The organism is Bradyrhizobium cosmicum (assembly GCF_007290395.2).
In the GTDB taxonomy this organism is placed as follows: domain Bacteria; phylum Pseudomonadota; class Alphaproteobacteria; order Rhizobiales; family Xanthobacteraceae; genus Bradyrhizobium; species Bradyrhizobium cosmicum.
This window is the reverse complement of the sequence record NZ_CP041656.2, coordinates 337,333-391,786: the sequence shown is the minus strand read 5'-3', so window position 1 is coordinate 391,786 and position 54,454 is coordinate 337,333. Positions and strand designations below refer to the sequence as shown.

Annotated in this window: 58 protein-coding genes (2 of these 58 running past the window's edge); 29 read left to right on the top strand and 29 right to left on the bottom strand. The window is 64.6% G+C overall.

The features are described from left to right. From mdh to FNV92_RS01860, 4 genes are all read right to left on the bottom strand, one after another. A protein-coding gene (gene mdh / locus FNV92_RS01875) for a malate dehydrogenase (RefSeq protein ID WP_014439020.1) crosses the window boundary here: on the bottom strand, positions 1-626 show its 5' portion. It extends 343 nt beyond the left edge of the window; only the first 626 of its 969 coding nucleotides appear in the window; it begins with the start codon at positions 624-626; the stop codon falls past the left edge of the window. Positions 627-885: 259 nt separating this feature from the next. Beyond that, a complete protein-coding gene (gene zapE / locus FNV92_RS01870; RefSeq protein WP_014439019.1) occupies positions 886-2,070 on the bottom strand; it encodes a cell division protein ZapE in 1,185 nt (394 codons plus the stop codon). 205 nt (positions 2,071-2,275) lie between these two features. Then, the gene (gene thpR, locus FNV92_RS01865) at positions 2,276-2,812 is read right to left on the bottom strand and encodes an RNA 2',3'-cyclic phosphodiesterase (RefSeq protein ID WP_143842465.1); all 537 of its coding nucleotides are present in this window, start codon (positions 2,810-2,812) and stop codon (positions 2,276-2,278) included. 185 nt (positions 2,813-2,997) lie between these two features. Then, positions 2,998-3,642, bottom strand: a complete 645-nt coding sequence (locus FNV92_RS01860; protein WP_168213775.1) for an arylesterase — start codon at positions 3,640-3,642, stop codon at positions 2,998-3,000. A 55-nt stretch (positions 3,643-3,697) separates the two neighbouring features. Between FNV92_RS01860 and FNV92_RS01855 the strand changes: the two genes are divergently transcribed. The 4 genes from FNV92_RS01855 (at position 3,698) to FNV92_RS01840 (ending at position 8,793) form a co-directional block, all read left to right on the top strand. Further along, the gene (locus FNV92_RS01855) at positions 3,698-4,420 is read left to right on the top strand and encodes an ABC transporter ATP-binding protein (RefSeq protein ID WP_143842467.1); all 723 of its coding nucleotides are present in this window, start codon (positions 3,698-3,700) and stop codon (positions 4,418-4,420) included. Continuing rightward, positions 4,417-6,987, top strand: a complete 2,571-nt coding sequence (locus FNV92_RS01850) for an ABC transporter permease (RefSeq protein ID WP_143842468.1) — start codon at positions 4,417-4,419, stop codon at positions 6,985-6,987. The genes FNV92_RS01855 and FNV92_RS01850 overlap by 4 nt, the downstream gene beginning before the upstream one ends. 271 nt (positions 6,988-7,258) lie before the next feature. Next, entirely contained in the window at positions 7,259-8,050 is a 792-nt protein-coding gene (locus FNV92_RS01845) for a Bax inhibitor-1/YccA family protein (protein ID WP_014439013.1), read from the top strand. 212 nt (positions 8,051-8,262) lie between these two features. After that, positions 8,263-8,793, top strand: a complete 531-nt coding sequence (locus FNV92_RS01840) for a GNAT family N-acetyltransferase (protein WP_143842469.1) — start codon at positions 8,263-8,265, stop codon at positions 8,791-8,793. Positions 8,794-8,802: 9 nt separating this feature from the next. Here the strand turns inward: FNV92_RS01840 and FNV92_RS01835 are convergent, their stop codons facing one another. The 3 genes from FNV92_RS01835 to acnA form a co-directional block, all read right to left on the bottom strand. Then, a complete protein-coding gene (locus FNV92_RS01835; RefSeq protein ID WP_014439011.1) occupies positions 8,803-9,171 on the bottom strand; it encodes a DUF2794 domain-containing protein in 369 nt (122 codons plus the stop codon). A 594-nt stretch (positions 9,172-9,765) separates the two neighbouring features. Beyond that, entirely contained in the window at positions 9,766-10,542 is a 777-nt protein-coding gene (locus tag FNV92_RS01830) for a DUF1223 domain-containing protein (protein ID WP_143842470.1), read from the bottom strand. Positions 10,543-10,756: 214 nt separating this feature from the next. Then, positions 10,757-13,477 (bottom strand): aconitate hydratase AcnA, encoded by a 2,721-nt coding sequence (gene acnA / locus FNV92_RS01825; RefSeq protein ID WP_143842471.1) that lies wholly within the window; start codon positions 13,475-13,477, stop codon positions 10,757-10,759. Positions 13,478-13,731: 254 nt separating this feature from the next. Between acnA and ccmA the strand changes: the two genes are divergently transcribed. The 5 genes from ccmA (at position 13,732) to FNV92_RS01800 (ending at position 16,857) form a co-directional block, all read left to right on the top strand. Next, positions 13,732-14,334, top strand: a complete 603-nt coding sequence (gene ccmA, locus FNV92_RS01820; RefSeq protein WP_143842472.1) for a heme ABC exporter ATP-binding protein CcmA — start codon at positions 13,732-13,734, stop codon at positions 14,332-14,334. A 208-nt stretch (positions 14,335-14,542) separates the two neighbouring features. Then, positions 14,543-15,211, top strand: a complete 669-nt coding sequence (gene ccmB / locus FNV92_RS01815; protein ID WP_014439007.1) for a heme exporter protein CcmB — start codon at positions 14,543-14,545, stop codon at positions 15,209-15,211. A gap of 91 nt (positions 15,212-15,302) precedes the next feature. Then, a complete protein-coding gene (locus tag FNV92_RS01810) occupies positions 15,303-16,085 on the top strand; it encodes a heme ABC transporter permease (protein WP_143842473.1) in 783 nt (260 codons plus the stop codon). Beyond that, positions 16,082-16,267, top strand: a complete 186-nt coding sequence (gene ccmD / locus FNV92_RS01805; RefSeq protein WP_014439005.1) for a heme exporter protein CcmD — start codon at positions 16,082-16,084, stop codon at positions 16,265-16,267. The genes FNV92_RS01810 and ccmD overlap by 4 nt, the downstream gene beginning before the upstream one ends. Next, a complete protein-coding gene (locus tag FNV92_RS01800) occupies positions 16,264-16,857 on the top strand; it encodes a DsbE family thiol:disulfide interchange protein (RefSeq protein WP_143842474.1) in 594 nt (197 codons plus the stop codon). The genes ccmD and FNV92_RS01800 overlap by 4 nt, the downstream gene beginning before the upstream one ends. A 138-nt stretch (positions 16,858-16,995) precedes the next feature. On the opposite strand, the gene FNV92_RS01795 is transcribed toward FNV92_RS01800, so the two are convergent. Both FNV92_RS01795 and ftsY read right to left on the bottom strand, forming a co-directional pair. After that, positions 16,996-17,598, bottom strand: coding sequence for a septation protein A (locus FNV92_RS01795; protein WP_143842475.1), 603 nt, complete (start codon positions 17,596-17,598; stop codon positions 16,996-16,998). 2 nt (positions 17,599-17,600) lie between these two features. Next, the gene (gene ftsY / locus FNV92_RS01790) at positions 17,601-18,548 is read right to left on the bottom strand and encodes a signal recognition particle-docking protein FtsY (protein ID WP_143842476.1); all 948 of its coding nucleotides are present in this window, start codon (positions 18,546-18,548) and stop codon (positions 17,601-17,603) included. A gap of 60 nt (positions 18,549-18,608) precedes the next feature. On the opposite strand from ftsY, the gene FNV92_RS01785 reads away from it, so the two are divergent. Both FNV92_RS01785 and FNV92_RS01780 read left to right on the top strand, forming a co-directional pair. Beyond that, complete coding sequence (locus tag FNV92_RS01785; protein WP_168213391.1) at positions 18,609-19,310, top strand: RluA family pseudouridine synthase; 702 nt, start codon at positions 18,609-18,611, stop codon at positions 19,308-19,310. Positions 19,311-19,579: 269 nt separating this feature from the next. Then, complete coding sequence (locus tag FNV92_RS01780; RefSeq protein WP_143842477.1) at positions 19,580-20,689, top strand: DUF2336 domain-containing protein; 1,110 nt, start codon at positions 19,580-19,582, stop codon at positions 20,687-20,689. A gap of 215 nt (positions 20,690-20,904) precedes the next feature. On the opposite strand, the gene mtaB is transcribed toward FNV92_RS01780, so the two are convergent. Next, complete coding sequence (gene mtaB, locus FNV92_RS01775) at positions 20,905-22,158, bottom strand: tRNA (N(6)-L-threonylcarbamoyladenosine(37)-C(2))-methylthiotransferase MtaB (RefSeq protein ID WP_143842478.1); 1,254 nt, start codon at positions 22,156-22,158, stop codon at positions 20,905-20,907. After that, positions 22,158-23,033, bottom strand: coding sequence for a diaminopimelate epimerase (gene dapF / locus FNV92_RS01770; RefSeq protein WP_143842479.1), 876 nt, complete (start codon positions 23,031-23,033; stop codon positions 22,158-22,160). Before dapF ends, mtaB begins: the two co-directional genes overlap by 1 nt. A 203-nt stretch (positions 23,034-23,236) precedes the next feature. Between dapF and FNV92_RS01765 the strand changes: the two genes are divergently transcribed. Continuing rightward, complete coding sequence (locus tag FNV92_RS01765) at positions 23,237-24,019, top strand: GyrI-like domain-containing protein (protein WP_143842480.1); 783 nt, start codon at positions 23,237-23,239, stop codon at positions 24,017-24,019. Positions 24,020-24,024: 5 nt separating this feature from the next. Continuing rightward, positions 24,025-24,735, top strand: a complete 711-nt coding sequence (locus FNV92_RS01760; RefSeq protein WP_014438995.1) for an SIMPL domain-containing protein — start codon at positions 24,025-24,027, stop codon at positions 24,733-24,735. Between the two features lie 195 nt (positions 24,736-24,930). On the opposite strand, the gene FNV92_RS01755 is transcribed toward FNV92_RS01760, so the two are convergent. Beyond that, positions 24,931-25,995 (bottom strand): MBL fold metallo-hydrolase, encoded by a 1,065-nt coding sequence (locus FNV92_RS01755; RefSeq protein ID WP_168213392.1) that lies wholly within the window; start codon positions 25,993-25,995, stop codon positions 24,931-24,933. Positions 25,996-26,370: 375 nt separating this feature from the next. Here FNV92_RS01755 and ffh point away from each other — a divergent pair, with 375 nt between their 5' ends. The 6 genes from ffh to leuC all read left to right on the top strand — a co-directional run bounded on the left by ffh (position 26,371) and on the right by leuC (position 32,018). Further along, positions 26,371-27,918, top strand: a complete 1,548-nt coding sequence (gene ffh / locus FNV92_RS01750) for a signal recognition particle protein (RefSeq protein ID WP_014438993.1) — start codon at positions 26,371-26,373, stop codon at positions 27,916-27,918. A 99-nt stretch (positions 27,919-28,017) separates the two neighbouring features. Then, the gene (gene rpsP / locus FNV92_RS01745; protein ID WP_143842481.1) at positions 28,018-28,350 is read left to right on the top strand and encodes a 30S ribosomal protein S16; all 333 of its coding nucleotides are present in this window, start codon (positions 28,018-28,020) and stop codon (positions 28,348-28,350) included. A gap of 9 nt (positions 28,351-28,359) precedes the next feature. Further along, complete coding sequence (rimM, locus tag FNV92_RS01740) at positions 28,360-28,917, top strand: ribosome maturation factor RimM (RefSeq protein WP_143842482.1); 558 nt, start codon at positions 28,360-28,362, stop codon at positions 28,915-28,917. A 127-nt stretch (positions 28,918-29,044) separates the two neighbouring features. Continuing rightward, complete coding sequence (gene trmD / locus FNV92_RS01735; RefSeq protein WP_143842483.1) at positions 29,045-29,800, top strand: tRNA (guanosine(37)-N1)-methyltransferase TrmD; 756 nt, start codon at positions 29,045-29,047, stop codon at positions 29,798-29,800. 109 nt (positions 29,801-29,909) lie between these two features. Next, the gene (gene rplS, locus FNV92_RS01730; RefSeq protein ID WP_014438989.1) at positions 29,910-30,290 is read left to right on the top strand and encodes a 50S ribosomal protein L19; all 381 of its coding nucleotides are present in this window, start codon (positions 29,910-29,912) and stop codon (positions 30,288-30,290) included. Positions 30,291-30,611: 321 nt separating this feature from the next. Beyond that, positions 30,612-32,018: a 3-isopropylmalate dehydratase large subunit gene (gene leuC / locus FNV92_RS01725; protein ID WP_143842484.1), complete on the top strand. Its 1,407-nt coding sequence runs from the start codon at positions 30,612-30,614 to the stop codon at positions 32,016-32,018. Between the two features lie 70 nt (positions 32,019-32,088). Here leuC and FNV92_RS01720 read toward each other — a convergent pair whose 3' ends face one another. The 3 genes from FNV92_RS01720 to FNV92_RS01710 all read right to left on the bottom strand — a co-directional run bounded on the left by FNV92_RS01720 (position 32,089) and on the right by FNV92_RS01710 (position 33,381). After that, entirely contained in the window at positions 32,089-32,628 is a 540-nt protein-coding gene (locus FNV92_RS01720) for a hypothetical protein (protein ID WP_143842485.1), read from the bottom strand. Between the two features lie 150 nt (positions 32,629-32,778). Then, entirely contained in the window at positions 32,779-33,039 is a 261-nt protein-coding gene (locus FNV92_RS01715) for a hypothetical protein (RefSeq protein WP_143842486.1), read from the bottom strand. A 63-nt stretch (positions 33,040-33,102) separates the two neighbouring features. Next, on the bottom strand, positions 33,103-33,381 hold the full coding sequence (locus tag FNV92_RS01710) for a hypothetical protein (RefSeq protein WP_168213393.1): 279 nt from the start codon (positions 33,379-33,381) through the stop codon (positions 33,103-33,105). A gap of 162 nt (positions 33,382-33,543) precedes the next feature. On the opposite strand from FNV92_RS01710, the gene FNV92_RS01705 reads away from it, so the two are divergent. Continuing rightward, on the top strand, positions 33,544-33,942 hold the full coding sequence (locus FNV92_RS01705) for a metallopeptidase family protein (RefSeq protein ID WP_143842488.1): 399 nt from the start codon (positions 33,544-33,546) through the stop codon (positions 33,940-33,942). Here the strand turns inward: FNV92_RS01705 and FNV92_RS01700 are convergent. Next, a complete protein-coding gene (locus tag FNV92_RS01700; protein WP_143842489.1) occupies positions 33,930-34,742 on the bottom strand; it encodes a helix-turn-helix transcriptional regulator in 813 nt (270 codons plus the stop codon). The genes FNV92_RS01705 and FNV92_RS01700 overlap by 13 nt on opposite strands. 93 nt (positions 34,743-34,835) lie before the next feature. Here FNV92_RS01700 and FNV92_RS01695 point away from each other — a divergent pair, with 93 nt between their 5' ends. From FNV92_RS01695 to FNV92_RS01680, 4 genes are all read left to right on the top strand, one after another. Then, positions 34,836-35,405, top strand: coding sequence for a pyridoxamine 5'-phosphate oxidase family protein (locus FNV92_RS01695; RefSeq protein ID WP_143842490.1), 570 nt, complete (start codon positions 34,836-34,838; stop codon positions 35,403-35,405). Positions 35,406-35,510: 105 nt separating this feature from the next. Beyond that, entirely contained in the window at positions 35,511-36,116 is a 606-nt protein-coding gene (gene leuD / locus FNV92_RS01690; protein ID WP_014438981.1) for a 3-isopropylmalate dehydratase small subunit, read from the top strand. An 81-nt stretch (positions 36,117-36,197) separates the two neighbouring features. Next, the gene (locus FNV92_RS01685; RefSeq protein WP_143842491.1) at positions 36,198-36,983 is read left to right on the top strand and encodes a glycosyltransferase family 32 protein; all 786 of its coding nucleotides are present in this window, start codon (positions 36,198-36,200) and stop codon (positions 36,981-36,983) included. A gap of 258 nt (positions 36,984-37,241) precedes the next feature. Beyond that, a complete protein-coding gene (locus FNV92_RS01680) occupies positions 37,242-37,661 on the top strand; it encodes a DUF6455 family protein (RefSeq protein WP_014438979.1) in 420 nt (139 codons plus the stop codon). Positions 37,662-37,736: 75 nt separating this feature from the next. On the opposite strand, the gene FNV92_RS01675 is transcribed toward FNV92_RS01680, so the two are convergent. The 4 genes from FNV92_RS01675 to FNV92_RS01660 form a co-directional block, all read right to left on the bottom strand. Then, positions 37,737-37,976, bottom strand: coding sequence for a hypothetical protein (locus tag FNV92_RS01675; protein WP_143842492.1), 240 nt, complete (start codon positions 37,974-37,976; stop codon positions 37,737-37,739). 277 nt (positions 37,977-38,253) lie between these two features. Further along, on the bottom strand, positions 38,254-39,915 hold the full coding sequence (locus tag FNV92_RS01670) for a caspase family protein (protein ID WP_244623819.1): 1,662 nt from the start codon (positions 39,913-39,915) through the stop codon (positions 38,254-38,256). Positions 39,916-40,006: 91 nt separating this feature from the next. After that, positions 40,007-40,666 (bottom strand): HAD hydrolase-like protein, encoded by a 660-nt coding sequence (locus tag FNV92_RS01665; protein ID WP_143842494.1) that lies wholly within the window; start codon positions 40,664-40,666, stop codon positions 40,007-40,009. A 2-nt stretch (positions 40,667-40,668) separates the two neighbouring features. After that, entirely contained in the window at positions 40,669-41,550 is an 882-nt protein-coding gene (locus FNV92_RS01660; RefSeq protein ID WP_143842495.1) for an HpcH/HpaI aldolase/citrate lyase family protein, read from the bottom strand. Positions 41,551-41,719: 169 nt separating this feature from the next. On the opposite strand from FNV92_RS01660, the gene FNV92_RS01655 reads away from it, so the two are divergent. After that, a complete protein-coding gene (locus FNV92_RS01655) occupies positions 41,720-42,364 on the top strand; it encodes a carbonic anhydrase (protein ID WP_143842496.1) in 645 nt (214 codons plus the stop codon). 134 nt (positions 42,365-42,498) lie between these two features. On the opposite strand, the gene FNV92_RS01650 is transcribed toward FNV92_RS01655, so the two are convergent. After that, positions 42,499-43,533: an aspartate-semialdehyde dehydrogenase gene (locus FNV92_RS01650; protein WP_014438973.1), complete on the bottom strand. Its 1,035-nt coding sequence runs from the start codon at positions 43,531-43,533 to the stop codon at positions 42,499-42,501. Between the two features lie 116 nt (positions 43,534-43,649). Between FNV92_RS01650 and FNV92_RS01645 the strand changes: the two genes are divergently transcribed. Beyond that, a complete protein-coding gene (locus FNV92_RS01645) occupies positions 43,650-44,438 on the top strand; it encodes a hypothetical protein (protein WP_143842497.1) in 789 nt (262 codons plus the stop codon). Positions 44,439-44,594: 156 nt separating this feature from the next. Beyond that, positions 44,595-44,987 (top strand): hypothetical protein, encoded by a 393-nt coding sequence (locus FNV92_RS01640; RefSeq protein WP_014438970.1) that lies wholly within the window; start codon positions 44,595-44,597, stop codon positions 44,985-44,987. A 74-nt stretch (positions 44,988-45,061) separates the two neighbouring features. On the opposite strand, the gene FNV92_RS01635 is transcribed toward FNV92_RS01640, so the two are convergent. Together FNV92_RS01635 and leuB are read right to left on the bottom strand one after the other, a co-directional pair. Next, positions 45,062-45,700, bottom strand: a complete 639-nt coding sequence (locus FNV92_RS01635; RefSeq protein ID WP_014438969.1) for a DapH/DapD/GlmU-related protein — start codon at positions 45,698-45,700, stop codon at positions 45,062-45,064. A 131-nt stretch (positions 45,701-45,831) separates the two neighbouring features. Further along, the gene (leuB, locus tag FNV92_RS01630; RefSeq protein ID WP_143842498.1) at positions 45,832-46,944 is read right to left on the bottom strand and encodes a 3-isopropylmalate dehydrogenase; all 1,113 of its coding nucleotides are present in this window, start codon (positions 46,942-46,944) and stop codon (positions 45,832-45,834) included. 263 nt (positions 46,945-47,207) lie between these two features. Here leuB and FNV92_RS01625 point away from each other — a divergent pair, with 263 nt between their 5' ends. Then, entirely contained in the window at positions 47,208-48,410 is a 1,203-nt protein-coding gene (locus FNV92_RS01625) for a YbfB/YjiJ family MFS transporter (RefSeq protein WP_168213395.1), read from the top strand. Between the two features lie 39 nt (positions 48,411-48,449). Here the strand turns inward: FNV92_RS01625 and FNV92_RS01620 are convergent, their stop codons facing one another. The 5 genes from FNV92_RS01620 to FNV92_RS01600 all read right to left on the bottom strand — a co-directional run bounded on the left by FNV92_RS01620 (position 48,450) and on the right by FNV92_RS01600 (position 52,223). Then, positions 48,450-48,842, bottom strand: coding sequence for a hypothetical protein (locus tag FNV92_RS01620; RefSeq protein WP_143842499.1), 393 nt, complete (start codon positions 48,840-48,842; stop codon positions 48,450-48,452). 154 nt (positions 48,843-48,996) lie between these two features. Then, positions 48,997-49,779 carry a molybdopterin-binding protein gene (locus FNV92_RS01615; protein WP_143842500.1) on the bottom strand — a complete coding sequence of 261 codons (783 nt, stop codon included), beginning with the start codon at positions 49,777-49,779 and terminating at the stop codon, positions 48,997-48,999. An 11-nt stretch (positions 49,780-49,790) separates the two neighbouring features. Then, positions 49,791-50,420 (bottom strand): cytochrome b/b6 domain-containing protein, encoded by a 630-nt coding sequence (locus FNV92_RS01610; RefSeq protein WP_143842501.1) that lies wholly within the window; start codon positions 50,418-50,420, stop codon positions 49,791-49,793. A 181-nt stretch (positions 50,421-50,601) separates the two neighbouring features. Beyond that, positions 50,602-51,156, bottom strand: a complete 555-nt coding sequence (locus FNV92_RS01605) for a fasciclin domain-containing protein (protein WP_014438964.1) — start codon at positions 51,154-51,156, stop codon at positions 50,602-50,604. Positions 51,157-51,461: 305 nt separating this feature from the next. Beyond that, a complete protein-coding gene (locus tag FNV92_RS01600; protein WP_143842502.1) occupies positions 51,462-52,223 on the bottom strand; it encodes an SDR family oxidoreductase in 762 nt (253 codons plus the stop codon). A 114-nt stretch (positions 52,224-52,337) separates the two neighbouring features. Between FNV92_RS01600 and FNV92_RS01595 the strand changes: the two genes are divergently transcribed. Further along, entirely contained in the window at positions 52,338-53,867 is a 1,530-nt protein-coding gene (locus tag FNV92_RS01595) for a malonate--CoA ligase (RefSeq protein WP_143842503.1), read from the top strand. A gap of 195 nt (positions 53,868-54,062) precedes the next feature. Here the strand turns inward: FNV92_RS01595 and FNV92_RS01590 are convergent, their stop codons facing one another. After that, on the bottom strand, positions 54,063-54,454 hold the 3' portion of the coding sequence (locus tag FNV92_RS01590; RefSeq protein WP_143842504.1) for a sulfite exporter TauE/SafE family protein. 469 nt of this gene lie beyond the right edge of the window; the window shows 392 of its 861 coding nt (coding positions 470-861); the start codon falls outside the window, past its right edge; it ends in the stop codon at positions 54,063-54,065.

Here is a 54,454-nt window from a genome sequence, read left to right as displayed (position 1 = left end):
TCGAGGCGCGCCTGCGAGGTCCAGCCCATCTTGACGAGGTCGGGCAGCGGGATGCCGGCGACGGTGGAATACTTCACCAGCGGCACCATGGTGTCGCCGTGGCCGCCGAGCACGAAGGCGGTGACGTCTTCGACCGAGACGTTGAACTCGTCGGCCAGGAAGTAGCGGAAGCGCGCCGAATCCAGCACGCCGGCCATGCCGACGACCTTCTTGTGCGGCAGGCCCGAGGCCTTCTGCAGCGCCCAGACCATCGCGTCGAGCGGGTTGGTGATGCAGATGACGAAGGCGTCGGGCGCGTACTTCTTGATGCCGGCGCCGACCTGCTCCATGACCTTGAGGTTGATGGAGAGGAGGTCGTCGCGGCTCATGCCGGGCTTGCGCGGCACGCCGGCGGTGACGATGCAGACCTTGGCGTTGTCGAGCGCTTCGTAGGAGTTCGCACCGGTGTAGTGGGCGTCGAAGCCGTCCACCGGGGAGGACTGCGCGATGTCGAGCGCCTTGCCCTGCGGCACGCCCTCGGCGATGTCGAACATCACCACGTCGCCCAATTCCTTCAGGCCGATGAGATGAGCCAACGTTCCGCCGATCTGACCGGAGCCAATCAAAGCAATCTTGTCGCGCGCCATGTGAACCTGTCCTCTAGACATCCAGGAGGGAAAACTGAGTGGGTGGTTATCCCTTTCGCTTTCCCCGTTCAAGTCGCCGGATGCCCAATTGTCGGGCTTGCCGAGATGGGAGCCAGCACACCCCGGCCGTCATTCCGGGATGCGCCGACAGGCGCAGGTCCGGAATCCATCGGGCGGCAGAGTTAGCGGCGCGATGGATTCCGGGCTCGCGACTTCGTCGCGCCCCGGAATGACACCGGAGAAAATGGTGAAATAGGACTTAAGTCTCTACGAGACCCTTGGTCGAGCCGCTGGCGGTGGAATCCTTGCGACCGTGAGGCAGCGCCAGATAGGATTCCGAGCTCATTTCGATCAGGCGCGAGGCCGTCCGCTTGAACTCGTTGGCCTCGTTGCCCTCGTGGGCGAGGTACAGCGAGATCGGGTTGGCATCGGCCGAGGCCATCAGCTTCACGGCATTGTCATAGAGCGCGTCGATCAGCGTGATGAAGCGCTTGGCGGAATTGCGCTGGGAGGCGTCCATCACTGGAATATGGTCGACCAGGATGGTGTGATAGTCGTGCGCCAGCCTGAGGTAATCGGATGCGCCGAGCGGCTTCTCGCAGAGATCGGCGAACGAGAAGCGCGCCACGCCATGGGCTGAGCACGGCACGTGCAGGATGCGGCCCTTGATCAGAATATCGCGCGACTTGCATTTGGCGCCGCCCGACATCCTCGACCAGGCGCGGTCGAGCGCGGCGTCCGCGTCGCCGTCGGCCGGCGTCAGCCACATCGGCACGCCCTGAAGCTTCTCCAGCCGGAAGTCGGTGCGCGCATCGAGCCGCGCCACGTCCATGTGGTCGGTGATCTGCTTGATGAAGGGCAGGAACAGCGAACGGTTCAAGCCGCCCTTGTAGAGATCGTCCGGCGCGACGTTGGAGGTCGCGACCACCACGGTGCCGAGCTCGAACAATTTAGCGAACAGGCGACCGAGGATCATCGCGTCGGCGATATCGGTGACGTGGAATTCGTCGAAGCAGAGCAGCCAGCTCTCCTCGAAGATCGCGTTCGCGGTCAGTGCGATGACGTCGCCATCGGCGATCTCGCCGCGCGCGATGCTCTGGCGATAGTCGTAGATGCGCTCGTGCACATCGGCCATGAATTCGTGGAAATGCGCGCGGCGCTTGTGCTCGACAGTGGAGTGCTGGAAGAACAGGTCCATCAGCATGGTCTTGCCGCGGCCGACCTCGCCATGGATGTAGAGCCCGCGCGGCGCCTCATCCTTGTCGCTACTGAACAGGCGCGCGAGCAGGCCCTGCTTGCGCTGCGGCTTGTAGTCCGCGAGCCGCTGGTCGAGCGCCGTATAGGCCTCGGCGACCTCGGCCTGTGCGGCATCGGGCTCGATCGCCCCGGAGGCGATCTGGGCCTGGTATGCCTCGCGGAATGTGGAACTGGGGGTGGAGAGCATGGCCCTTTACCGCCAGAGACCGGCGGAAATTGCAAGCCGTGAATTGGTGGGCGGGGTATGCGTTCCGTGTCCCGGACGCGCTGCAGCGTGCAACGCTGCTGCGCAGAGCCGGGACCACTGTTTCGTTCATTGCCGTGGAGCGATGGGCCCCGGCTCAGCAGTGCACCACTTCGTGGCGCACTGCGTCCGGGGCACGAGAGCAGTGCTACTCACACAGCTCGTAGGCATCCTCGACGACATACGGGCCGCCGCCGGTCGAGGCGCGCGACGAGAACAGCACGAAGCGCTCGGCCGTGAATGCCTTGCTCGGGAAGTAGCCGCGCAGCGAGAGATAGTCGGCGACGTCACGGTCGGTGGCGTCGTGCAACCGGGCCAGCGTGACATGCGGGATGAACTTGCGCCCCTCCGGATCAAGTCCGATCCGCTGCATCATGCGTTCGAGCTCGGCCTGCAATTCGATCAGCGGCTTGCTCGGCGCGATGGTGGCGACCACCGCGCGCGGCTTGCGACCGCCGAAGCTCGTCAGGCCCTGCACCTTCACCTCGAACGGCTTGCGGTTGACGCGAAACAACATCGAGGCGATCTCGTTGGCGGACATGCCGTCGATATCGCCGATGAAGCGCAGGGTGACGTGATAATTTTCGGGATCGATCCAGCGGGCGCCGGGAAGGCCGCCCCGCAAATTGGAAAGCGTCTGGCCGACCTCGGCCGGAATTTCCAGACCTGTGAACAAACGCGGCATCGTTTCGTACTCCCGATGCTTGGGCATGATCCCTGGGAAGGATCATATCCAAATTTTAGAGCCGGCGACGAATCACCGGTACCCTGATTCCTATCGCGTTTGTGTGACTCTGCGAAGCATGACCCGTGAACTCACGGGATAACCCCTGGCCTACTTTTGGCGTTAGGGTTAGCGCTGCCTGCTTTTCAACTCCGTTGCTCGCTTATGGTGCGCAAAAATGCCTCGGCCGTGGGCATGATGTTGCCAACGATGATGTCGACGCCTGCCGCGGTCGGATGGATGCCGTCGGCCTGGTTGAGCTTGGCGTCGGCGGCGACACCGTCGAGGAAGAACGGATAGAGCGGCACGTCGAATTTTTTCGCCAAATCAGGATAAATCGAATTGAAGCGCGCCGCGTATTCGGCGCCGTAATTCGGCGGCGCCAGCATGCCGCACAGCATCACCGCAATCCTGCGCGCCTTGAGACGCGTGACGATGTCGGTCAGCGCGGCACGCGTCAAATCGGGATCGATGCCGCGCAGCGCGTCGTTGGCACCGAGCTCGATGATCACGCCGTCAGTTCCGTCAGGCACCGACCAGTCGAGCCGGTCGCGGCCGCCGGAGGACGTATCGCCAGACACCCCGGCATTCGTCATATCGACGGCTATGCCTTTGGCCTGCAAGGCTTTTTGGAGCTTCGCGGGGAATGCTTCCTGGGCCGGGAGGCCGAGGCCGGCACTCAAGGAATCGCCGAGGACCACCAGCTTGAGCGGTTTGGCGGCCGGCTGTGCCTGTGCCGACGCTGTCGTCGCAATTGTCATCAAAGCGAGCATCAACACGGCTATGTGCATGAAGAATCCGTAACGCCTCTCGACCGCGCTAGCGGAGTTGCCATATGACCGGACCATGGACACTCGCATCGAATCCTCTTCGCTCGCCGGCACCACGCCGGACACCATCGCCATCTCCAACGTCAATCTCTCATTGGGAACGGGGGCGGCACGCGTTCACATCCTCAAGGATATCAGCTTGCGCGTCGGCTCGGGCGAGACGATCGGCCTGATCGGCCCGTCAGGCTCGGGCAAATCCACGCTGCTGATGGTGATGGCGGGGCTGGAGCGTCCTGATAGCGGAGAGGTGGTGGTCAATGGCACGCCTTTCAATGCCCTCGACGAGGACGCGCTCGCCCGCTTCCGCGGCCGCCAGGTCGGCATCGTCTTCCAGTCCTTCCATCTGATCCCGACCATGACGGCGCTGGAGAACGTCGCCGTGCCGCTCGAGCTTGCCGGCAATCCCGATGCCGCCAAGCGCGCGGCGCAGGAGCTGCAATCAGTCGGACTCGGCGACCGCCTGCATCATTATCCGACGCAACTCTCCGGCGGCGAGCAGCAGCGCGTCGCGCTCGCGCGCGCGCTGGCGCCCGATCCCGCCATCCTCGTCGCCGACGAGCCGACCGGCAATCTCGACGAGACCACGGGAAAACAGATCGTCGACCTGCTGTTCGGCAAGCATGCCGAGCGCGGCATGACGCTGGTGCTGGTCACGCACGATTCCTCACTCGCGCATCGCTGCGATCGCGTGATCCGGCTGCGCTCCGGGCGCATCGACACGCAGTCTGCACCGGCATGAGCGCTGCTGCCGAACCTTTCGCCCGGCCGAGCGCCGTCGCGCTGTCGCTGCGTTACGCGTTGCGCGAATTGCGCGGCGGCCTGCGCGGCTTCTATGTCTTCATCGCCTGCATCGCGCTCGGCGTGATGGCGATCGCCGGCGTCGGCTCGGTGTCGGCAAGCCTCAGCGATGGTCTCGCCCGCGAAGGCCGCACGCTGCTCGGCGGCGACGTTTCCTTCGTGCTGTTCCAGCGCGAGGCCAAGCCCGAGGAGGTCGCCTTCCTGCGCTCGCGCGGCGCCGTCTCCGCCGCCGCCACCTTGCGCGGCATGGCGCGCGCGGCCGACGGCCAGCTGGCGCTGGTCGAGATGAAGGCGGTCGACGATACCTATCCGATGCTCGGCCAGTTGACGCTGGCGCCGCCGCTACCGATGTCCGACATCCTTGCGGAGCGCGACGGCGCGTTCGGGGCGGCCGCCGATCCGACGCTTCTCGCCCGTCTCTCTCTCAAGACCGGCGACCGCGTCACCATTGGCTCGGCGACGTTCCAGATCCGCAGCGCGGTCGAGGCCGAGCCGGACAAGCTCGCCGGCGGCATCGGTTTCGGACCGCGCTTCCTGATCAGCGAGGCGGGCCTGCGCGCCACCGGCCTGATCCAGCCCGGCAGCCTGGTGCGCTGGGTCTACCGGGTGAAACTGCCTGATACCGCCAACAGCGAGCGCGCCACCGACGCTTTCATCGCGGATGCGCGCAACGCCGCGCCGCAGGCCGGCTGGGAAATCCGCAGCCGCTCCAATGCCTCGCCGCAGCTCGAGCGCAACATCAGCCGCTTCACGCAATTCCTGACCCTGGTTGGCCTCGCTGCGCTGCTGGTCGGTGGGGTCGGCGTCGCCAACGCCGTGAAGAGCCATATCGACCGCAAGCTCGAGGTGATCGCGGCCTTCAAGGCGGTCGGCGCCACCGGCCGCGACGTGTTCGGCATCTATCTGGCGCAGGTGATCCTGCTCGCTGCGATCGGCTCCGTGATAGGATTGGTGCTCGGCGCCGCCATGCCCTTCGCCATCGTCGGATTGTTCGGGAAACTGCTGCCGCTGCCGGTGGTGGCGGCGGTGCATGCCGACGAGCTTGCGCTGTCCTTCGTCTATGGCATCCTGACCGCGCTGGCCTTCGGCCTGTGGCCGCTCGGACGGGTGCACGACGTGCCGGTGGCCGCGCTGTTCCGCGACACCATCAGTTCGGATTGGCACCGGCCGCGCTGGAGCTACCTCGTCTTCATGGCCGTCGTGGTCGCGCTGCTGATCGCGGTCGTGATCGGCCTGTCGTTCGACAAGCGCATCGCCGCGGTGTTCGTGGCCTCCTCCGTCGTCGTGTTCGCTTTGCTCCGCGGCATCGCCGCACTGCTGATGACGATCGCGCGGCGGCTGCCGCGGACGCGGCTGCCCATGCTGCGGCTTGCGATCGCCAACATCCACCGGCCAGGCGCGCTGACGCCCTCCGTCGTGCTGTCGCTGGGGCTCGGGCTCGCCGTGCTCGTCACCATCACCCAGATCGACGGCAATCTGCGCCGGCAGTTCCTCGCGGCCCTGCCCGACCAGGCGCCGTCGTTCTTCTTCATCGACATCCCGAGCACGCAGGCCGCCGAGTTCGACGGCTATCTGCGCCGGATCGCGCCGGGCGCAAAGGTCGAGGACGTCCCGATGCTGCGCGGGCGCATCGTCGGCGCGCGAGGGTTGCGCGCCGAAGAGCTCAAGCCGACCACCGATTCGGAGTGGGTGCTGCAGAGCGACCGCGGCCTGACCTATACCGCCGAGCTGCCGAAGGGCTCCAAGGTGGTCGAGGGCGAATGGTGGCGCGCCGACTATTCCGGCCCGCCGCTGGTCTCGATGGAGAAGAAGATCGCCGACGGCCTCGGCCTGAAGCTCGGCGACGAGGTCGTTGTCAACGTGCTCGGCCGCGACATTCCCGCCAGAATCGGCAATCTGCGCACCATCGACTGGCAGGGGCTCGGCATCAATTTCGTGCTGGTATTCTCGCCGAACGCCTTCAAGGGCGCGCCGCACACCCATATCGCGACCCTGACGGAAGCCGGCGGCAATGCCGCGGGCGACGGCAAGATCATCAAGCAGGTCGCCGACGCCTATCCGATGGTGACGAGCGTGCGCGTGCGCGAGGTGATGGAGACGGTCGGCGCGGTCGTGACCAACCTGGCGCTCGCGATCCGCGGCGCCAGCGCCGTGACCCTGATCTCGGCGATCCTGGTGCTGGGCGGGGCGCTCGCCGCCGGCCATCGCCACCGGGTCTATGATGCGGTGATCCTGAAGACCCTGGGCGCGACCCGGCTGCGCCTGCTCGGCGCCTACGCCCTCGAATATCTCCTGATCGGGCTCGCGACCGCGGTGTTCGGCGTGATCGCCGGCAGCGTCGCGGCCTGGATGATCGTGACGCGGCTGATGACGCTGACGTTCGTCTGGCAGGCCGGCAGCGCGGCCGGCGTGGTCGCGGCCGCCCTCATCGTCACGGTCGGGCTCGGGCTCGCCGGCACGCTCCTGGCGTTGAACAAAAAGCCCGCCACGGTGTTGCGCAATTTGTGACAAATGGTAGCGGCTGGCCTTGTGGGAGCGAAATCGCACGAATCCTGCGATTAACCACGTCCGCTCGTCGAGATTGCAGGAGGGGGCGACATTCAGCCGCGCGTGGACCGTTGCAGCGGATGTGTTAGTTTCCCACATATCGGATGGGTTCGGAGCCCCGATTGTGAGCCAAATTTAATGACGGCCCACAGCGGTATCCGAGATAGAATTTGACGAACCGGCGGCATGGCGACCCTCGTGCCGGACCGGACCAACCAATGGGAATTCGACCATGTCGGACCTAGACCGTAACTACGCTTCTCCTTTCGGCAGGGCCGCCGGGCGTGTTGACGCCGCGACGGTCGATGCCGGCCTGCGCGCCTACATGCTGCGCATCTACAATTACATGAGCATTGGCCTGGCCATCACCGGCCTGGCCGCGCTCGGTGTCTACATGGCCGCCGTGACCGACGTTCCGACCCCGGAAGCCGTCCGCGTCGGCAAGCTGTTCCTGACGCCGTTCGGCTACGCGATGTTCGTCAGCCCCCTGAAGTGGCTGTTCATGCTCGCGCCGCTCGCCATGGTGTTCGTGATCTCGGCTGGCATCAACCGCCTGGCCCCGTCGACCGCCCAGATCCTGTTCTGGGTGTTCGCGGCGCTGATGGGCATCTCGCTGTCCTCGATCTTCCTGGTGTTCACGCACACCTCGATCGTTCGGGTGTTCTTCATCACGGCGGCGACCTTCGGCGCGCTCAGCCTCTATGGCTACACCACCAAGCGTGACCTCACCGGGATGGGCTCGTTCCTGTTCATGGGCCTGATCGGCATCATCCTCGCGAGCCTGGTCAACCTGTTCCTGGCGAGCACGATGCTGCAGTTCATCGTCTCGGTGGTCGGCGTGCTGGTGTTCGCGGGTCTCACCGCCTGGGATACCCAGCGGCTGAAGAACGACTACATCTACGGCTACGCTTCGGCCGGCGGCGACATCGCAGAGCGTGCGGCCATCACCGGCGCACTGTCGCTGTACCTGAACTTCATCAACCTGTTCACGCTGCTGCTGCAGCTCCTCGGCCAGCGCGACTAAGCGCCAGCCTGAGAGAACGGACACGAACCCCGGCCGAGAGGCCGGGGTTTTTGTTTGGGGCGGCGCTTCACCCACGTCATTGCGAGCGCAGCGAAGCAATCCAGAGTCCCTCCGCGGATGCATTTCTGGATTGCTTCGCTACGCTCGCAATGACGCTGTGGAGACGCCAGTGGCCTCTTCCAGCCGTCGCGGGAAGGCTCTAATCTTGCCCCATGTCCGCACCCGAAATCAGGCCCACGCTCGAGGCCGACCTCCCCGCCATCACCGCCATCTACCAGCAGGCTGTCCGTGAGGGCACCGCGACGTTCGAGCTGGAGCCTCCTGACCTCGCCGAGATGACGCGGCGCTATGGCGCGCTGATCGACGGTGGCTACCCCTATTTCGTCGCCATCCTCGACGGCCGCCTCGCCGGCTACGCCTACGCCGGCGCCTACCGGCCGCGGCCGGCCTATCGCTTCACGGTCGAGAACTCGATCTATCTCGACCCCGGCTTCCATCGCCGCGGCATTGGGGGGCTCCTGCTGGAGCGGCTGATCACCGAATGCGAGGCGCGCGGCTTCCGCCAGATGATCGCGGTGATCGGCGATTCCGCCAATGCCGGCTCGATCGGCGTGCACACCAAAGGCGGCTTCAAGATGATCGGCACGCATCCCAGTGTCGGGCTGAAATTCGGCCGCTGGCTGGACACGGTGATGATGCAGCGCGCCCTCGGCGAGGGCGCGAAGACGGTGCCGGGGACGTAGCCGAACTCGTCACACCACTGCCAGCTTCCGGTCGATCACCAGCAGCACCCGCTCGAGCTCGTGGCCGCGGCGCAGGATCAGGCCGGTCGCCGAGATCACGCTGTACATGCCCTGCTTGCGCGCGAGCCGCGGATCCTTCTCGATGCGATAGATCGGCACTTCCGAGGCACGTCGGTAGACCGAGAACACGGCGCGATCCCTCAGGAAGTCGATGGCGTAGTCGCGCCACTCGCCGTCGGCGACCATGCGGCCGTAGAGATTGAGAATGCGGTGCAGCTCGAGCCGGTTGAAGGTCACCCGGGTCGGCTGCGTGTTCGCAGCGGCGGGGCGCGCCGCCGCGCGCTGCTCGCTCGGATCGGCATCCTCCGACAGACTCATGGAACGCCTCCTGTCGCCTCAGCATGATCGCGTCCGCGAAGACCGTCCCCGGAACCGCGGATCATGACAGTTGCATGATCGCGCCAACTGTTCCCGGCCGCAAGAGGCTCCTCACTCAACTCATTGAATCGCGTGCGAATCACAGCACACGCAAGAGTGGAACTCTGTCGCGACGAACCGTCACGGGATCGTTAGCAGGAATCATAGTATCGCCGCTTTTCCGCCAAGCGCCCGCCGCCCTGCATTGCGAAAAGACCTGTGTGCGTTGACCCGGTCCTTTCGGTTCCGGATTCCTCAGCCCCCAGCCCCCCGGGGTCGAACAGGATCGGGTCTGTACGCACGACAAGGAGGGCCAACGCAAGTTGGTCCTTTTTTGTTTGTGTCGGGATATTGCTGGCCCCGACGGATCTTTCTCTCAACATCCGCGCAAAAACTCTCTCCCTCATCCTGAGGGCCCGCGAAGCGGCGTCTCGAAGGATCGAGGCTAGAGAGGCATCAGCGGGGCCTGCATGGTTCGAGACGCGCGCAAGAGCGCGCTCCTCACCATGAGGGTTGAGAGTGGTCTTCGGAGATCGAGATTTCGAAGCGTGCGCCTCAGTGCAGCGACGTGTACGCCGCGCCGAGCATCGGGCCCGGCTTCTCGCGGCTGCCGTCCTGGACGTAGACCACTGCGCCGTCGACGCCGTCGCGCGTGAGGTTCTCGATCGGCACGGTCCAGCTCTCCGAACGGCCGGTCCAGTCGCCGACCTTGAGCAGGTTGCGCACGACGTTGTGATAGGTGACCTGCTGTCCGCGATTCTCGCCGCGGCTGATCGCGATCGGCACCGACCTGGCGATCGAGCAGATCCAGACTTCGCCATGCGATACCGCCGGCTCATTGCTCGCGGCCACAGAGACGTTGATCTGCTTGCCCGAGAGCGACATCGTCACCGGCACGCTCATTACGCCCGTGCCCTTGTCGGTTTTGCCGATCGCATTCTCGATGCCGGCGCGGTCGCTGCCGATGACATGCGTGGAGCCGTTGACAACGACCTGCGGCGTGTAGACCTCGCGGTCGCCGCGCATGCGCGAATAGGCGCGTTGCCGCGCCGAGAAGCGGGAATCCGCCAGCGTGTCCTTCCAGCCGAGATAGTCCCAATAGTCGATCGGCATGCTGAGCGCGATGACGGAGGGATCTTTGGCGAGGTCGCCGATGATCTTGTCGGCGGGCGGGCAGGACGAGCAGCCCTGCGAGGTAAACAATTCGACAACGGCACGAGGATCGGCGTGCGCGGGACGAATGACGGCGACGATAGCGCAGATGCCGAGTGCTCCGGACCAGAGTGCACCGGACCAGCGCGAAACCAGATTTGAGGCCATCATTGCAGTCATGTCGAACGTCACACCTCGCACGCGTTGCGGAATATCCTATCGCCTGATGGTCACCGTAGTCTTACGGCATCGCGCATCAAACCGTCCAGGGCGAGGTTTTCCGCCGGGCGGGGCCATCGAAAGCGCCGTAACGCGCGAAGGCGGCCTTGTGATAGGCCGCCCTCGTTTAACCTTCTACTCACGTCGCAGTGAGCCACCGTTCACAAATTCGCGCTTAGGCCGCGAGCTTGCGCAGCACGTAGTGCAGAATGCCGCCGTTGCGGTAGTAATCGAGCTCGTCCAGCGTATCGATGCGGCAGAGCAGCGAAACGCGCTGCAACGAACCGTCGCCGGAGACGATCTCCGCGGTCAGCTTCTGACGGGGCTTCAGATCGCCGACGAGGCCGCGCAGCGTGACCTTCTCGTCGCCCTTCAGGCCGAGCGACGACCATGAGGTGCCCTCCTCGAAGGTCAGCGGCAGCACGCCCATGCCGACCAGGTTGGAGCGGTGGATGCGCTCGAAGCTCTGGCAGATCACGGCGCGGACGCCGAGCAGACGCGTGCCCTTCGCGGCCCAGTCGCGCGAGGAGCCGTTGCCGTATTCGGCGCCAGCGAACACCACCAGCGGCACCTGCTCCTGCTGGTACTTCATCGCGGCGTCGTAGATCGACATCTGCTCGCCGTCGGGCCAGTGCTTGGTGAGACCGCCTTCCGGAATGTTGCCGTCGGCGCCCTTGAGCATGAAGTTCTTGATGCGGATGTTGGCGAAGGTGCCGCGCATCATGACTTCGTGGTTGCCGCGCCGCGTGCCGTACTGGTTGAAGTCGGCGGGACGCACCTGGTGCTCGCTGAGATATTTGCCCGCGGGCGAGGTGAGCTTGATCGAACCGGCCGGGGAGATGTGGTCGGTGGTGATCTTGTCGCCGAACATGGCGAGGATGCGGGCCTCGACGATGTCGGTGACCGGCTCCGGCTCCTTCTTCATGCCCTCGAAATAAGGCGGGTTCTGCACGTAGGTCGAGCTCATGTTCCAGCGATAGGTCTCGCTCTCGACCGTCTTGATCTTGCGCCAGTTGGTGTCACCCTTGAACACGTCGGCATACTTCTTCTTGAAGATCGCCGCGGTCACGAACTTCTTCATGAAGGCGTTGATCTCCTTGGTCGTCGGCCAGATGTCCTTCAGGTAGACCGGCTTGCCATCCTTGCCCTCGCCGAGCGGCTCGACGGCGAGGTTCTTGGTGACGCTGCCCGCGAGCGCGTGCGCGACGACCAGCGGCGGCGAGGCCAGATAGTTCGCCTGCACGTCCGGCGAGACGCGGCCTTCGAAGTTGCGGTTACCGGAGAGCACGGCGGCCGCGACGATGCCGTTGTCGTTGATCGACTTCGAGATCTCTTCCGGCAGCGGACCGGAATTGCCGATGCAGGTGGTGCAGCCGAAGCCGACCAGGTTGAAGCCGACCTTGTCGAGATCTTTCTGGAGACCGGAATCGGCGAGATAGGCCGCGACCACCTGGCTGCCCGGCGCAAGCGAGGTCTTCACCCACGGCTTTGCCTTGAGACCCTTCGCGGCTGCGTTCCGGGCCAGGAGGCCGGCGCCGATCAGCACGCTCGGGTTCGAGGTGTTGGTGCAGGAGGTGATCGCGGCGATCACGACGTCGCCATGGCCGAGGTCGAAATTCTTGCCTTCGACGGCAAAGCGCTTGTTCGGCTCTTCGGCCTTCTTGTATTCGGTGTTGAGGGCGAGCGAAAAGCCTTCTGCGACCGACGGCAGCGCGATGCGGCCTTCGGGGCGCTTCGGACCGGCCATCGAGGGCACGACGTCGCCGAGGTCGAGCGTCAGCATCTCGGTGAACACCGGATCGGCCGACTTGGCGGTGCGGAACAGGCCCTGCGCCTTGGCATAGGCCTGCACCAGCGCGACGCGCGGCGCCGCCCGGCCGGAGGTCTTGAGATAGTCGATCGCGGCAGCGTCGACCGGGAAGAAGCCGCAGGTCGCGCCATATTCGGGCGCCATGTTGGCGATGGTGGCCTTGTCGGCGACGGACAGATGATCGAGGCCGGGGCCGAAGAACTCGACGAACTTGCCGACGACGCCGAGCTTGCGCAGCATCTGCGTGACCGTGAGCACGAGGTCGGTCGCGGTGACGCCTTCCTTCATCGCGCCCTTGAGCTTGAAGCCGACGACGGTGGGCAGCAGCATCGACAGCGGCTGGCCGAGCATGCAGGCTTCCGCCTCGATGCCACCGACGCCCCAGCCGAGCACGGCGAGACCGTTGACCATGGTGGTGTGCGAGTCGGTGCCGACCAGCGAGTCGGGATAGGCGACCTCGAAGGTGCCGGTCTTTTTGCCGACCGTCATCTTCTCCTTCTTGGTCCAGACCGTCTGGGAGAGGTATTCGAGATTGACCTGGTGGCAGATGCCGGTGCCGGGCGGCACGACCGAGAAGTTCGAGAACGCCTTCTGGCCCCACTTCAGGAACTCGTAACGCTCCTGGTTCTGCTTGTATTCCTCGGTGACGTTCTTGCCGAAGGCCTTGTTGTCGCCGAAGAAGTTCACGATCACGGAGTGGTCGATGACGAGATCGACCGGCACCAGCGGGTTGATCTTCTCGGCATCGCCGCCGAGCTTCTGCATCGCGTTGCGCATCGCGGCGAGATCGACCACCGCGGGAACGCCGGTGAAATCCTGCATCAGCACGCGCGCCGGGCGGAACGCGATCTCGTGCTCCAGCGACCTCTTGCGCAGCCATTTCGAGACCGCGACGATGTCAGCCTTCTTGACCGTGCGGCCGTCCTCGTTGCGGAGAAGATTTTCGAGCAGCACCTTCATCGAATAGGGGAGTTTCGAGATTCCCTTCAGACCATTCTTCTCGGCCGTGGGCAGGCTGTAATAGACATAGGTCTTGGCGCCGACCTTGAGGGTCTTTTTGCATTTGAAGCTGTCGAGCGAGGTCATGTAGGAAATCCCAATTGTTAGTTATACCCGGCAAGGGGTATTTTAACACCGTCAGCGAAGCCGGCTGGATCGCTTGCAGGGGCAGGTTGAGTTGCTGCATCAAGTAGTTCCGGGCTTATAGAAGCTTTCTAACCGCGCCGCCACAGCCACAATCGTACCGCAGCAATTCGCGAGCCAAAAATTCCCATGCGCTACCCCAAGATTTCCTGAGGCCTGCTTTGAGCAGATCGGACCAAGGATCGGACCAAGGCAGGATGCAGCTTTCCGGACACGGGGTGGTTTGCGTGCGGGGCGGCCGCGAGGTGTTTGCCGGGCTCGATTTCGAGGCCACGTCCGGCGAGGCCGTGGCGGTGATGGGTCGCAACGGCTCAGGCAAGACCTCGCTGCTGCGGCTGATCGCGGGCCTGCTCGTGCCAGCCGGCGGGACAATCGTGCTGGAGGGGGGCGATGCCGAGCTGACGCTGCCGGAGCAGTGCCACTATCTCGGCCATCGCGACGCCCTGAAGCCGGCGCTGAGCGTGGCGGAAAACCTGTCATTCTGGGCCGATTTCCTCGGCGGCGAGCGCTGCGATGCCGGCGAAAGCCTCGCCACCGTCGGGCTCGACCATGCCACCCACCTGCCGGCCGGCTTCCTGTCCGCCGGCCAGCGCCGCCGGCTCTCGCTGGCCCGGCTGCTGACGGTCCGCCGCCCGGTCTGGCTGCTGGACGAGCCGACCACGGCGCTCGACGTGACCGGGCAGGACATGTTCGGCGGCCTGATGCGCGAGCATCTGGCGAGGGGCGGGATGATCATCGCGGCGACCCATGCTCCGCTGGGGATCGATTCGCGGGAGCTGCGGATTGGGGGTTTGGCGTGATTCGCCTCGACCCTCAGCTTTTCGAGCGGCCACAGATGTCGCTCCGGGCTCCCTCGCCTCTCCCGCTTGCGGGAGAGGTCGGCGCACAGCGCCAGGTGAGGGTTCTCTCCTCTCGGGGAATCTTCATTGTCGAGGCACCCTCTCCCCAACCCTCCCCCGCAAGCGGGGGAGGGAGCGCACCGCCCTCCGGGCGCGACGGAGCCACCCCATGACCGCCCTGTCCGCCCTTATCCGCCGGGACATCCGGATCGCGCTTCGCGTCGGCGGCGGGGCGCTGATCGGTGTGCTGTTCTTCCTCACCGTGGTGGTACTGATGCCGTTCGCGGTGGGGCCGGATCTGGCGCTGCTGTCGCGGCTGGGGCCGGCGATCCTGTGGCTGGGCGCGCTGCTGGCAAGCCTGCTCACCCTGGACCGGATGTTCATGGCCGACCATGAGGACGGCTCGCTCGACTTGATCACGATGAGCCGGACGCCGCTGGAACTCGCCTGCGCCGGCAAGGCGCTGGCGCATTGGCTGGCGGCGGGCCTGCCGCTGATTGTCGCAACCCCGGTGCTGGGCCTCCTCCTCAACCTCGACATGGTGGCGACCGGCGCGGTGGCGCTGACGCTGCTGGCCGGCACTCCGGCGCTGACCTTTACCGGCATGATCGGCGCGGCGCTGGCGGTGACGCTGCATCGCGGCGGGCTGTTGATGGCGGTGCTGGTGCTGCCGCTGTCGATTCCCGTGCTGATTTTCGGGGTCGCGGCCTCCCAGGCGGTGATCGTCGGTCCGATGACGTTCGGCGCGCCGTTCTCGATCCTGTGCGCGCTGTCGCTGGTCAGCCTCGTGATCGGACCGTTCGCGGCGGCGGCGAGCCTGCGGCAAGGGCTCGACTGACACGGGCTTGACTGACCTTGACCCCGATCAATTTTCGCTGCGGGCTTTCGTGCTGATTGCGTGAGCGCTTACCTGTGATTATCAGGATACCATGACGCTGATCGACCTCGCCAACCCGACCCGGTTCCTCGCGCTGACGGCGCGGGTATTGCCGTGGCTCGCGGCCGCGACCGTCATCCTGCTCGCCATCGGCCTCTATCAATCCGCCGCCGCGCCCGACGATTATCAGCAGGGCGCGACCGTCAAGATCATGTTCATCCACGTGCCCAATGCGTGGCTGTCGATGTTCGTGTGGGGCGTGATGAGCATCGCCTCATTGGGCACGCTGGTGTGGCGGCATCCGCTTGCCGACGTCGCCGCGAAGGCGGCGGCGCCGATCGGCGCCGCCTTCACCTTCCTCGCGTTGCTCACGGGATCGCTGTGGGGCCGGCCGATGTGGGGCACCTATTGGGAGTGGGACGCGCGGCTGACCTCGGTGCTGATTCTCTTCCTGATGTATCTCGGCCTGATGGCGCTGTGGCGCGCGGTCGACGATCCTTCCCGGGCGGCGCGCGCCGCCGCGGTGCTGACGCTGGTCGGCGCCATCAACCTGCCCATCATCAAGTTCTCCGTCGACTGGTGGAACACGCTGCACCAGCCGGCCTCGGTGATGCGCATGGGCGGCTCGGCGCTCGACAAGTCGTTCCTGATTCCGCTGCTGGTGATGGCGATCGCATTCACGCTGCTGTTCGTCACGCTGCATTTGGCGGCGATGCGCAACGAGATTTTGCGCCGCCGCGTCCGCTCGCTGCAGATGATGCAGGCGAGCCGCGTCGCATTTTCGGACACCGGTTCACGTCAGGGCAACGCGTCGAAGGAAGCCGGGGCCGCATGATGATGTCGCTCGGTCCCTACGCCTCCTTCATCGTGACGTCCTATGCAGCAGCGGCGCTCGTGGTCGTGATCCTGATCGGCTGGATCGCGCTCGACTATCGCAGCCAGACCGAGCGCTTGCGCGAGCTCGACCGCAGCGGCGTCACCCGCCGCTCGGGCCGCAGCGCGACCGATACACCATGAGCGAGCAATCGACGTCCGCAACGCCGCAACGCCGCACCTTCCTGATGGTGCTGCCGCTGATCGCCTTCATTGCGCTGGCGCTGCTGTTCTGGTTCCGGCTCGGCAGCGGCGATCCCTCGCGGATTCCGTCCGCGCTGATCGGACGGCCGGCGCCGCAGACCACGTTGCCGCCGCTCGAGGGATTGCAGGCTGACAACGCGCCGGTGCCTGGGCTCGATCCGGCCGCGTTCAAGGGCAAGGTCAGCCTGGTCAATGTCTGGGCGTCCTGGTGCGTACCGTGCCACGACGAGGCGCCGCTCCTGACCGAGCTCGCCAAGGACAAGCGCTTCCAGCTCGTCGGCATCAACTACAAGGACGGCGCCGACAACGCGCGGCGCTTCCTGGGGCGCTACGGCAACCCCTTCGGCCGCGTCGGCGTCGATGCCAACGGCCGCGCCTCGATCGAATGGGGCGTCTATGGCGTGCCCGAGACCTTCGTCGTCGGGCGCGAGGGTACCATCGTCTACAAGCTGGTCGGGCCGATCACGCCGGACAATCTGCGGACGGTGTTGTTGCCGCAGATGGAGAAGGCGCTGGGAGCGGGGTCTTAGTACGGTCTCGTGCCCCGGACGCAGTGCAGCGCTCCTTCAGCGCTGCGCTGCAGAGCCGGGATCCATGTCACCACGACGACGCTCTTTGAAGAATTCTGGGTCCGGGCTCGCGCTTCGCGCGTCCGGGACACGAGACCGTCACCCCTTCCGCACATCCCCCGCATCCGCCTCGCTCTCCTCAAGCGACACCGGTTCAACACCATAGCGCTTGGTCAGCGGCATCTGGGCGATGGTAAAGATCATCGTGATCGGGATCACGCCGAACACCTTGAAATTCACCCAGAAATCCGTGCTCTGGGTGCGCCAGACGATCTCGTTCAGCACCGCCATGCCGGCGAAGAACAGCGCCCAGCGCAGCGTCAGGATACGCCAGCCCTGCGGTGTCAGATTGAACATCTGGTCGAACATGACGGCGATGAAGGAGCGCCCGAACAGCAGGCCGCCGCCGAGGATCGCGGCGAACAGCCCGTAGATGATGGTCGGCTTGACCTTGATGAAGGTCTCGTCGTGCAGCACCAGGGTCAGCGTACCGAACACCAGCACGATCACGCCCGTGACGATCGCCATGATCGGGATGTGACGCGTGACCACATAGGACGCGACCATCGCTACGACGATCGCGACCATGAAGGCGCCGGTCGCAGCGAACAGATTGAACTTCGCATTGACGAAGAAGAAGACGAGCAGCGGACCGAGCTCGGTCGCAAGCTTGAACATCGGATGCGGCTGGGTCTTGTCCATTCTCAGCTTTCGATTCCGGCGATGGCACGGGCGAAATCGCGCGCGGTGAACGGCGCGAGATCGTCGACGCCTTCGCCGACGCCGATGAAATGCACCGGCAGTTTGAATTTTTCCGCGAGCGCCACCAGGATGCCGCCGCGGGCGGTGCCGTCGAGCTTGGTCATCACGAGGCCGGTGACCCCGGCGGTGCGATGGAAAGCCTCGACCTGCGACAGCGCATTCTGGCCGACGGTGGCGTCCAGCACCAGCAGCACGGCATGCGGCGCAGTGTCGTCCACCTTGCGGATCACGCGCACGACCTTTTCGAGCTCGTTCATCAGCTCGGCCTTGTTCTGCAGGCGCCCGGCGGTGTCGATCAGGAGCACATCGACCTTCTGCTCCTTCGCCGCCGTCAGCGCATTGAAGGCCAGGCTCGCCGAGTCGGATCCCTGCGCCCCTGATATGACCGGCGTCTTCGTCCGCTCGCCCCAGACCTTGAGCTGCTCGATGGCCGCCGCACGAAAGGTATCGCCGGCAGCGAGCATCACCTTGCGGCCTTCGGAGGCGAATTTTTGCGAGAGCTTGCCGATGGTCGTGGTCTTGCCCGAGCCGTTGACGCCAACCACGAGAATGACGAACGGCTTCTTGGCCGTATCGATCACGAGCGGCTTCGCCACCGCCGTCAGCACCTTCTCGACCTCTGTGGCGACGACGTCCTTGACCTCGTCGGCCGAGATCGCCTTGTCGTAGCGCCCCGTGCCCACGGCATCGGCAATCCGCACCGCGACTGACGTGCCGAGGTCGGCGCGCAGCAGCACGTCCTCGATGTCGTCGAGCATGGCGCGGTCGAGCTTGCGCTTGGTGACGAGGTCGGCGACCGCGGTCCCCAGCGAGGACGAGGTGCGTTTCAGCCCCTCGGACAGCCGGCGCCACCAGCTCAGCTTGGGGGGATCTGACGTGGTATCGTTCATGATGGCGGTGTGTTAGCCGTTCCCGCCCCTAAACGAAAGTGTTGACCGAAGGTCCTGCAATTGCTCGATGTTCCCGAATTGACCGCCGACGAGATTTTGGCGCGCGTGCTCCATCGCGACGGGCTGATGCTGGTCATCGACAAGCCGTCCGGCCTGCCGGTGCATCGCGGCCCCAAGGGCGGCGCCAATCTGGAGGCATCCTTTGGTGCGCTGTGTTTCGGCCTGCCCCGGCCGCCGGTGCTGGCCCACCGGCTGGACAAGGACACCTCCGGTTGCCTCGTGCTCGGCCGCCATCGCAAAGCCACCGCCTCGCTCGGCCTGCTGTTCAAGCACGGCAAGATCGGCAAGACCTACTGGACCGTGGTCGAGGGCGGTCCCGCTGAAGATGAAGGCACCATCGACATGCCACTCGGCCGGCTCAATGCCGAACGCGGCTGGTGGCAGAAGCCCGACCCGGAAGGCCAGAAGGCGATCACCAACTGGAAAGTGATGGGCCGGGGCGAGGGCCTGACCTGGCTCGCCATGGAGCCGGTGACCGGCCGGACCCACCAATTGCGGGTGCATTCCTCCGCAACGGGCTGGCCGATCTTCGGCGATAACATTTACGGCAACGGCCCCCGCTTCGGTGAGCCGAAGCTGCACCTGCATTCCCGCGAGATCGTGGTGCCGATCTCGCGAAACAAGGAGCCCGTTCGCGTCGTGGCGCCAGCCCCGCCCCACATGCACGAAAAGCTCAGGGCTTGCGGGTGGAACGGGGAGTAGCGGTGCGGTTGGTCACCTCTCCCGCTTGCGGGAGAGGTCGCGCCGAAGGCGCGGGTGAGGGCTTTCCGCTCTAGGGGGTTGTCCCGTTGGGGAAACACCCTCTCCCCGACCCTCTCCCGCAAGCGGGAGAGGGAGCGCACTGCCTTCGTGGCGACACCTAATCTGAGCACACGCAAGGCGTGGTTTACGAAACGTTCAGTGCTCGTCTCTAATGATAGCGGTTGCTTAGAACAAGCTTCCGTCAATCTGCTCAGGACGAGCTGCGCGTCATGTCCACGGCCGGGTTATCGATCATCGCCGAAGTCGAATCCGCGATTCGGCTGGGCTCGGCGGAAAAGGGGCTGGAAACGGCCCGGCGCGTCACCGACCTGTTCCTGTCCTCCGCCGGAAGCTTTGACGACGAGCAGATCGCGCTGTTCGACGACGTGCTCGAGCGCCTGATCGGCACGATCGAGCTGCGCGCCATCGCCGACATGGGCGCGCGCATTGCGCTGGCCGAGATCAGCGCGCAGCTCGCGCCGATCGCCCAGGCGCCGCCGTCCGTGATCCGCCGCCTCGCCAACAATGACGAAATCCGCATCGCCGGCCCCGTGCTGCAGGAATCCGCGCGCCTCGACGATGGCGAGTTGGTCAAGATCGCATCATCCAAGGGCGAACCGCATCTGCTCGCGGTCGCCGGCCGCTGGTGGCTGAAGGAGATCGTCACCGACGCGCTGCTGGCGCGCCGCTATCCCAGCGTCAGCCGGCGCCTCGCCGCCAATCCCGGCGCGCGCGTCTCCGGAAAAGGCTTTGCCGTCATCGTCGGCCAGGCCGAAAGCGATCCGGAGCTGGCCGTCAGCGTCGGCGTCCGCGTCGATCTGCCGTCGGAGCTGCGCCGCCAATTGCTGCGCTCGGCGACGGATGCCGTTCGTGCCCGCCTGCTGTCGCGCGCGCCGCCGCATCTGTTCGAGGAAATCCAGAGCGCCATCGCCGCCGTCACGGTCGGCGTCGAGCGCGATATGTCCGGAGCCCGCGATTTCGAGGGGGCCAAGCGCGCCATCGCCAATCTCAAGGCTACCGGCCAGCTCACCGAAGGCACATTGTTCGGCTTCGCCAGGCAGCGGCGCTACGAAGAAGCCGTGGCGGCGCTGGCCGCGCTGGCCGGATCGACCGTCGAGGTGATTCGTCCGCTGATGCAGAGCCTGCGCGAAGACGGCCTGCTGGTGCCGTGCAAGGCGGCGCAGCTCAGCTGGGAAACGACCGCCGCCGTGCTCGAAAGCCGCTTCGCGACAGGTGCGATGAAGCCGGCGGACATCGCGAGGGCACAGGGAAATTACGCGCGCATGACGCCGGAGGATGCGCGGCGGACACTGCGATTCTGGCAGGTGCGAGCGTCGTAGGGCGTGCGTCTAGGGCACGGCGTCTCCACACCCTCGGTGTCGTCCCTGCGCACGCAGGGACCCATAACCACAGGGAGACGTTTGGCGAAAGCCGCCAGATACTCAGCTTCGTTGAGACAAACACCGTCCGCGACCGATGAATCACGCGGTATGGGTCCCTGCGTGCGCAGGGACGACGTCGAGGATATAGCGCGTCGCAATGACTCGCAGCCTGTCTATGTGGTCAGCCGCTCGCCATCGCTGCCGGCAATCGTCAACGGCACCACACTGCCCACACACCCACCCGCAATCGCCACCGGCAGATAGTGCTCAGTGCGGCCTTGGCCGTCGCTCTCGATCAGCACATCGCGCGTCGCCCCCACTTCCGCTTGCAGTCGCCGCCGTAACGCTGCCTCTCCCGCTGCCCGCAGCCGCTTGGCGCGCTCCTTGATTGCCTGCCCCGCGACCTGCGGCATCCGCGCGGCGGGGGTGCCGGGGCGGGGCGAATAGGGGAACACGTGCAGGAACGTCAGGCCGCATTCTTCGACCAGATCCAGCGACCGCGAAAACATCTCCTCGGTCTCCGTCGGAAAGCCCGCGATGATGTCGGCGCCGAAGGCGATATCCGGGCGCAGGCGGCGGACCTGGTCGCAGAACGCGATCGCATCCTGCCGCGAATGTCGCCGCTTCATGCGCTTCAGAATCATGTCGTCGCCGGATTGCAGCGACAGATGCAGATGCGGCATCAGACGAGCATCGTCGGCGATGGCCTCTAACAGATCGGCATCCGCCTCGATCGAATCGATCGAGGATATGCGCAGGCGTTTCAGCTCGGGTACGTGCCGCAATATCTGCTTGGTCAGCAGGCCGAGTTTGGGCGCGCCCGGCAGGTCGGCGCCGTAGCTGGTGAGATCGACGCCGGTCAGCACGATCTCGGCGTGGCCGCGTTCAACCAGCGCCCGCACCTGATCGACCACCGCGCCCATCGGCACGGAGCGCGAGTTGCCGCGGCCATAGGGAATGATGCAGAAGGTGCAGCGATGGTCGCAGCCGTTCTGCACCTGCACGAACACGCGCGGCAGGCCGGCCGCAAAACCGTCGACCAGATGCGGCGCCATCTCCCTGACAGCCATGATGTCGCTGACGGCGATCTTCTCGCTGGCGCCAAGATCGAAGGCATCGCGCGTCTGCTGCCACGCGGACGCGCGCATCTTGTCGTCATTGCCGACGACGCGATCGACCTCGGCCATCTCGGCGAACATGCCGCTCTGCGTCTGCGCCGCGCAGCCGGTGACGACGATGCGCGCACCGGGCCGTTCGCGCTTCAATTTGCGGATCGACTGGCGCGCCTGCGCCACCGCCTCGTTGGTGACGGCGCAGCTGTTGATGACGATGGTATCTTCGAGCCCCGCGCCTTCGGCCTCGCGGCGGATCACCTCGGCCTCGAAGGCGTTGAGGCGGCAGCCGAAGGTGACGATGTCGACAGGCATCAGCCGACCGGCGCGAACAGCGCCGGATCGAACTTGCCTTCGTATTCGAAGGTCGCGGTGCCCGTCATCAGCACGTGGTCGTCGCGCTCGCGCCATTCGATGCCGAGCTTGCCGCCGGGCAGCGTCATCTCGACCTTGCGCTCGGTGCGCTTCAGCCGCGCCGCCGCAACGGCGGTCGCGCAGGCCGCCGAACCGCAGGCCCTCGTCAGCCCGGCGCCGCGCTCCCAGGTGCGCATCGTGATGTGCTCGCGATCGACGATCTGTGCGAGCGTGATGTTGGCACGCTCGGGGAAGATCGGGTGATTTTCCAACAGCGGACCAAAGCGCTCGAGATCGTAGGCGTTGATGTCTTCGACCCAGAAGATCGCGTGCGGATTGCCCATGCTCACCACCGAGGGCGAATGCAGGATCGGATTGTCGATCGGCCCGATCTGCAATTCGATGTAGCGGGTGTCGCGAAACTCTTCCGCCAGCGGAATGTCCTGCCAGCCGAACTTCGGCACGCCCATGTCTACCGTGTAGAGATCAGGGGCCGGGCCCTGCCAGGCATTGAGCAGACCCGCCGCCGTCTCGAACGTCGCATTGGCCTGGCCGGTCTTCTCGAAGATGCGGCGCACGACACAGCGCATGCCGTTGCCGCAGGCGCCGGCCTCGGAGCCGTCATTGTTGTAGATGCGGATGAAGGCTTCGGTGCCGTCCAGCCGCGGCTTCTGCAGCACCATGAGCTGGTCGTAAGGCACGCCGCCTTGCGCGGATGCCACTGCGCGGGCGTCGTCCGGCGTCACAGGTGAGGCGGAATCGCGCATGTCGACGACAACGATTTCGTTGCCGATGCCGTTCATCTTGGCAAATGCGTGGTTGGCCAGCGCGCTCATGAAAATTCCTGAATTTCGCCCGCCTTATATGGCGATCCTAGACGGCTTGGCCAGTGATTTGGCGTTCGCTGGCAAGGTGAAGGGCCATGACGCATCTGTCATGGGACGAATTCGGCGCTCGCGTGTTAGAACGGCGCAGTTCGCGCGAGCCGGGATGCGCGACCGGGTTAAGGCCTTGGTGGGCAAGGTCTGGGGAGAATAAAATGAATACTTTTCGTCGTCTCGCTCTGGCCGCGCTGATCCCGGCAGCGGCCTTGTCGTTTGGGCTATCGGGGGTTCTGGCACAGACCTCGAGCCCGGCGCCGGCGGCCTCGGCCAGCCCCTCTCCGGCCGCCCCTGCGCCGGCCCCGTCGGCATCGCCCGCCCCGGCCGCAAGCGCTTCGCCCGCACCAGCGGCGACCCCGTCGCCGGCGGCCAGCGCCTCGCCGGCTCCTGCTGCCTCGCCATCGCCCGCAGCAAGCGCCTCACCCAGCCCGACGGCGCCGCCGCCCGCCGTAGCCGCCACCCCCGCCCCGGTGCAGACCGCCGATCCCTTTGGCCTCGAGACCACGCTCGAGCCCAGGAAGGTCGTGATGGTCAAGGGCACCGCCAACTGGGACTCGGCCTTCGACACGCTGGTCGACGCCTTCAAGGCGCTGAACACGCTGCTGGACAAGCAGGGCATCAAGCACGCCGGCAATTCGATGATCGTCTATACCTCGACCGACGACACCGGCTTCACCTTCCTCGCCGAGATCCCGGTCGATCAGGACCCCAAGAACCTGCCCAAGGACATGAGCATCGGCAAATCGCCGGAGGGCAAGGCACTGAAATTCGTCCATCGCGGCTCCTACGACAACATGGACAACACCTACGAGGCAATCACCAATCACCTCGACGACAAGAGACTGGAAGCCAAGGACACCTTCGTCGAGGAGTACCTCACCGATCCCCTCAAGACGGCGGAGGACAAGCTCGTGATCAACGTGTTCGTGCCATTGAAGTGAGAATGATGAAGAAGCCTGTTGCCCTTGTTACGTCCCTTGCCGCCGTCCTTGCCATCACGTCGCTGACCGCGCCTGCGCGCGCCGACGATTTTCCCTCCGCCATCTCCGTGAGCGGCGAAGCCACCGTTTCCGTGGCGCCCGATCTCGCGCAGATCGATGCGGGTGTCGCCAACGACGCCAAGACGGCGAAGGAAGCATCCGACGCCAACAACGCCGCGATGGGCAAGGTGCTGCTGGCACTGAAGGGCGCCGGCATCGCCGAAAAGGACTACCAGACCTCGCGCCTGTCGCTGCAGCCGCAATACGGCCAGAACAAATCCACCGGCGCCTCCCCCGTGGTCGGCTTCCGCGCCTCCAACCGCGTCACCGTCAAAATTCGCGACGTGACCAAGGTCGCCGGCATCATCGACACGCTGGTCGGTGCCGGCGCCAACGACATCGGCAATATCTCCTTCGAGGTGACGCAGGCCTCCAAGCTGCTCGACGATGCGCGTGAGCAGGCGGTCGCCGATGCGCGCCGCAAGGCCGAGATCTACGCCAAGGCTACCGGCGTGACGCTGGGTGCTCCGCTGAGCGTCTCCGAAGGCGGCGCGCCCGTGCCGCTGTTCAAGGCGCGGATGGCAACGCCGCAAATGGCGCCAGCCGCCGTTGCGCCGGGCGAGGAAACGCTGTCGGTGACGGTGAATGTGAGCTGGGCGATCAAGGCGGGGCAGTGAGCGTAAGAGGCTCACTGCTCGCCAAAGCAAAGGTGTCGTCCCCGCGCAGGCGGGGACCCATAACCACAGGCAGTGGTTGGCGCGCGAAGCCAGCCACTCCGAGTCTTCGCCAGACCTCTCCCTGTGGTTATGGGTCCCGGGCTCGCGACTTCGTCGCGTCCCGGGACGACGACTGCGTGTGCGGCAACAGCGGGGCTAGATCTCCACCACTTGCCCGGGTTTCATCGCCACGAACCGCTGTTGCGGAATCTTCGCGGCATCCAGCGCTTCCACAAGCGCCTTCGCCGGCGCATCGATCGCTTCGTCCGTCAGCTGGAACGTGCCGTGATGATGCCCGAGCGCTTGTTGCGCGCCGCAATCCAACAGCGCCTTCACCGCATCTTCCGGATTCATGTGCTGGTCGCGCATGAACCAGCGCGGCTCGTAGGCGCCGATCGGGAGGATCGCCAGACGCAGCTCCCCATGCTTCTCGGCGACGCGGCGGAAATGGGTGCCATCGCCGTAACCGGAGTCGCAAACGACGTAGATTTTCCCCGCCGGCGTCTCCAGCACGAAGCTCGCCCATAGCGCCTTGTTCCGGTCGAACATGCCGCGCGCCGTCCAGTGCCGGGTCGGGACCAGATGCACGGCAATGCCGTTGCCGAGTTCGACGCGATCGTGCCAATCGAAGGCTTCCGCCTGGATTGAAGAGTCGGTGCCGCGCATCGCCACATCGTTGCCGAGCGGCGTCACCACGCGTGGGGCAAAATTCCTGGCGAGCCGCGACAACGTCGCGATGTCGAGATGGTCGTAATGGCCGTGCGAGACCAGCACGATGTCGATCTTCGGCAACGCCTCGAAGGCGATGCCGGGATCGTTGCGCCGCTTCGGTCCGGCGAAGCTGACAGGCGACACCCGCTCCGACCAGACGGGATCGACCAGGATGTTGAGGCCGCCAGCCTGGATCAGCCAGCTGGCGTGGCCGACGAAGGAGAGGCGGACCTTGTCGCCCTCGACTCGCGCCGGCGGCGTGTCCGCATGAGGGCTCGGAGCCCAATCCGGCCAGGTCTCGCGCTTCCGCCCGCCGCCGAACTGCCAGCGCAGCACCTCGCCAAGCGATTTCGGCGGCACGCCGTCCGGATCGAAGAAGGTCGAGCCGTCGAAATGGTCGGAGACAGGGCCGTCATAGGGTTTCATGCGGGACATCCAGAGGGAGGGCACGCCGACCAGCGCGCCGGCCCCGGCAAGCAGACCGAAAAGACGGCGGCGGGTGATGGGCACGGGCGGGCTTCAGGGATGGTCGGAACGGTAAGACATCACCGGCTATATGGGCAGGGCCGGAGGAAAAGGAACCCGTGGCGGGAAATGGTTCATTTTCAATGCCTTACCCTCAACAACGCGCTCCGGAGCCCTAACTTTCCTTGACTTTTGGGCGGGAGCGGCGTTTAACCCCGCCACTTTCTCGGAAAGGCTTTCTTTTCGACCCGCCCACTGGCCCTGGAGGCCAGAGGCCAACGCCCGACAGCGCTATGCGCCCTCGGGCGCAAAGGTGTTTGGAAGAAGCCTCCCCGAAGGAGTGGTCATCCCCCGGTCAAGCCGGGACATGACAGTGGTGAACGCGGCAACCCTGCGCGAGCAGGACAAGGGACAACGGCATTGTTCGACAATCTGTCGGAACGGCTTGGTGGCATTCTCGATCGTCTGACGGGGCGCGGTGCGCTGACCGAAAAGGATGTCGATGCCGCGATGCGCGAGGTGCGCCGCGCGCTGCTGGAAGCCGACGTCGCACTCGAAGTGGTCCGCAGCTTCACCGAACGTGTTCGCGAACAGGCGATCGGCGCCACTGTCGTCAAGTCGGTCACGCCCGGCCAGATGGTGGTCAAGATCGTCCATGACGAGCTGATCAACACGCTCGGCGCCGAAAGCCAGACCATCGACATCAATTCCGTGCCGCCGGTGCCGATCATGATGGTCGGCCTGCAAGGCTCCGGCAAGACGACCACGACCGCAAAGCTCGCCCGTCGCCTGGTCCAGCGCGACAAGCGCAAGGTGCTGATGGCGTCGCTCGACATCTATCGACCGGCGGCGATGGAGCAATTGGCCGTGCTCGGCCGCGATCTCGACATTCCGACCCTGCCGATCGTCGCAGGACAGCAGCCGGCGCAGATCGCCAAGCGCGCGCTGGAAGCCGGCAAGCTCGGCGGTTACGACGTCGTGCTCCTCGACACCGCCGGCCGCACCACGCTCGACGAAGACATGATGGCGGAGGCCGCAGCCATCAAGGCTGCCGCCAACCCGCATGAAGTGCTGCTGGTCGCCGACAGCCTGACCGGCCAGGACGCCGTGAACCTTGCGCGCGCCTTCGACGAGCGCGTCGGCCTCACCGGCATCGTGCTGACACGCGTCGACGGCGATGGCCGCGGCGGTGCGGCGCTGTCGATGCGCGCGGTCACCGGCAAGCCGATCAAGCTGATCGGCACCGGTGAAAAGACCGATGCACTGGAAGATTTCCACCCTGACCGTATCGCCGGCCGCATCCTCGGCATGGGCGACGTTGTGTCGCTGGTCGAGCGTGCCGCCGCCAATATCGACGCCGAAAAGGCCGCGCGCACCGCCGAGCGCATGCGCAAGGGTCAGTTCGACCTCAACGACATGCGCGAGCAGCTGCTGCAGATGGCGAACATGGGCGGCATCAGCGGCCTGATGGGCATGATGCCCGGCATCGCCAAGATGAAGAACCAGATCGCGGCCGCCGGCATCGACGACAAGATTTTGAAGCGCCAGGTCGCGGTGATCGATTCCATGACGCGCGACGAGCGGCGTCATCCCGACCTGCTCAAGGCCAGCCGCAAGAAGCGCATCGCCGCGGGCTCGGGCCAGAGCGTCGAGCAGGTCAACAAGCTGCTCAAGATGCACCGGAACATGGCCGACGTGATGAAGGCCATGGGCTCGGGCAAGCGCGGCCCGCTCGCCGGCATCGCCCAGGCCATGGGCTTCGGCGGCGGCATGAAGATGCCCTCGCCCGAAGAGATGAAGGCCATGCAGGAGAAGATGCAGGGCGGCGGCGGACAGGGTCTGCCCAGCCTGCCGAAGGATCTGCCGCCCGGTCTTCGCTCGGGCCTGCCGAATTTGCCGGGGCTTACGGGCCTCAGCGGCAAGCCGACCCTTCCGGGGCTCGGCGGTTTTCCCGGCAAGAAGAAATGAGGAATTCGTCGCACGGGATCGCACCGGTCTCGCGCAACGCGGAATACCAATCAACCGAACAAAACGTACTTTGCAAACCGTACTTCGAAGGAGAACTGAATGTCCGTCGTTATCCGCCTCGCCCGCGCAGGCACCAAGAAACGTCCCGTCTACCACGTCGTCGTCGCCGACTCCCGCTTTCCCCGCGATGGCCGCTTCATCGAGCGTCTCGGCTATTTCAACCCGCTGCTGCCGAAGGACAACGAGACCCGCCTGAAGCTCGACATGGACAAGGTGAAGGCCTGGCTCGCCAAGGGCGCGCAGCCGTCGGACCGCGTGTCGCGTTTCCTCGATGCCGCCGGCGTCAAGAAGCGCGAAGCGCGTAGCAATCCGGAAAAGGCCGTGCCGCGCAAGGAGCGCAAGGCGCAGGCCGAAGCCGCCGCAAAGGGTTAAGGCCAGACCATGTCGGCGCTGGTCTGCGTCGCGCGGATCGGCGCCGCGCATGGTGTGCGCGGCGCGGTCAAGCTGTGGACCTTCACCGAAGATCCCTTTGCCGTGAAGCGCTATGGTCCGCTGCTGTCCAAGGACGGCAAGCGCCAGTTCGAGGTAGCAACGGCGCGCGAAGCGAAAGACCATCTGGTCGCGACGTTCAAGGGCGTCGCGACCCGCGATGAGGCCGAACGGCTCAACGGCATCGAGCTTTACGTCGCACGGGACAAGCTGCCCGCGACCGACGCGGACGAATATTACCACACCGATCTGATCGGTCTCGCCGCCGTCACCACGGACGGCGAGGCGCTCGGCCGCGTGCTCGCGATCCATAATTTCGGCGCCGGCGACATCATCGAGATCGCCCCGCCGAAAGGCGCGACGATGCTGCTGCCGTTCACCAACGCGGTGGTGCCGGAAGTCGATCTCGCCGGCGGCCGCGTGATCATCGGGCTGCCGCAGGAGATCGAGGGCGAGGACAAGGACGAAGTCCTATCCACGGGTCGTCCCCGCGAACGCGGGGACCCATAACCACGAGACGTGGTTTTTGGCTAAGCTGGCGGCTCCAGCCATCGCAAAACGAAATGCGGTCGTTATGGATCCCGGATCTGCGCTCCGCTTCGCTGCGCTTGTCCGGGACGACAACAACTGAGATCCAATGACCAATCCCTCACCCTGGCGCGCGACGGTGCTGACGCTGTTTCCGGAGATGTTTCCGGGACCGCTCGGCGTGAGCCTGGCCGGCCGGGCGCTGGCCTCCGGTCTCTGGGAGATCGAGGCGCGGGACATCCGTGCCTCGGCCACCGATCGCCATCGCAGCGTCGACGACACCCCGGCTGGCGGCGGGCCGGGCATGGTGCTGCGGGCGGACGTTCTGGCCGCCGCGATCGATGCCGCGGAGATCGGCCCTGGGCGTCCCTGCCTCCTGATGAGCCCGCGCGGTCGGCCATTGACCCAGGCCCGCGTCACTGAGCTCGCGAAGGGTTCAGGGCCCCTGATCGTCTGCGGGCGGTTCGAGGGGGTCGACCAGCGGGTGATCGACGGGCGGAGCCTGGAGGAAGTCTCGATCGGCGATTACGTGCTGTCGGGGGGCGAAATCGCCGCCCTGGCGCTGATCGACGCCTGCGTCCGGCTGCTGCCGGGCGTGATGGGCAAGGAAGCCTCGGGAACCGAGGAGAGCTTTTCGGACGGCCTGCTCGAATACCCCCAATACACCCGCCCGCAGCTGTTCGAGGGGGCTGCGATCCCGGAGATACTGACCTCTGGCGACCATGCCAAGGTGGCCGCCTGGCGGCGAGCGCAGTCCGAGGCCCTGACGGCGGCCCGGCGGCCTGATTTATGGGCTAAGGTCCCACCCAAGCTGGCGAATCGGGCCGGCCGCCAAAAAACGCCAAAAGACAAGACAGACGGGTGACAAACGCTCCGGCTTGCCTTATAGGAGCGGCCACATCCGCAATGGCTGGATAAACGAATTTCGCGCAGCCCCCGTTTCCAAGGCTGGGCGCGCCGATGGAGATTTACCCATGAACCTGATCCAACAGCTCGAAAAAGAGCAATTCGACAAGCTCTCCGCCAACAAGGAGATTCCGGAGTTCGGCCCCGGCGACACCGTGATCGTCAACGTCAAGGTGGTCGAAGGCGAGCGTACCCGCGTGCAGGCCTATGAAGGCGTCTGCATCGGCCGTTCCGGCGGTGGCCTCAACGAGAGCTTCACGGTCCGCAAGATCTCCTATGGCGAGGGCGTTGAGCGCGTGTTCCCGGTGATGTCGCCGATGATCGACTCGATCAAGGTGGTGCGTCGCGGCAAGGTGCGTCGCGCCAAGCTTTATTACCTGCGCCAGCTGCGCGGCAAGTCGGCTCGTATCGTCGAGAAGACCGAGCACGCCAAGGCCGTGAACGAGTAAGCTCCGCTACAATCGAGTTTCCAAAAGCGCGGGGCAAAACCCCGCGCTTTTTTGTTGCGTCAGCCGTGCGCGTCAAAGCCCTCGCGATTCCGGTTCGGCCTGCTATATATTCGTAGAATGTTTCCAGATCAGACCAGCATGGAGCCCGTCAAGCGCGTCGTCATCGACGATCGCTCGCGGCTGCCCGGCCGGTTCTTCGGACGCTTCGCGACCTCGGCAACGTCAGAGCTTACGCGCGCAGCCTAAAAGCTGCGCTGACGATTTTGTTGCCCGGCGCGCCACCCGCGCTCTTCGCTGACACACATTCCGGAGCTCAAGCTCATGTCCAAGCCCACCACATTGTACGACAAGATCTGGAACGACCATCTGGTGCACGAAGCCGACGACGGCACCTGCCTGCTCTATATCGACCGCCATCTGGTGCACGAGGTGACCTCGCCGCAGGCGTTCGAAGGCCTGCGCGCCACCGGGCGCAAGGTGCACGCCCCCGAGAAGACGCTCGCCGTCGTCGACCACAACGTGCCGACCACCGACCGGACCAAGCCGAATCCCGATCCTGAGAGCATCGAGCAGATCAAGGCGCTCGCCGAGAACGCCAAGGAATTCGGCATCGAATATTACAACGAGTTCGATAAGCGCCAGGGCGTCGTTCACGTCATCGGCCCCGAGCAGGGTTTTACGCTGCCCGGCACCACCATCGTCTGCGGTGACAGCCACACCTCGACGCATGGCGCGTTCGGCGCGCTCGCGCACGGCATCGGCACGTCCGAGGTCGAGCACGTTCTGGCGACGCAGACGCTGATCCAGAAGAAGGCCAAGAACATGCGCGTCACCGTCGACGGCAAATTGCCTGATGGCGTGACGGGCAAGGACATCATCCTGGCGATCATCGGCGAGATCGGCACGGCCGGCGGCACCGGCTACGTGCTCGAATACGCCGGCGACGCGATCCAGGCGCTGTCGATGGAAGGCCGCATGACGGTCTGCAACATGTCGATCGAAGGCGGCGCGCGCGCCGGCCTGGTCGCGCCGGACCAGAAGGCGTTCGACTTCCTGCGCGGCCGCCCGAAAGCGCCGAAGGGTGCGGACTGGGATGCGGCAATGCGCTACTGGGAGAAACTGCGCTCCGACGAGGGCGCGCATTTCGACCATGAGCTGCGCCTCGATGCGGCCAAGCTGCCGCCGATCGTGACCTGGGGCACTTCGCCTGAGGACGTCATCTCGGTGACCGGTTTCGTTCCGGACCCCGACAAGATCGCGGACGAAGCCAAGCGTCTGTCGAAGCATCGCGCCCTGAAATATATGGGCCTGACTGCGGGCACGAAGATCACCGACATCAAGGTCGATCGCATCTTCATCGGCTCCTGCACCAATGGCCGCATCGAGGATCTGCGCGCCGCCGCCAAGATCGCGGAGGGCAAGCAGGTCTCGGAGAACGTCAACGCCATGGTCGTGCCGGGCTCCGGCCTCGTGAAGGAGCAGGCCGAGGCCGAAGGTCTGGACAAGATCTTCATCAAGGCCGGCTTCGAATGGCGCGAGCCCGGTTGCTCGATGTGCCTCGCCATGAACCCGGACAAGCTGGCCCCGGAAGAGCGCTGCGCCTCGACCTCGAACCGCAACTTCGAAGGCCGCCAGGGCTTCAAGGGCCGCACCCATCTGGTGTCGCCGGCAATGGCGGCAGCCGCGGCGATCGCGGGGCACTTCGTCGACGTCAGGGAGTGGCGCTGAGCCACTTCCTCCGAAGGCACTAACGCAAAAAGGGCGCCGTCGTAGGCGCCCTTTTCATTTCGAACCGTGCTCACCAATAGCGGTACGGATGGTGCCAGCGATGCCAGCGGCAGACGCGGCGCGGGCCGTAATAGGTCCAGATCACGCGGCAGCGGCGCGGATAGCTGTAATAGGGATAGTAGCCGCCGTAATAGCGCCGGTGGAAATGGCGATGACCGTAGTAGTGCGGGCGATAGACTCCGTAGCGGTGAAATCCGCCGTGGCGATGCATTCCGCCATAGCGATAGCCGCCACCATGAAAGACGGGCGCAGCGCGAAAGCCGCCGCCGCGGAAGCCACCGAAATGCGCCCCGCCACCGTGGAAGCCACCGCCGCGAAAACCTCCGCCGCCGTGAAAGCCGCCACCATGCCCGCCAGGCCCACCACCGCCGTGGCGCACTTGCGTGATCATGTCGTCGCTTGCAGCCTTCGCCGCCGGCAACGCCGTCGGATTGATCGGCGTCATCGCTTCTGCACGACGCGCGGTTCCGCCCGACAGCAACAGCGTGGCCACGGCCGCGAGCCCGAGCAAGCGCATCGGGCGGGTCCCGAGACCTAAAACTCTCAGCATGGAATTCTCCCTGAATCTGAACAGCGGAACTGCGGCGCAGCGCCTGCGCTCGTACCAACACTGTTCATTTGCGGTCGCTCCCAAGATGAAATTAGGGACAGCGACGTGAACGCCTCATGAATGAACGGCGCCCTCGCAACGCGCGAGACGTCACCACCACGGCCCGAAGCCGAACACGAACGGCGCGGGCACAGCGTAGGGATAGGGACGGTAGAATACGGGCCGCGCGTAATAATGCGGATCAGGACGCGGAGAGTACCGCACGGTGTCGGACCGCACATGGTGTCGCCCATCGAACACCGCGCGCCCCGCCGCAGCATCCGGCAGCTTCGTCACTCTGTGTGCAGCAGAAGCGTGAGGCAGGCCTGCGGCAAGCCCGACAGCAATGGCCAATGCGATCCATCTCGTCATGACGACGACCTCCGCTTGCAACATGGCGCATCATCGGCGCGCGACACGCGAATTGAGGGCGCCTCAGCCCCGGCGCCAGTAGCAGCTCATATGCGGCACGATCACCGTGCCGCTGGGGCGGTATTCCTGCACATAGGTGGCGTTGCATTCGCGGACCGCATCCGGCCCCGGGTTGTAGCGCGGATAGACGCCGTCAGGGCTGTAATAGGGCGTGACGCGGAGCCGGGGCGGGCGCCGCTTGCGCGGCGGCGGAGCATCGGGCGAGGCCGCCTGGGCCATGCGGACTTCGGCGCCAACCGTCTGGGCTTCGGCGCCAACGCAAAACTGCGAAAACAACCCCATGCACAGTAGAACCAGAACCGCTGTTCCCGCCCGCATCGTACCACCACCCACGTGAGCCAACCCCTTGAGGCGCCGTACGCTCCTCGTTTTCACGCGCGACGTCAACGCCCCGATCCTATAAAGCCGGATGCATCGCCTGGGAACCCGCGCTAAGAGGCGTATATGTGGACTGAATTGAAAGCGCCCTCGCTGGCCGAGATGGAAGCGACCGCGCATGACATCTTCGATCGCCTGCCGGCGGAGTTTCGCGCTCTCTGCGAGGGCGTGATCCTCCGTGTCGACGACTTCCCGACCGAAGAGGTCATGGACGAGATGGAGTGCGAGAGCGAGTTCGACCTGCTCGGCCTGTTCCAGGGCGTCGGCCTGCCCCAGCAAAGCCTGGGCGACGTGGCGCGGCTGCCCAACATGGTCTGGCTCTATCGCCGGCCGATCCTGGATTACTGGGCCGAGCACGACGAAAGCCTCGGCCACATCGTCCGCCACGTCCTGATCCACGAGATCGGCCACCATTTCGGCCTGTCGGACGACGATATGGCCGCGATCGAGGCTCAGGCGGAGTAGTCCTCCTCACCGGCTGGCGCAGGCAGAAGCATCGTCAGTCGATAGTCGGGCCAGCCCGCGAGAGACAGCGACACCTGCTGATAGTGCAGCAGCCCCATGGTCGGATGATTGAACGCGCGTTCGCCGCCTTCGCGTGCCAGAACCCCCTGCGTCTCCCAGCAGCGCTGGAAGTCGGGGCTTCCAAGTCTCAGTTCCTCGACGATCCGGCGAATCTCCGGATCGTCGGAATAGGCTGTCACCGCGGCACGGAACTCTGCGACGACGCGATGCGCACGGGAGACCCAGTCGAGGATGAGAGTTCGAGCCTCAGGCCTGACGAAGATGTAGCGCAGGAGATTTTTCTCGCCGTCCTCATCGAGCCATCCTGCAAACAGCTGGGACGCTTTCGCATTCCAACGGCGTGCGCTCCAAGTGCGATCGAGGATGTAGGCGGGACCATCGATCGCATCGACGCAGGCCAGCACGCTCTCGGGTGGATCGTCCCTGTGGTCCGGTCGCTCGGAATCGCGTTTGCCCGCAACTTCGAACAGATAGCTGCGCTCGGCGCGTGACAGGCGCAATCCGCGCGCCAGGCGTGCAAGTGTCGACGCAGAGACGGACACATCGCGCCCCTGCTCGATCCAGGTGTACCAGGTGACGCTCAATCCGCAGAGCTGAGCGACCTCCTCGCGCCGAAGGCCGGGGGTGCGCCGTCGCGGTCCGGCGGCGAGGCCGAATTCTGCCGGAGACTGGCGCTCTCGGAGCGCCCGCAGGAAGGCGCTCAACGAGAGAGCCGGAGCGATCGGATCTGATCTCTTCATGGTGCTATTTATACCAGCATAACATTTCCTCTTAAACGGGTATCTAAGCCATGCTAGGTCTTCGATGAGGTGCCACTGAAAGGACGGACGGGCATGGGCAGGCAGTTCGCGAGGATCGAACCGGCGCACCGGGCTTTCATCGAGCGGCAGAAGATTTTCTTTGTCGCGAGCGCCCCACCGAAGGGGCGCATCAACGTGTCTCCGAAAGGCCTGTCGTCGTTCCGGGTGCTCGGAGAGACTGACGTCGCCTACCTCGATTGCACCGGCAGCGGCAGCGAGACCCGCGCCCACCTCGTCGCCTCCGACGACAAGCGGCTGACCATCATGTTTTGCGCCTTCGAAGGCGATCCGGTGATCCTGCGGCTCTGCGGCCAGGGCCGATCGCTCATGCGCGGCACGCCGGAATACGGTGATCTCGCTCCTGAGTTCGAGGACATGGCAGGCGCCCGCCAAATCGTGCGCCTTTCGGTCGACCTGGTGCAGACGTCATGCGGCATGGGCGTGCCGCTGTTCGACTACAGACAGGAGCGCGGCAGCCTCGTGCGTTACTGGACGGCGCAGAGCGTCAACAATCTGCGAAAATACTGGGGCCTGAAGAACATGAAGAGCATCGACGGCCTGCCGACCGGCTTTGTCCCCGACTCCATGGCGCCGCCGGGCTGATGACGAACCCCGATTTACGCCCCTTAGGCCTGCCGAATCCGGCCTAGGATTTGTATGCCAACCGGGCTAAATAGCCCTCCCTGACTTGAAACCGGGAAGCCTGACATGGACAAGTTCACCACGCTGGAAGGCGTCGCGGCGCCGCTGAAGATCATCAATGTCGACACCGACATGATCATTCCGAAGCAGTACCTCAAGACCATCAAGCGCACCGGCCTTGGCAAGGGGCTCTTCTCCGAGCAGCGCTACAAGGACGACGGCAGCGAGAATCCGGATTTCGTGCTCAACCAGCCCGCCTATCGCAATGCAAAGGTGCTGGTGGCCGGCGACAATTTCGGCTGCGGCTCGAGCCGCGAGCATGCGCCCTGGGCGCTGCTCGATTTCGGCATCCGCTGCGTGATCTCGACCTCGTTCGGCGACATCTTCTACAACAACTGCTTCAAGAACGGCATTCTGCCGATCCGCGTTAGTCAGGAAGACCTCGACAAGCTGTTCGACGACGCCGAGCGCGGCGCCAACGCGACGCTGACGATCGACCTGCCGAACCAAGAGATCCGCGGTCCCGACGGCGGCAAGGTCAAGTTCGAGATCGACCCGTTCCGCAAGCACTGCCTGATCAACGGCCTCGACGACATCGGTCTGACGATGGAAAAGAAGTCGTCCATCGACACCTACGAAGAGAAGCTCAAGCACGAACGCGCCTGGGCCTGATCGCAGGTTTTCGTCTGGAGCCCCGGCGCCACGCGTGCCGGGGCTTTTTATTTGCCCTCGTTCTCCCGTATAGCTGCACGCATGCTGCCCGAGATCGTCACCTTCTGGCATGGCCCGATGGACGCACTGCGCCAGACCTGTCTGCGCTCGCAGCTGGCGGCCGGCCACAAGGTCACGGTGTACAGCTTCGACACCATTCCCGGCCTGCCGGCGGGCATCGAGAATGCGGATGCCGAGGCGATCCTGCCGCACGTCTTCTCCGAACGCTTGCGACCGCCGCAGCCGGACGGCAGCTGGCGCGACTGGACCACGCTTCAGTTCAGCGATTTCTTCCGCATGAAGCTGATGGCGAAGGGCCTCGGCCTCTGGCTCGATGCGGATGTGCTGCTGCTGAAGCCCGTCGAGATCGATCCGGCAAAGCCTTACTTTGCCTGGGAGCGCCCTCGGCAGCTCGGCAATTCCGTGATCTACCTGCCGCCCGCGCACGGTATCGTTGCCGCCTTCGAGGAGCTGGTGGAGCAGGAGGAACTGACGCCGAACTGGCTGTCGCTGCGCCATCGCATCACCTTCATGATGCGCCGCCTGCGCGGCGGTTCGAACCGACTTGCGGATATTCGCGTTGCGATCTTCGGGCCGGCCGCGCTGACCGCGCTCGCGCGCCGCACCGGCGAGTTGGGATGCGCGCTGCCGAAGCAATCGTTCTACGCCGTGCATGCCGCGCCAAAACTGTTCTTCGACCCCTCGAGCTATCTCGGCCTTGTCACCAACCCCGAGATCATCGGCCTGCACATCTCGCCCAAGGGCCGTGGCGGTGAGAAGCCGATTCCGGGCAGCCTGTATGCGTGGGCAACGGAGCGGTTCGCGTAACTCGGTCAGCTACACGGCGCTCTCGTGCCCCGGACGCAGCGCAGCACGTCTGTGATACGCTGCTGAGCCGGGGCCCAGAGATGCGGCGAGATGGGTCCCGGATCTGCGGAGCGGCACTTCGCGCCGCACCGCGTCCGGGACACGAAGCCGACACTGGCGCGCCACACTCCACCGCCTCCCTATTTGATCCAGCGCAACGCGCTGCTGCATCATTGTGCCTAATCTCGCTCCAGTTCCGCTGATCGAATGGAGCTCCTCATGAGCACAGCAAACAGGCCATATCCCATCGTCCAGGATCTCATCGAGTCTTTTGCCGCGTGGCTGAAGCATCGCCGTGAGCTGAACGAGATGCGGCAGCTCGACCGCTCCGAGTTCGATCGAATCGCAGGCGATCTCAGGATCGCGCCTGACGATCTCGAAGAACTGGTCCGGCACGGCCGGCACGCCGCCGACGAGCTGCCGAAAATGCTGGAACAACTCGGCATCAGCGCTGAAGGGTTAGGCCGCGTGCAGCCGCTGCTGCTGCGCGACATGGAGCGGGTCTGTTCGCTCTGTGCGCATAAGGCGCAGTGCGATCGCGACCTCGCCGACGGCACCGCCGCGGAGAATTACCACGGCTATTGCGCCAACGCGTCGACGCTGGAATCGCTCGATCGCGCCGATCACGCTCACCACTGAGCGGCGGCAACGCCGGCGCAGTTTGATTGAATCGCTGGCCACCAAGGCTCTGAATTGGCGAGCGAAAACTGGAGCTCAGTTGTGACCGTAGAAAATCCGGTTGCAGCCGCTGGTGCCATCGGCCACGTACGCACCGCGCATTTGGGGGCGCATCGCTTGCGCACGCTGGTTCACGCCGCGCACACAGGTGACATAGCCTGAATTGTTGGCCCAGCGAAAATCGGTGGTGTAGGCGTGCGAGCTGGAGGTGGAGCCGACCAGCGAGCCGAAGCCGATGACGGCAGCGAGGGCGAAAAGCGCCACGCGAGAGGTCATGGTTGTTATCCCATTTTCTTGAGCTGCACCGTGCAGCGCGTGAATGGGATCGTTCTAGACATCGCCGCGGATGAATGTGCATCACCTTACACAGAGTGAGGTCAGCCTAGACGAGGAATGAGTTATCATAATAGCGACCCGCCAACGGCACCGTCGCGAAGAATTATCACGGCTATCGCGGCAACGTAGCGATGCTGGAGTCAATCGACCGCACAGAGGTCAGGCCACACTGTGGCTGTCCGGATCCAATGGCGAGCGATTGGACGTGCTACCGACGCTAGTTTACACCGGTTCGCGCGCAAGCCTCGCGCCGGGCAAATCCTTTCACGAGCTTTTTGCAGGCACGGTAGCGCTCCTCCATGCTGGCTTCGCCCACACTGGTCGGAGCGCGCGACTCTGCAGTGCTTCCCTTTTTGATAGCGCGAGGCTGAGAAGCCTTTTCGCGTTTTGTCGAGGATTCGACGTCCTCCGGCACCGACACAAGCTGCCATACCGGACGAAGCTCTATCCTAGCCGTCTCAGACGGATTCTCTTTCTTGAAAGAAGAGAGGGCAAGAACGTTGCTCTCAAACTTCACGGACACCGGCGTCCCGCTGATCGAAAATTTGTTGTCCTTAATGTACTCCGAGAATGATCGGTTTCCCGCTTCATCTTTCACCCACGATGCTTTGGTCGGCGGCCCCCAGAGGTAGTACCCCTTGGCCAATCCCGTAGCAGATACCTCCGTAACGATCAGCATGGCGTAGCGCCCCTTGCCATTCGACCACCCACGCTTGTTGGACCACACGCCAACAAACTTGGAATCAGGTTGAAGCGGGACGTCTTGGCCGGACGAGATCGTGAAGCTCGGCAACTTAAGCTGCTGGGCTAACGCGATGGCACCAACCCTTTGGTTATCCTCCAGCGAGAATGACTTTCTAGGGGCGGCTTTCATATCAAGCCCTTGGCGCTCGCCCACATCAGAGATCGGCGGCGATACCGCCGCGACTTCTTTGGCCTTGAAATCCTTGATCCGCTGACGGGCTTCTGCGGCATGGTTGCTGCGAGGATATCTGGTCAGAAACTCCTCATAGAGACCGGTCACCGTCGACGTCTGGATGGCCAGCCAAAACTTCTCGTCTTCCGCGGAAGTTGAAAGCGGCGGAATTGATACGACCGGCGCCTGAGCGCTGGCGACAGGCGCTTTCAGGTAAATCTCTTCCTTCGACAAGGAGCCGTACACAAAAGGTTGCTGTTCGCGCCGGGTCGCCGCCATCACGTCATCGCGGACACGACGAAACAGGAATGATATCTCAAGGCCTGGTGTTTCAATGTGGCGAAGGAGCGATGCCGTAAAAGGACTGTTCCGGCCCTCACCATCGCTTGCCGTGGTGCCGTCGCGGGCGGCATACGCAATCAGAACATTGTCGGATGGCTCCGTCGCCGCGAGCCCACGAGCTACGGCCCGGGTGCTCAACGAGCGCTTCATTTTCGCGGCAAAAGGGTTATTGCGGCACGCATCAAGGATCACGAGGCCTAACTTCTTCGCCTTCGAAGCCTGAAGACCCACCGAGCGCAGGCTGATGGCCTCGCTCTCGATGTCGGTATCGCTGCGGAGCTCGGCGCTGATTGGAATCAGCCAATTTTCTCCGCCGACTTCCATTCCATGCCCGGCGTAAAATACGACGGCAAGGTCGGCCCCATCAGCAGACCGGCCGAACTCGACAAGAGCTCTCCTCATGGCTTGCGCGGTCGCGTCCTTGACCTGAGTGACTTTGAAATCGAGCCGTTCCAGCGCACGACCAACGTCAGCTGCATCGCGCGTCGGGTTCGGCAACTCGGGCACCTTCTCATAGGCGCCATTGCCAATGACAAGCGCAACCCGAGCCTGCTGTGCAAGCGCCGGCGGGGCGAACCAAAGTGACGTGGCGAGAAGGACAGCGGCCCCAAAGATGCGCATCAAATGCTTGCCCCGATTAAATCGGATACAAGGGTAGCACTGCATTTCACTACCGCAACGGGAAAACTGCCTGGTGCGGGTCTCGCGGAGACTATCCGTTCAACATCGATAGAACCGTACGCGCGAGATCCGCAGGTTGTTCCACCAGTTGATCCGCACCGGCCGCTTCGAGTTCGTCGCGACTGCCATATCCCCAGACCACGCCGAGGCCGCGCATCCCGACGGCGCGGGCGCCAACGATGTCTTGGCTGCGATCGCCGACCATGAGGCTGTGCGATGCGGCGATACCGTGTTCAGACAGGATATGGGCGAGCAGCTCCGCCTTGTGATCGAGCTTGCCGCCCGGCACGGAGCCGTGGATTCCGTCGAAATGTATCGCCAAATCCCGGTTCTCCAGAATCCGACGCGCGAAAACTTCGCGCTTCGAAGTCGCGAGGTAGATCCTCAATCCGGCACGACGCATCTTCTCGAGCGCGTCACCGATTCCAGGATAGGTCTCGCTTCCAAACAGACCACTTTCGCCGTAGTGCTGACGATAGGCGACGACGGCTTCGTCGACCCGGTCGTCGCCATAGGCCTGCAGCAACGTCCGCAAGATGTCTTCGAGTGGCGGCCCGATCGCTATGTCTGGTGCCTTGCCGGGATCATGACCGAGCACACGCAAGGCGGCTGAGCAGCTCGCGACAATTCCGGCCTTCGAATCGACCAGCGTTCCGTCGAGATCCAGAAGGACGGAACGGGCCAGGGACACGTTCAGCCCTTCGCCATCGCCGCAATCGCATCCGCGATTTCGATCGTGCGCCTCGCCATGTCGGCGTGCAGACGCTCGACCATCGCGCCGTCGAGCCGGATCGCTCCGCGCGAGACGTTTTCCGGCAGCTCGAACGCCGCGATGATTTTTCGCGCGCGCGCGATGTCCTCTTCGGGCGGCGTGAAGATCACGTTGCAGGCTTCGATCTGCGAGGGGTGGATCAGCGTCTTGCCGTCGAAACCGAGGTCGCGGCCCTGCGCGCATTCGGTGGCAAAACCGTCGGGATTGTTGATGTCGCTGTAGGGGCCGTCGAGGATTTCGAGGCCATGGGCGCGCGTCGCCAGGATGCAATGGGTGATCATCGGGATCATCGCCGCACGGCCGGGCAGCATCTTGATCCGGGTCTCGCGCGAGATGTCGTTCGGGCCGAACACGAAGCCTGACAGCCGCGTGTTCGGATCGCGTCCCGCCGCGGCCAACTCCTCGGCATGCAGCACCGCGCGCGCGGTCTCGATCATGGCCCAGACTTTTACGGTCGGCGCGGCGCCGAGTCCGGCGAGATCGCGGCCGATGGTCTGGAGATCCTCGATGCTTGAAACTTTTGGAACCAGGATGCCGTCCGGCGAAGCCTTGGCGGCCATCGCGACGTCCTCGGCCCACCATTGCGTATCGAGACCGTTGGTCCGGATCAGGACCTCGCGCTTGCCGAACCCCTTGGCCGCGATCGCGGCGGCGATTCCGTCGCGCGCCACCGCCTTGGCGTCGGGCGCCACCGAATCCTCCAGGTCGAGAATCAGGCCGTCGGCGGCCAGATTTCGCGCTTTTTCCAGCGCGCGCGGATTGGAGCCGGGCATGAACAGATGGCTGCGGCGCGGGCGGGTCATGCAAGCGTTCCTTCCGGTTTCCTCAGGTGTATTCTGAAGCATGATTCCGGAAAAGTGTGCGGCGGTTTTCCGAAAGGATCATGCTCAAACGACAAGCCAAGCCGATAGCATCTGGCATGCCTGTTCGAAAGGCTTGTTCGCCCCTGCGGTCTATGGTTAGGCATAGGCCATGATCACATTCCCTGAGCATTTGCTGGAAGGCTACCAGGCCTTCGCCACCCAGCGGCTGCCGACCGAGCAGACCCGCTATCGCGAACTGTCGGTGAAGGGGCAGTTCCCGGAAGTGATGGTGATCGGCTGCTGCGACAGCCGCGTCTCGCCCGAAGTGATCTTCGACGTCGGGCCGGGCGAATTGTTCGTCGTTCGCAACATCGCCAATCTGGTGCCGGTGTATCAGCCCGACGGCAACGCGCACGGCGTCTCGGCCGCGCTGGAATATGCCGTGACGGTGCTGAAGGTGAAGCACATCGTGGTGCTCGGGCACGCGCAGTGCGGCGGCATCCGCGCCTTCGTCGACAAGATCGAGCCGCTCACACCGGGCGACTTCATCGGCAAATGGATGCAGATGTTCATCAAGCCGGGCGAGGTGGTCGAGCAGCGCGAGCGCGAAACCATGGCGCAGTTCGTCGAGCGCATCGAGAAGGCCGCGGTGTTCCGCAGCCTGGAAAACCTGATGACCTTCCCGTTCGTGCAGAAGGCGGTGGACTCAGGCCAGATGCAGACCCACGGCGCCTATTTCGGCGTCGCGGAGGGATCGCTGTTCGTGCTGGACAAGGCGAGCAAGGAATTCAAGAGCGTGCGCAGCGCGGTCTGAATTCGTTACGCGTAGAGCGGATTAGCGAAGCGTAATCCGCCGCTGTTCGTATCCGCAGAGACAGAAGAGGTGGATTACGCCGAGCGGACTGCGCTTCGCGCAGCCGCCGGCTAATCCACCTTACGGTAGCGTGCTTACGCCGCCTTCTTCTTCGCGCTGATCAGCTTGCGGTTGATCAGGACTTCCGCGATCTGGATCGCGTTGAGCGCGGCGCCCTTGCGCAGATTGTCGGACACGCACCACAGCACGAGGCCGTTCTCGACCGTCGCGTCCTCGCGGATGCGGCTGATGTAGGTGGCGTCCTCGCCCGCGGCTTCATACGGCGTGGCATAGCCGCCGGGCTCATGCTTGTCGATGACGAGGCAGCCGGGCGCCTTGCGCAGGATGTCGCGCGCTTCATCCGCGCTGATCGGGTTCTCGAACTCGATATTGACGGCCTCGGAGTGGCCGACGAACACCGGAACGCGCACGCAGGTCGCGGAGAGCTTGATCTTGGGATCAAGAATCTTCTTGGTCTCCGCCATCATCTTCCACTCTTCCTTGGTGTAGCCGTCCTCCATGAAGACGTCGATCTGGGGAATGACGTTGAAGGCGATGCGCTTGGGGAATTTATTGTTGACCAGCTCCTGGTTGGTGTAGACGGCCTTGGTCTGCGAGAACAATTCGTCCATCGCATCCTTGCCGGCGCCCGACACCGATTGATAGGTCGAGACCACGACGCGCTTGATCGTCGCCTTGTCGTGCAGCGGCTTCAGCGCGACCACGAGCTGCGCGGTCGAGCAGTTCGGGTTGGCGATGATGTTCTTCGTCTTGAAGCCCGCCGTCGCATCCGCGTTCACTTCGGGCACGATCAGCGGCACGTCCGGATCCATGCGCCAGGCCGAGGAATTGTCGATCACGACCGTGCCGGCGGCGCCGATCTTCGGCGACCATTCCTTCGACACCGTGCCGCCCGCCGACATCAGGCAGATGTCGACGTCGGAGAAGTCGTAATGCTCGAGCGCTTTGACCTTCAGGGTACGGTCGCCATAGGAGACCTCGACGCCGATGCTGCGGCGTGACGCGAGGGCCACGACCTCGTCCGCCGGGAATTTGCGCTCATCGAGAATGTTGAGCATTTCCCGTCCGACATTGCCGGTCGCGCCGACGACTGCGACTTTGTAACCCATCGTTCACTCTCCGATGAAAAAGCCCGTTCCTGAAGCTGATGCTTAAACAGGAAGAGCAGCGCTTCTATGCGAGAACCGGCCTCAAGACAATGTTGGCCCCTGCCTTGGGGACGTGGATGCAGTCGCCTGAGGCCGGCACGGCCGTTAGCCCCACCCAGATCCATCTGGCGCTCGCAGCCTTCGCCGACGAGGTCGTCGGAACGCTGGCGCGCCTGTTCGCCTATGTGGGGGTGCTCGCGCTGTTTGCCATCCTCGCGGTTGCGGCGCTCGGCCAGCTGCCCAACCTGCGCGACGATGACCCCGCGGACAAGCCGGGGTGGAGTGTCGCCGGCCGTTCGCATCCCGCCTTCGCCCTCAGCCGCCCCGATTCATCTGAAAAAACAATCTCTTACCTCATCCTTCGACATCCCGAAGGCGGCCGCAGGGACGTGATGCGCTGGGCGGGCGAGGCCAACAGGCCCGTTGCCGAGCTCGAGATTTACCGTGAGGGCGGCGAATTCGACGTGGCCCGTCCGGCGACGGCGGATCTGGCCGTCCAGATGGGACTGGGTGCGGCCACCCCGCTCGAGCAGGCCGGCCTGATCGACACCAAATTTGGGCCCGTCGCCCTGTTCCGGCCAACCGGTGCAGCGGAAGGGAGCCAGGCTTGCCTCGGCTACCTCAAGCGCAGCGAGGAGCCGCCGCTCCAGATCTCCGGGTTTACCTGTCAGGGCGAGACCCTGCCTGCGCGGCGCACGGCGATCGCCTGCACGCTGAACCGGCTGACGCTGCTGGCCTCCGGCAACGAGCCGAAGCTGGCGGAATTGTTCGCCCATGCCGAGCTCAGGCGCAGCGGTTGCGCGCCTGCGGGCTCGTCGGACTGGCTGCTGGGCGCCGCCAACGCGCAATTGCGCGGCGCGCTTTGACCCGCATCAAGCTCAAGTGGCTGGTATTCATGCAACTTTTGCCGGCGCGCACGATTATTCCGAGCTGGTGTGACCCAATTGACCTAGTTGCGGAGACCCCGGCCGGGCTAGTATGGGACGATATCGACTGGCGGCGTGCCGCCTGAAGGGGACGTGATGAGCTCGAATTTCTCTGCCGCGAACAAATTGGCGACCTGGCTTGCGGCGGGCGCCGCGATGGCCATGACCGCTTCTTTGGGTTTCGCGACGCCTGCCTCGGCCGACACCAAGAAGCAGCGCTATGACAGCGGCCGCCACTATTACGGCCCGACCGGCCCCAACGCTGTCTATCAGCAGGGCCGCACCCGCCTCTATGTGAGCAAGCGCTCCTGGCTCGATGGCGGCACCGAGGTCAATCCGGGCGACCGCAAGTTCTCCGACTACGCCTTCCCGCCGGCCGTCGGCTATCCGTCCTTCGCGCGCGAAAACCTCAATCGCCCGATCGATCGCCAGCCGCTGAGCCCGCCGTCCGACGTCGGCGGCTATCCGCAGAATTTTCCGCTGTACTGAAGCGGGCTGATCTTCCGAATCAAAATGGCCGGGCTCACGCTCGGCCATTTTTGTTGGTGCGAGATGCGTCCTTCTTACGCGTTGGCTGCCGGATCATAGCGCCTGCAAAAGTCCTCGATCGCCTCGGAGCGGAAATCGCCCAGGCGCTCGAAGACGAGCTCGTCCGGCCAATCCCACCAGGCAATGCGGCGCAGGCTTTCGGCAACGGCATCGTCAAAGCGCTTGCGGATGGCGCGCGCGGGAACGCCGCCGACGATCGTGTAGGGCGGCACATCGCGGCTGACGACCGCGCCCGCGGCAATCACCGCGCCGTCGCCGACGGTGACGCCCGGCAGCAGGATCGCGGCGTGCCCGATCCAGACATCATTGCCGACGATCACCCGGTCGCCACGGCGATCCGCGAAGAAGTCGCCGTCACGGGTCGCGCTCGCATCATAATATTCAGGGCAATAGGTGAAGCGATGCTGGGACGGCCGGCCCATCGGATGGTTCGGCGCGCCGATCCGTACCGAATTGGCGATGGCCGTGAATTTTCCGATCACCGCATCGGCGACGTCGCAGTTCTCACCGAGATACGAGTAGTCGCCGAGCGCGGCATATTCGATGCGCGTGTTGCTCAGGATTTCGCAGCGGCGGCCGATCTGCGCTTCGCGCTGGCGGACCGTGTCATGGATGATGGTTTCCGCGATCTTGGGGCGGGGCGAGGCATCCATGAGGTGGCTCCTTACGGGTCGTGCCGCAGGGTGGGCAAAGGTGCAACGCACCGTGCCCACCATCTCTATCCAATAGCCGGGAAGTGGTGGGCACGCTTCGCCTTGCCCACCCGACGAGAGCTGTGCAAGCCTTACGCGTGCAGCTTCTGCAATTCCTTCAGGATCGCTTCGCCCATCTGCGTGGTCGAGGCGGCCGTGGTGCCTTCCGACTTGATGTCGGCGGTACGAAGGCCGCTGGCGAGCACCGCGGCGATCGCGGCATCGACCTTGTCGGCGAGCGCGCCCATGTCGAAGGAGTAGCGCAGCGCCATGCCGAAGGACGAGATCATCGCAATCGGATTGGCGAGGCCCTTGCCGGCGATGTCGGGCGCCGAACCGTGCACCGGCTCGTACAGCGCCTTGCGCTTCTTGCTCTTGACGTCGACCTCGCCGAGCGAGGCCGAGGGCAGCATGCCGAGCGATCCGGTCAGCATCGCCGCGATGTCGGACAGCATGTCGCCGAACAGATTGTCGGTGACGATGACGTCGAACTGCTTCGGCGCCTTCACCAGCATCATGCCGCCGGAATCGGCGAGCTGGTGCTCGAGCGTGACGTCGGGGTATTCGCGCTTGTGAACCGCCGTCATGACCTCGTTCCAGAGCACGCCCGACTTCATGACGTTGCGCTTCTCCATCGACGTCACCTTGTTCTTGCGCTTCCTGGCAAGCTCGAAGGCGACACGGCCGATGCGCTCGATCTCATAGGTGTCGTAGACCTGGGTATCGATGGCGCGCTTCTGGCCGTTGCCGAGATCGGTGATGGTCTTGGGCTCGCCGAAATAGACGCCGCCGGTGAGCTCGCGCACGATCATGATGTCGAGGCCCTCGACCGCCTCGCGCTTCAGGCTCGAGGCATCGGCGAGCGCCGGGTAGCACACGGCCGGACGGAGGTTGGCGAACAGAGCGAGATCCTTGCGCAGGCGCAACAGGCCGGCTTCCGGGCGCACCTCGTAGGGCACCGCGTCCCACTTGGGACCGCCGACCGCGCCGAAGATGATGGCGTCGGCGGCAAGCGCCTTGGCCATGTCGCCTTCCGAGATCGACACCTTGTGGGCGTCATAGGCGGAGCCGCCGACGAGGCCGGTGTCGGTCTCGAACTTGGCGATTCCGGCCGAATTGAGCCAGTCGATCAGCCGCTTCACCTCGCCCATCACCTCGGGGCCGATACCGTCGCCGGGGAGCAGCAGCAGTTTGTGGGTCGCCATGATGTTCTTCCTCCTTTTCGTCATGGCCGGCATAGCCGGCCAAAGGACGGCGTCGCTTCCGCTCGCCTATGTCCCGGCCATCCACGTCTCGCCTCTGAGGCGCCAAGAAGGTGGATGCCCGGCACAAGGCCGGGCATGACGGCACCTCGTGAATTCGGGCGGAGTGCTAGAGCGGCGTTGCGCGCTTGGCAAGACACCATTGCCGCCGCACGGCTGTGCAAGACCGGGAGGGCCTGCCACACTGAGCGTCGCCGGAGTACCCCTTGCACGCCCCCGAACGCTCTTTGCCCGACGGCCATCCCGCGCGGCTGATCCTGACCCTGTCGCTGGCCGCGACGGTCGGGCTCGGCATCGGCCGCTTTGCCTATGCGCTGGTGCTGCCCGACATGCGGGAGGACCTCGGCTGGTCCTATTCCGCGGCCGGGTTCATGAACACGATCAACGCCGTCGGCTATCTCGCGGGCGCGCTGGTCGCATCCCGGCTGATCCGGCGGGTCGGCTGGTCGGGCGCCATCCGCGGCGGAACCCTGGTGTGTCTGGCCGCGCTGGCCACTTGCGCGCTGACCGGGAATTTTTTCGCACTCAGCCTGGCGCGGCTGGTGCTGGGCATCGGCGCCGCAATTGCCTTCGTTGCCGGCGGCGCCCTGGCCGCGACCATCGCGCAGTCCTATCCCGAGCGCGCCAATTTCCTGCTCAGCCTGTTCTATGCCGGCCCGGGCGTCGGCATTCTCTCCTCCGGGCTGATCGCACCGTTCACCCTGCAATGGTTCGGCCCGGGCTCGTGGTGGATCGTGTGGTGGGCGCTGACGCTGCTCTCGCTGGTGATGGCGGCACCGCTGTTCCTGACCCGCATCGAGAGCCAGGCGCGCTTCGCCGAAGCAAGCCACGCCTCCTTTTCGATTCTCCCGGTGCTGATCTACCTGGCCGGCTACTTCCTGTTCGGCGCGGGCTACATCGCCTACATGACCTTCATGATCGCCTATGTCCGCGACGGCGGCGGCGATGCGACGGCGCAGGCTGCGTTCTGGGGCCTGATCGGCGTCAGCGCCTTCGTCACACCCTGGGTCTGGCGCGGCGTGCTCGCGCTCGACCGCGGCGGGCTCGCGACCGCCATCATCCTCGGCACCAACGCCATCGGCGCCGGCCTGCCGATGCTGGGACATTCGACCGCATGGCTGGCCGTCTCCGCGGTCGTGTTCGGCATCGGCTTCTTCGCCGTGGTCAACTCGACCACCGCCTTCGTCCGCTTCAACTATCCGCCCGAGGTGTGGCCGACCGCGATTGCGGCGATGACGATCTCGTTCGGCATCGGCCAGACGCTGGGGCCGATCGCGGTCGGCGCCATCACGGATGCTCTTGGGAGCCTGAGTTACGCGCTGAACGTGTCGGCGGCGCTGCTGGCGCTCGGGGCCGTTGCGGCGCTGTGCCAGCGGAAGGTGGGGCCGGCCAAGCAATCGGTGCCGTAGGGTGGGCAAAGGCGCAACGCGCCGTGCCCAGCACAACCGCTACCGCGGATACATGACGAACGCTGACCACATCGCCAGTTGAACCAGGAATCCGAGCGAGAACAGTCCCAGGAAGCCGGCGAATATCCCCAGACCAGCGAAGCGCCTCGTCCGCCACAGATAGTAAGGTAGATACGGCAGCCAGAACACCATCAGGAGAAATCCGTAGTCGAACGGCCGCTCGACTTGCGGATGATCCCTTTGGTCAGCTGCGATCCACATGATGAGCAAAAGCGCCAGCAGGGCGTCTGCAAAAGCAGCGGTCACAGGCGCTGCGTATATGCCACGCCAAAAGAAAAGGCCATCGACCAGCGCGGACATCGCCGAAACGCAGATCAGCGACGCTACCAGCAATGTCTTGATGTTCGTTCTGGTCGCTGGGTTCGAACTCATGCGATCCACAAAATAGGACCGCTGCGGCGATTATGTCCAGTGCCGTGCTACCGTAGGGTGGGCAAAGGCGCATATAGCCGAGCCCACCCTGCGTGTCACCGCAGATGCGGTATCGATGGGCACGCTGCGCTTTGCCCACGCTACGGCAGCGGTCCTAGCTCCCACTGAACGAATTGTACCCCTGGTCTTCCCAATAGCCGCCCTTGTAGTCGTTGGTGACTTCCATCGAGACCACGTATTTCGGGTTCTTGAAGCCGAGCTTTGTCGGCACGCGGATTTTCATGGGAAAACCGTAGGCACGCGGCAGGATCTCGTTCGCATATTTGAACGTCATCTGGGTCTGCGGATGCAGCGCGCTGCGCATGTCCAAGGGCGAATTGTAGCCGTCCTTGTCGGCGCACTGGAACCAGACGTATTTGGCGCGGGTGTCGGCGCCGATCAGCTTGAGGAAATCGCGCAGGGGCGTGCCGGTCCAGCTGCCGATCGCGCTCCAGCCCTCGACGCAGATATGGCGGGTGATCTGCGAGACCTGCGGCAGCTTGTAAAGCTCGTCCAGCGTCCAGGATTTCTTGTTGTCGACGAGGCCGCGAACCTCGAGTTTCCAATCCGCCGCCGAGACCTCCGGTGCGTCGTCGAGATCGTAATAGGCATTGAACGGAAATGGCTTTGTGATGTCGTGTTCGGAAAATGTCGGCGCCAGCGCGTCGGGATTGAAGATGAAGGACTGCACCGCGTCGTTGAATTTCGAGATCTTCGCCAGCATCGTGTCGGCCGACGACGAGTCGATCACATCGCAGCCGGTGAGCAGCGTCAGCGCGCCGAGGCTGGCGCCGCCGGCGATGAAGCGGCGGCGGGTGACATCAGGCATCGTCTTGAGGGAGTCCTTGATCAGCAGCCGCTTGTCGACGCCGGGGATCAGGAATGAGCGCTTGGCCATGACTTGCTCCCTTAACGACCGATGATCATTGCGCGCAGGCTCTTCGGCACCAGCAGCGCGAGCAGCACGTGAATGACGAGGAAGGCGCAGATCGCGGCCATGCAGAAGAAATGCACGTAGCGCGCGGTCGGATAGTCGCCGAACAGCATGACGAGCCAATGCAGCTGGACCGGCTTCCACATCCCCAGGCCCGACAGCACGATCAGCACGCCGACCAAGATGATGCCGGCATAGAGCGCGCGCTGCACGTAATTGTAGACGCTGAGGTCGTCATGGCCGAGCTTGAAGGTCAGGGCAGCCCTGACGTCGTGAAGCACGCCCGACGCGGTGATCGGCAGCAGCTTCTTGCGAAAGCGGCCGGTGGCAAAGCCGGTGACGAGATAGGCCAGACCGTTGATCATGAGCAGCCACATCGCCGCAAAATGCCAGAGCAGCCCGCCGCCGAGCCAGCCGCCCAGCGTGTACTCGCGCGGAAAGCTGAAGCCGAAAAGCGGCGAGGCGTTGTAGATCTGCCAGCCCGACAGGATCATCAGGATCATCGCGACGGCGTTGGTCCAGTGCATGATCCGGACCCAGGCCGGCTGGATCACTTTGGCCGGGGTGGCGCTGACCTGTTCGTCGGTGACTGTGAGGCTCGACATGGCGGTTCCGTCCTGAACGTCGTGTGACAGCAATTATACGCCGATGCTTCCGCTTTCGTTACGCCCAGCCGGGCATCGAATCGATGCAAGCGGGCTATCGTGGTCACAATAAAGCGAGCCGGGTGCCCCCGGCTCGCTGTTTCGTCGCATCCGGTGGGGGATGAAACCGGGTGGCGCGGTGTTACGTCGCCGGCATCAGCACGGTGTCGACCACATGGATCACGCCGTTCGACTGGTTGACGTTGGAGATCGTCACCATCGAGGTGCCGCCCTTGGCATCGACGATCCAGACCTTGCCGTCCTGCTTTTTGACGGTCAGTTCCTCGCCTTCGGCGGTCTTCAGCTTCTTGCCGTCGGTGAGGTCGGAGGCCTCGAGCTTGCCGGGCACGACATGGTAGGTGAGGATCTTGGTCAGCGTCGCCTTGTTCTCGGGCTTGACCAGATTGTCGACGGTGCCGGCCGGCAGCTTGCCGAAGGCGGCGTTGGTCGGCGCGAACACCGTGAACGGGCCCTTGCCTTCCAGCGTCGGGACGAGGCCGGCCGCCTTCACCGCCGCCACCAGCGTGGTGTGGTCCTTCGAGTTGACCGCGTTCTGGACGATGTTCTTGGACGGGAACATCGCGGCGCCGCCGACCATGACGGTCTTTTCCTCGGCCCGGGCAGGCGCGACGACGGTCGCGGTGATGGCCAGGGCGCTGAAGGCAGCGGCGGTGAGATAGGCAATGCGCTTCGACATGGTGAGACTCCCGATTGGATTGTGACCGGCGATGGCCGGCGTTTGCGTTGGGCAACAACGGCGCCTGCGACAGTTTGACGTGAGGCAGTCACGCGTCGTTGGTTCGAATTACGGGAGGGTTCGCGAAGTGGTTTCGGGAAATAATTTATCGTGATGCGTGAAACTATGGGGCGGCGCGTCCGTGTGTGAGCGCGCGCCGTCATTGCGAGGAGCGAAGCGACGAAGCAATCCAGACTGCCTCGCGGATACATGTCTGGATTGCTTCGCTTCGCTCGCAATGACGAGTTTGGGGCTACGACCTCGCTTCAATCCCTGTTGTTCGGCGTCTGGATGAATCCACGATTGTGCGTCGGGCTGATCAAGAGCTCGTTGATGCAGACGCGCGGCGGCATCGACGCGATGAAGGCGATGGTGCGGCCGAGATCTTCGGACTGCAGCATCTTGGCCTGCTCCGCCTCGCTCGGCACCACCGGCCGAAGTTTCAGGATGGGCGTCGCCACCTCGCCCGGCATCAGGCAGCAGGCGCGCAGGCCGTTGACGCATTCGTCCATGTTGAAGGAATGCGTCAGTGCGAGCACCGCATGTTTGGTGGTGGTGTAGGCCGGGCCCGGCATCTTCGAGACGTGGCGGCCGGCCCAGGACGAGACGTTGATGATCGAGCCGTCCTGCTGCTTGCGCATCGTCGGCAGCACCGCGCGCATGCAATAGAGCACGCCGTTGAGATTGACCTGGACGAGCTTGTCCCAGCCGTCCAGCTCCATGTCCTTCCAGCTGCGCTTGGGGACGTTGATGCCGGCATTGTTCACGAGCAGGTCGATCCGGCCGTGCCTGGCGACGATCTGATCGGCCGCCTTCTGGGCTTCGGCGGCATTGGACACGTCCAGCGCGATCGCCTCGGCCGTCCCGCCCGCCCCATTGATCTTCGCGACCACGGTATCCAGGGCATCCTTGCGGCGGCCCGATACCACCACCGTCCAGCCGTCGGCAGCCAAAGCCTCGGCGCCGGCCTCCCCGATCCCGCTGCCGCCGCCCGTGACCCAGGCCACGCGTTTCCCGTTCTTGGTCATGCAAACCGTCTCCGTTGCTTCATCGGGGCGGTTTTTGCTAATCCAGCCCTCGGTTTTGACCGGCCTTGTCTAACAAGCCTTGTAGGACAGGCCTTGCGGTCGAGGAAATCTTGCATGAACCACGCAGCCAACGCCAATTTGTTTTCGCGCCTGTTCGACGGCCTCGACAACCCTGCGCGCCTCGCGATCGAGACACAGGACGGCGCCCATATCAGCTACGGCGAGCTGATCGCGCGGGCAGGCCAGATGGCGAACGTGCTGGTCGCGCGCGGCGTCAAGCCCGGCGACCGCGTCGCGGTGCAGGTGGAGAAATCCGTCGCCAACATCGTGCTGTATCTCGGCACTGTCAGGGCCGGCGCGGTCTATCTGCCGCTCAACACCGCCTATACGCTCAACGAGCTCGACTATTTCATCGGCGATGCCGAGCCGTCGCTGGTGGTTTGCGATCCCTCCAAGGCCGAGGGCCTCGGCCCGATCGCCGCCAAGGTGAAGGCGAAGATCGAAACGCTCGGGCCCGACGGCAAGGGTTCGCTGACGGACGCCGCCGACAAGGCCAGCCCCGAATTCGCGACCGTGGCGCGCGCCAACGACGATCTCGCCGCGATCCTCTACACTTCCGGAACGACGGGGCGCTCCAAGGGCGCGATGCTGACGCACGATAATCTGGCGTCGAACTCGCTCAGCCTCGTCGGCTACTGGCGCTTCACCGACAAGGACGTGCTGATCCACGCGCTGCCGATCTACCATACGCACGGCCTGTTCGTGGCGACCAACGTGACGCTGTTCGCGCGCGCGTCGATGATCTTCCTGCCGAAGCTCGATCCCGACCTGATCATCAAGCTGATGGCGCGCGCCACCGTGCTGATGGGCGTGCCGACCTTCTACACGCGGCTGCTGCAAAATCCCGCGCTGTCGCGCGACACCACGAAACACATGCGGCTGTTCATCTCCGGCTCGGCGCCGCTGCTGGCCGAAACCCATCGTGAATGGTCGGCGCGCACGGGCCATGCCGTGCTCGAGCGCTACGGCATGACCGAGACCAACATGAACACGTCGAATCCTTACGACGGCGAGCGCGTGCCCGGCGCGGTCGGCTTTCCGCTGCCCGGCGTCTCCGTGCGCGTGACCGAGCCCGAGACCGGCAAGGAATTGCCGCGCGAGGAAATCGGCATGATCGAGGTGAAGGGCCCGAACGTGTTCAAGGGCTACTGGCGCATGCCGGAGAAGACCAAGTCCGAATTTCGCGACGACGGCTTCTTCATCACCGGCGATCTCGGCAAGATCGACGACAAGGGCTATGTCCACATTCTCGGCCGCGGCAAGGATCTCGTGATCTCCGGCGGCTTCAACGTCTACCCCAAGGAAATCGAGAGCGAGATCGACGCCATGCCCGGCGTAATCGAATCCGCCGTGATCGGCGTGCCGCATGCCGATTTCGGCGAGGGCGTTACGGCGGTGCTGGTCTGCAACAAGGACGCCGATGTCACCGAAGGCGCGGTGCTGAAGGCGCTCGATGGAAGGCTGGCAAAGTTCAAGATGCCCAAGCGCGTCTTCGTCGTCGACGAACTACCGCGCAACACAATGGGCAAGGTGCAGAAGAATATTTTGCGCGATACGTACAAGGATATCTACGCGAAGAAGTAAGGCGTGTCCTGCTCTCTCGTCGTCATTGCTGTGCGAGCCCGGTACGCTGTCATGCCCCGCGAAGGCGGGGCATCCAGTACACTGCGGCCCAACCGTCAGTGATGTGTCCGAACAGGCGTCAGCTATGTCTCCGGCCTAAACACCTGACCGGGCGATGACGGCGGAGTCTGTGGCGCCGCGTTCGACCCAAGGCAGCTACTGCCCGCCCAGCAAGCTCATCACAAATCTGCTGCCGACGATGAACAGATAACATCCGAACGCGACCTCCAGCGTCCGCTTCGACATCGCATGCGCAGCCTTCACACCGAGCGGCGCTGTCACGAGGCTCATCGGCATCACCAGCACGGCGCCGATCAGCGAGACGTAGCCGAGTGCGAACGGCACTTGCAGCGCGGCGACGGCCGGATAGCTCGCCGCGGCAGGCCACCCCGCATAGATGTAACCGAGCGCGCCGGGGATCGAGATCAAGACCGCGAGCGCCGACGAGGTCGCGACCGCCTGATGGATCGGCCGGCCGTAGAAGGTCATCAGCAGGTTCGAGAACAGGCCGCCGCCGATGCCCATCAGCGTCGAGAGGATGCCGACGC

What these genes read in the sequence shown, in the direction of transcription:
- zapE (WP_014439019.1), bottom strand. Translation starts at nt 2,070, where the DNA reads ATGCTCTCCACCCCCAGTTCCACATTCCGCGAGGCATACCAGGCCCAG.
- thpR (WP_143842465.1), bottom strand. Translation starts at nt 2,812, where the DNA reads ATGCCGCGTTTGTTCACAGGTCTGGAAATTCCGGCCGAGGTCGGCCAG.
- FNV92_RS01860 (WP_168213775.1), bottom strand. Translation starts at nt 3,642, where the DNA reads ATGCACATAGCCGTGTTGATGCTCGCTTTGATGACAATTGCGACGACA.
- FNV92_RS01855 (WP_143842467.1), top strand. Translation starts at nt 3,698, where the DNA reads ATGGACACTCGCATCGAATCCTCTTCGCTCGCCGGCACCACGCCGGAC.
- FNV92_RS01850 (WP_143842468.1), top strand. Translation starts at nt 4,417, where the DNA reads ATGAGCGCTGCTGCCGAACCTTTCGCCCGGCCGAGCGCCGTCGCGCTG.
- FNV92_RS01845 (WP_014439013.1), top strand. Translation starts at nt 7,259, where the DNA reads ATGTCGGACCTAGACCGTAACTACGCTTCTCCTTTCGGCAGGGCCGCC.
- FNV92_RS01840 (WP_143842469.1), top strand. Translation starts at nt 8,263, where the DNA reads ATGTCCGCACCCGAAATCAGGCCCACGCTCGAGGCCGACCTCCCCGCC.
- FNV92_RS01835 (WP_014439011.1), bottom strand. Translation starts at nt 9,171, where the DNA reads ATGAGTCTGTCGGAGGATGCCGATCCGAGCGAGCAGCGCGCGGCGGCG.
- FNV92_RS01830 (WP_143842470.1), bottom strand. Translation starts at nt 10,542, where the DNA reads ATGACTGCAATGATGGCCTCAAATCTGGTTTCGCGCTGGTCCGGTGCA.
- acnA (WP_143842471.1), bottom strand. Translation starts at nt 13,477, where the DNA reads ATGACCTCGCTCGACAGCTTCAAATGCAAAAAGACCCTCAAGGTCGGC.
- ccmA (WP_143842472.1), top strand. Translation starts at nt 13,732, where the DNA reads ATGCAGCTTTCCGGACACGGGGTGGTTTGCGTGCGGGGCGGCCGCGAG.
- ccmB (WP_014439007.1), top strand. Translation starts at nt 14,543, where the DNA reads ATGACCGCCCTGTCCGCCCTTATCCGCCGGGACATCCGGATCGCGCTT.
- FNV92_RS01810 (WP_143842473.1), top strand. Translation starts at nt 15,303, where the DNA reads ATGACGCTGATCGACCTCGCCAACCCGACCCGGTTCCTCGCGCTGACG.
- ccmD (WP_014439005.1), top strand. Translation starts at nt 16,082, where the DNA reads ATGATGATGTCGCTCGGTCCCTACGCCTCCTTCATCGTGACGTCCTAT.
- FNV92_RS01800 (WP_143842474.1), top strand. Translation starts at nt 16,264, where the DNA reads ATGAGCGAGCAATCGACGTCCGCAACGCCGCAACGCCGCACCTTCCTG.
- FNV92_RS01795 (WP_143842475.1), bottom strand. Translation starts at nt 17,598, where the DNA reads ATGGACAAGACCCAGCCGCATCCGATGTTCAAGCTTGCGACCGAGCTC.
- ftsY (WP_143842476.1), bottom strand. Translation starts at nt 18,548, where the DNA reads ATGAACGATACCACGTCAGATCCCCCCAAGCTGAGCTGGTGGCGCCGG.
- FNV92_RS01780 (WP_143842477.1), top strand. Translation starts at nt 19,580, where the DNA reads ATGTCCACGGCCGGGTTATCGATCATCGCCGAAGTCGAATCCGCGATT.
- mtaB (WP_143842478.1), bottom strand. Translation starts at nt 22,158, where the DNA reads ATGCCTGTCGACATCGTCACCTTCGGCTGCCGCCTCAACGCCTTCGAG.
- dapF (WP_143842479.1), bottom strand. Translation starts at nt 23,033, where the DNA reads ATGAGCGCGCTGGCCAACCACGCATTTGCCAAGATGAACGGCATCGGC.
- FNV92_RS01765 (WP_143842480.1), top strand. Translation starts at nt 23,237, where the DNA reads ATGAATACTTTTCGTCGTCTCGCTCTGGCCGCGCTGATCCCGGCAGCG.
- FNV92_RS01760 (WP_014438995.1), top strand. Translation starts at nt 24,025, where the DNA reads ATGAAGAAGCCTGTTGCCCTTGTTACGTCCCTTGCCGCCGTCCTTGCC.
- rpsP (WP_143842481.1), top strand. Translation starts at nt 28,018, where the DNA reads ATGTCCGTCGTTATCCGCCTCGCCCGCGCAGGCACCAAGAAACGTCCC.
- rimM (WP_143842482.1), top strand. Translation starts at nt 28,360, where the DNA reads ATGTCGGCGCTGGTCTGCGTCGCGCGGATCGGCGCCGCGCATGGTGTG.
- trmD (WP_143842483.1), top strand. Translation starts at nt 29,045, where the DNA reads ATGACCAATCCCTCACCCTGGCGCGCGACGGTGCTGACGCTGTTTCCG.
- rplS (WP_014438989.1), top strand. Translation starts at nt 29,910, where the DNA reads ATGAACCTGATCCAACAGCTCGAAAAAGAGCAATTCGACAAGCTCTCC.
- leuC (WP_143842484.1), top strand. Translation starts at nt 30,612, where the DNA reads ATGTCCAAGCCCACCACATTGTACGACAAGATCTGGAACGACCATCTG.
- FNV92_RS01720 (WP_143842485.1), bottom strand. Translation starts at nt 32,628, where the DNA reads ATGCTGAGAGTTTTAGGTCTCGGGACCCGCCCGATGCGCTTGCTCGGG.
- FNV92_RS01715 (WP_143842486.1), bottom strand. Translation starts at nt 33,039, where the DNA reads ATGACGAGATGGATCGCATTGGCCATTGCTGTCGGGCTTGCCGCAGGC.
- FNV92_RS01710 (WP_168213393.1), bottom strand. Translation starts at nt 33,381, where the DNA reads ATGGGGTTGTTTTCGCAGTTTTGCGTTGGCGCCGAAGCCCAGACGGTT.
- FNV92_RS01705 (WP_143842488.1), top strand. Translation starts at nt 33,544, where the DNA reads ATGTGGACTGAATTGAAAGCGCCCTCGCTGGCCGAGATGGAAGCGACC.
- FNV92_RS01700 (WP_143842489.1), bottom strand. Translation starts at nt 34,742, where the DNA reads ATGAAGAGATCAGATCCGATCGCTCCGGCTCTCTCGTTGAGCGCCTTC.
- FNV92_RS01695 (WP_143842490.1), top strand. Translation starts at nt 34,836, where the DNA reads ATGGGCAGGCAGTTCGCGAGGATCGAACCGGCGCACCGGGCTTTCATC.
- leuD (WP_014438981.1), top strand. Translation starts at nt 35,511, where the DNA reads ATGGACAAGTTCACCACGCTGGAAGGCGTCGCGGCGCCGCTGAAGATC.
- FNV92_RS01685 (WP_143842491.1), top strand. Translation starts at nt 36,198, where the DNA reads ATGCTGCCCGAGATCGTCACCTTCTGGCATGGCCCGATGGACGCACTG.
- FNV92_RS01680 (WP_014438979.1), top strand. Translation starts at nt 37,242, where the DNA reads ATGAGCACAGCAAACAGGCCATATCCCATCGTCCAGGATCTCATCGAG.
- FNV92_RS01675 (WP_143842492.1), bottom strand. Translation starts at nt 37,976, where the DNA reads ATGACCTCTCGCGTGGCGCTTTTCGCCCTCGCTGCCGTCATCGGCTTC.
- FNV92_RS01670 (WP_244623819.1), bottom strand. Translation starts at nt 39,915, where the DNA reads ATGCGCATCTTTGGGGCCGCTGTCCTTCTCGCCACGTCACTTTGGTTC.
- FNV92_RS01660 (WP_143842495.1), bottom strand. Translation starts at nt 41,550, where the DNA reads ATGACCCGCCCGCGCCGCAGCCATCTGTTCATGCCCGGCTCCAATCCG.
- FNV92_RS01655 (WP_143842496.1), top strand. Translation starts at nt 41,720, where the DNA reads ATGATCACATTCCCTGAGCATTTGCTGGAAGGCTACCAGGCCTTCGCC.
- FNV92_RS01650 (WP_014438973.1), bottom strand. Translation starts at nt 43,533, where the DNA reads ATGGGTTACAAAGTCGCAGTCGTCGGCGCGACCGGCAATGTCGGACGG.
- FNV92_RS01645 (WP_143842497.1), top strand. Translation starts at nt 43,650, where the DNA reads ATGCAGTCGCCTGAGGCCGGCACGGCCGTTAGCCCCACCCAGATCCAT.
- FNV92_RS01640 (WP_014438970.1), top strand. Translation starts at nt 44,595, where the DNA reads ATGAGCTCGAATTTCTCTGCCGCGAACAAATTGGCGACCTGGCTTGCG.
- FNV92_RS01635 (WP_014438969.1), bottom strand. Translation starts at nt 45,700, where the DNA reads ATGGATGCCTCGCCCCGCCCCAAGATCGCGGAAACCATCATCCATGAC.
- leuB (WP_143842498.1), bottom strand. Translation starts at nt 46,944, where the DNA reads ATGGCGACCCACAAACTGCTGCTGCTCCCCGGCGACGGTATCGGCCCC.
- FNV92_RS01620 (WP_143842499.1), bottom strand. Translation starts at nt 48,842, where the DNA reads ATGAGTTCGAACCCAGCGACCAGAACGAACATCAAGACATTGCTGGTA.
- FNV92_RS01615 (WP_143842500.1), bottom strand. Translation starts at nt 49,779, where the DNA reads ATGGCCAAGCGCTCATTCCTGATCCCCGGCGTCGACAAGCGGCTGCTG.
- FNV92_RS01610 (WP_143842501.1), bottom strand. Translation starts at nt 50,420, where the DNA reads ATGTCGAGCCTCACAGTCACCGACGAACAGGTCAGCGCCACCCCGGCC.
- FNV92_RS01605 (WP_014438964.1), bottom strand. Translation starts at nt 51,156, where the DNA reads ATGTCGAAGCGCATTGCCTATCTCACCGCCGCTGCCTTCAGCGCCCTG.
- FNV92_RS01600 (WP_143842502.1), bottom strand. Translation starts at nt 52,223, where the DNA reads ATGACCAAGAACGGGAAACGCGTGGCCTGGGTCACGGGCGGCGGCAGC.
- FNV92_RS01595 (WP_143842503.1), top strand. Translation starts at nt 52,338, where the DNA reads ATGAACCACGCAGCCAACGCCAATTTGTTTTCGCGCCTGTTCGACGGC.